The 56293-nt window shown below is 73.7% G+C and carries 55 protein-coding genes and 1 pseudogene (2 of these 56 cut by a window edge); 36 read left to right on the forward strand and 20 right to left on the reverse strand.

Annotation, left to right across the window (positions count from 1 at the left end):
• The 3 genes from LPA42_RS22460 to mshC all read left to right on the forward strand — a co-directional run.
• A protein-coding gene (locus LPA42_RS22460; protein WP_077939960.1) for a DUF3090 domain-containing protein crosses the window boundary here: on the forward strand, positions 1–296 show its 3' portion. 289 nt of this gene lie to the left of the window's left edge; 296 of the gene's 585 nt are visible here — the last part of the coding sequence; the start codon falls outside the window, past its left edge; it ends in the stop codon at positions 294–296.
• Positions 293–1111 carry an SCO1664 family protein gene (locus LPA42_RS22465; RefSeq protein WP_077939961.1) on the forward strand — a complete coding sequence of 273 codons (819 nt, stop codon included), beginning with the start codon at positions 293–295 and terminating at the stop codon, positions 1109–1111. Before LPA42_RS22460 ends, LPA42_RS22465 begins: the two co-directional genes overlap by 4 nt.
• A 163-nt stretch (positions 1112–1274) precedes the next feature.
• Entirely contained in the window at positions 1275–2513 is a 1239-nt protein-coding gene (gene mshC, locus LPA42_RS22470) for a cysteine--1-D-myo-inosityl 2-amino-2-deoxy-alpha-D-glucopyranoside ligase (RefSeq protein ID WP_077939962.1), read from the forward strand.
• A gap of 109 nt (positions 2514–2622) precedes the next feature.
• Here the strand turns inward: mshC and LPA42_RS22475 are convergent, their stop codons facing one another.
• Positions 2623–3414: a GntR family transcriptional regulator gene (locus LPA42_RS22475; protein WP_228986836.1), complete on the reverse strand. Its 792-nt coding sequence runs from the start codon at positions 3412–3414 to the stop codon at positions 2623–2625.
• A 137-nt stretch (positions 3415–3551) separates the two neighbouring features.
• Entirely contained in the window at positions 3552–4421 is an 870-nt protein-coding gene (locus LPA42_RS22480) for a PAC2 family protein (RefSeq protein WP_043968784.1), read from the reverse strand.
• Positions 4422–4633: 212 nt separating this feature from the next.
• On the opposite strand from LPA42_RS22480, the gene metH reads away from it, so the two are divergent.
• The gene (metH, locus tag LPA42_RS22485; protein WP_198956759.1) at positions 4634–8149 is read left to right on the forward strand and encodes a methionine synthase; all 3516 of its coding nucleotides are present in this window, start codon (positions 4634–4636) and stop codon (positions 8147–8149) included.
• On the opposite strand, the gene LPA42_RS22490 is transcribed toward metH, so the two are convergent.
• Positions 8131–9084: a ketopantoate reductase family protein gene (locus tag LPA42_RS22490; RefSeq protein WP_077939963.1), complete on the reverse strand. Its 954-nt coding sequence runs from the start codon at positions 9082–9084 to the stop codon at positions 8131–8133. The two genes, metH and LPA42_RS22490, sit on opposite strands and share 19 nt — an antisense overlap.
• Positions 9085–9156: 72 nt before the next feature.
• Here LPA42_RS22490 and LPA42_RS22495 point away from each other — a divergent pair, with 72 nt between their 5' ends.
• The 6 genes from LPA42_RS22495 (at position 9157) to LPA42_RS22520 (ending at position 14296) form a co-directional block, all read left to right on the forward strand.
• Positions 9157–9744: a TetR/AcrR family transcriptional regulator gene (locus tag LPA42_RS22495; RefSeq protein WP_228986837.1), complete on the forward strand. Its 588-nt coding sequence runs from the start codon at positions 9157–9159 to the stop codon at positions 9742–9744.
• Between the two features lie 213 nt (positions 9745–9957).
• On the forward strand, positions 9958–11106 hold the full coding sequence (locus tag LPA42_RS22500; RefSeq protein ID WP_228986842.1) for a helix-turn-helix domain-containing protein: 1149 nt from the start codon (positions 9958–9960) through the stop codon (positions 11104–11106).
• A gap of 313 nt (positions 11107–11419) precedes the next feature.
• The gene (locus LPA42_RS34200; RefSeq protein ID WP_304442041.1) at positions 11420–12619 is read left to right on the forward strand and encodes a helix-turn-helix domain-containing protein; all 1200 of its coding nucleotides are present in this window, start codon (positions 11420–11422) and stop codon (positions 12617–12619) included.
• The gene (locus LPA42_RS22510) at positions 12616–12861 is read left to right on the forward strand and encodes a hypothetical protein (RefSeq protein WP_077939966.1); all 246 of its coding nucleotides are present in this window, start codon (positions 12616–12618) and stop codon (positions 12859–12861) included. The genes LPA42_RS34200 and LPA42_RS22510 overlap by 4 nt, the downstream gene beginning before the upstream one ends.
• 32 nt (positions 12862–12893) lie before the next feature.
• Complete coding sequence (gene rpmF, locus LPA42_RS22515; RefSeq protein ID WP_077939967.1) at positions 12894–13073, forward strand: 50S ribosomal protein L32; 180 nt, start codon at positions 12894–12896, stop codon at positions 13071–13073.
• On the forward strand, positions 13070–14296 hold the full coding sequence (locus LPA42_RS22520) for a GTP-binding protein (protein WP_077939968.1): 1227 nt from the start codon (positions 13070–13072) through the stop codon (positions 14294–14296). Before rpmF ends, LPA42_RS22520 begins: the two co-directional genes overlap by 4 nt.
• A gap of 124 nt (positions 14297–14420) precedes the next feature.
• Here the strand turns inward: LPA42_RS22520 and LPA42_RS22525 are convergent, their stop codons facing one another.
• Both LPA42_RS22525 and LPA42_RS22530 read right to left on the reverse strand, forming a co-directional pair.
• Positions 14421–14681: a type B 50S ribosomal protein L31 gene (locus tag LPA42_RS22525; RefSeq protein WP_077939969.1), complete on the reverse strand. Its 261-nt coding sequence runs from the start codon at positions 14679–14681 to the stop codon at positions 14421–14423.
• On the reverse strand, positions 14678–15973 hold the full coding sequence (locus LPA42_RS22530; protein WP_077939970.1) for a GTP-binding protein: 1296 nt from the start codon (positions 15971–15973) through the stop codon (positions 14678–14680). The genes LPA42_RS22525 and LPA42_RS22530 overlap by 4 nt, the downstream gene beginning before the upstream one ends.
• Before the next feature lie 260 nt (positions 15974–16233).
• Between LPA42_RS22530 and rpmB the strand changes: the two genes are divergently transcribed.
• The 4 genes from rpmB (at position 16234) to LPA42_RS22550 (ending at position 17842) form a co-directional block, all read left to right on the forward strand.
• On the forward strand, positions 16234–16470 hold the full coding sequence (gene rpmB, locus LPA42_RS22535; protein WP_077939976.1) for a 50S ribosomal protein L28: 237 nt from the start codon (positions 16234–16236) through the stop codon (positions 16468–16470).
• Positions 16470–16637 carry a 50S ribosomal protein L33 gene (gene rpmG / locus LPA42_RS22540; RefSeq protein WP_077939971.1) on the forward strand — a complete coding sequence of 56 codons (168 nt, stop codon included), beginning with the start codon at positions 16470–16472 and terminating at the stop codon, positions 16635–16637. Before rpmB ends, rpmG begins: the two co-directional genes overlap by 1 nt.
• Positions 16637–16942 carry a 30S ribosomal protein S14 gene (gene rpsN, locus LPA42_RS22545; RefSeq protein WP_077939972.1) on the forward strand — a complete coding sequence of 102 codons (306 nt, stop codon included), beginning with the start codon at positions 16637–16639 and terminating at the stop codon, positions 16940–16942. Before rpmG ends, rpsN begins: the two co-directional genes overlap by 1 nt.
• A gap of 63 nt (positions 16943–17005) precedes the next feature.
• Positions 17006–17842 (forward strand): class I SAM-dependent methyltransferase, encoded by an 837-nt coding sequence (locus LPA42_RS22550; RefSeq protein ID WP_077939973.1) that lies wholly within the window; start codon positions 17006–17008, stop codon positions 17840–17842.
• Between the two features lie 76 nt (positions 17843–17918).
• On the opposite strand, the gene LPA42_RS22555 is transcribed toward LPA42_RS22550, so the two are convergent.
• The gene (locus LPA42_RS22555; protein WP_228986838.1) at positions 17919–19217 is read right to left on the reverse strand and encodes a glycosyltransferase; all 1299 of its coding nucleotides are present in this window, start codon (positions 19215–19217) and stop codon (positions 17919–17921) included.
• 253 nt (positions 19218–19470) lie between these two features.
• Here LPA42_RS22555 and LPA42_RS22560 point away from each other — a divergent pair, with 253 nt between their 5' ends.
• From LPA42_RS22560 to LPA42_RS22575, 4 genes are all read left to right on the forward strand, one after another.
• On the forward strand, positions 19471–20577 hold the full coding sequence (locus tag LPA42_RS22560; RefSeq protein ID WP_077939978.1) for a calcium:proton antiporter: 1107 nt from the start codon (positions 19471–19473) through the stop codon (positions 20575–20577).
• Positions 20578–20742: 165 nt separating this feature from the next.
• Positions 20743–21492 carry a neutral zinc metallopeptidase gene (locus tag LPA42_RS22565; RefSeq protein WP_077939979.1) on the forward strand — a complete coding sequence of 250 codons (750 nt, stop codon included), beginning with the start codon at positions 20743–20745 and terminating at the stop codon, positions 21490–21492.
• 166 nt (positions 21493–21658) lie between these two features.
• Positions 21659–22306 carry an HAD family phosphatase gene (locus LPA42_RS22570; protein ID WP_077939980.1) on the forward strand — a complete coding sequence of 216 codons (648 nt, stop codon included), beginning with the start codon at positions 21659–21661 and terminating at the stop codon, positions 22304–22306.
• A gap of 369 nt (positions 22307–22675) precedes the next feature.
• Positions 22676–23854 carry a Cmx/CmrA family chloramphenicol efflux MFS transporter gene (locus tag LPA42_RS22575; RefSeq protein WP_077939981.1) on the forward strand — a complete coding sequence of 393 codons (1179 nt, stop codon included), beginning with the start codon at positions 22676–22678 and terminating at the stop codon, positions 23852–23854.
• Positions 23855–24042: 188 nt separating this feature from the next.
• Here the strand turns inward: LPA42_RS22575 and LPA42_RS22580 are convergent, their stop codons facing one another.
• From LPA42_RS22580 to LPA42_RS22600, 5 genes are all read right to left on the reverse strand, one after another.
• Entirely contained in the window at positions 24043–26601 is a 2559-nt protein-coding gene (locus LPA42_RS22580; protein WP_077939982.1) for an ABC transporter permease, read from the reverse strand.
• On the reverse strand, positions 26601–27374 hold the full coding sequence (locus LPA42_RS22585; protein ID WP_077939983.1) for an ABC transporter ATP-binding protein: 774 nt from the start codon (positions 27372–27374) through the stop codon (positions 26601–26603). Before LPA42_RS22585 ends, LPA42_RS22580 begins: the two co-directional genes overlap by 1 nt.
• A gap of 198 nt (positions 27375–27572) precedes the next feature.
• Positions 27573–28262 carry a response regulator transcription factor gene (locus LPA42_RS22590; RefSeq protein WP_077939984.1) on the reverse strand — a complete coding sequence of 230 codons (690 nt, stop codon included), beginning with the start codon at positions 28260–28262 and terminating at the stop codon, positions 27573–27575.
• A 52-nt stretch (positions 28263–28314) separates the two neighbouring features.
• Positions 28315–29511: a sensor histidine kinase gene (locus LPA42_RS22595; protein WP_077939985.1), complete on the reverse strand. Its 1197-nt coding sequence runs from the start codon at positions 29509–29511 to the stop codon at positions 28315–28317.
• A 76-nt stretch (positions 29512–29587) separates the two neighbouring features.
• Positions 29588–30505, reverse strand: coding sequence for a PD-(D/E)XK nuclease family protein (locus LPA42_RS22600; protein ID WP_077939986.1), 918 nt, complete (start codon positions 30503–30505; stop codon positions 29588–29590).
• 87 nt (positions 30506–30592) lie between these two features.
• Here LPA42_RS22600 and LPA42_RS22605 point away from each other — a divergent pair, with 87 nt between their 5' ends.
• From LPA42_RS22605 to LPA42_RS22615, 3 genes are all read left to right on the forward strand, one after another.
• The gene (locus tag LPA42_RS22605; protein WP_077939987.1) at positions 30593–31750 is read left to right on the forward strand and encodes a M50 family metallopeptidase; all 1158 of its coding nucleotides are present in this window, start codon (positions 30593–30595) and stop codon (positions 31748–31750) included.
• 71 nt (positions 31751–31821) lie between these two features.
• On the forward strand, positions 31822–32808 hold the full coding sequence (locus tag LPA42_RS22610) for a tRNA (adenine-N1)-methyltransferase (protein ID WP_077940026.1): 987 nt from the start codon (positions 31822–31824) through the stop codon (positions 32806–32808).
• On the forward strand, positions 32805–33377 hold the full coding sequence (locus LPA42_RS22615; protein WP_043968814.1) for a hypothetical protein: 573 nt from the start codon (positions 32805–32807) through the stop codon (positions 33375–33377). The genes LPA42_RS22610 and LPA42_RS22615 overlap by 4 nt, the downstream gene beginning before the upstream one ends.
• Positions 33378–33470: 93 nt before the next feature.
• On the opposite strand, the gene LPA42_RS22620 is transcribed toward LPA42_RS22615, so the two are convergent.
• Entirely contained in the window at positions 33471–33764 is a 294-nt protein-coding gene (locus LPA42_RS22620; RefSeq protein WP_043968816.1) for a ferredoxin, read from the reverse strand.
• 177 nt (positions 33765–33941) lie between these two features.
• On the opposite strand from LPA42_RS22620, the gene arc reads away from it, so the two are divergent.
• The 8 genes and pseudogenes from arc to LPA42_RS22660 all read left to right on the forward strand — a co-directional run bounded on the left by arc (position 33942) and on the right by LPA42_RS22660 (position 41799).
• Entirely contained in the window at positions 33942–35723 is a 1782-nt protein-coding gene (gene arc / locus LPA42_RS22625; RefSeq protein WP_043968817.1) for a proteasome ATPase, read from the forward strand.
• 175 nt (positions 35724–35898) lie between these two features.
• Positions 35899–37416: a depupylase/deamidase Dop gene (gene dop, locus LPA42_RS22630; RefSeq protein ID WP_077939988.1), complete on the forward strand. Its 1518-nt coding sequence runs from the start codon at positions 35899–35901 to the stop codon at positions 37414–37416.
• A gap of 106 nt (positions 37417–37522) precedes the next feature.
• Positions 37523–37738 (forward strand): ubiquitin-like protein Pup, encoded by a 216-nt coding sequence (locus tag LPA42_RS22635; protein ID WP_036375672.1) that lies wholly within the window; start codon positions 37523–37525, stop codon positions 37736–37738.
• 6 nt (positions 37739–37744) lie between these two features.
• Complete coding sequence (locus LPA42_RS22640) at positions 37745–38413, forward strand: endonuclease VII domain-containing protein (protein ID WP_077939989.1); 669 nt, start codon at positions 37745–37747, stop codon at positions 38411–38413.
• Positions 38332–39171, forward strand: coding sequence for a proteasome subunit beta (gene prcB / locus LPA42_RS22645; protein ID WP_043968823.1), 840 nt, complete (start codon positions 38332–38334; stop codon positions 39169–39171). The genes LPA42_RS22640 and prcB overlap by 82 nt, the downstream gene beginning before the upstream one ends.
• Positions 39172–39233: 62 nt before the next feature.
• A pseudogene (prcA, locus tag LPA42_RS22650) lies at positions 39234–39926 on the forward strand (proteasome subunit alpha); the annotation flags it as partial.
• A gap of 257 nt (positions 39927–40183) precedes the next feature.
• Complete coding sequence (gene pafA, locus LPA42_RS22655) at positions 40184–41542, forward strand: Pup--protein ligase (protein ID WP_043968825.1); 1359 nt, start codon at positions 40184–40186, stop codon at positions 41540–41542.
• Positions 41543–41610: 68 nt separating this feature from the next.
• A complete protein-coding gene (locus tag LPA42_RS22660; protein ID WP_077939991.1) occupies positions 41611–41799 on the forward strand; it encodes a hypothetical protein in 189 nt (62 codons plus the stop codon).
• 111 nt (positions 41800–41910) lie between these two features.
• On the opposite strand, the gene LPA42_RS22665 is transcribed toward LPA42_RS22660, so the two are convergent.
• On the reverse strand, positions 41911–42996 hold the full coding sequence (locus LPA42_RS22665; protein ID WP_077939992.1) for a DUF3866 family protein: 1086 nt from the start codon (positions 42994–42996) through the stop codon (positions 41911–41913).
• 45 nt (positions 42997–43041) lie between these two features.
• Positions 43042–44019: a cation diffusion facilitator family transporter gene (locus LPA42_RS22670; RefSeq protein WP_043968829.1), complete on the reverse strand. Its 978-nt coding sequence runs from the start codon at positions 44017–44019 to the stop codon at positions 43042–43044.
• A gap of 134 nt (positions 44020–44153) precedes the next feature.
• On the opposite strand from LPA42_RS22670, the gene LPA42_RS22675 reads away from it, so the two are divergent.
• The 5 genes from LPA42_RS22675 to tatC all read left to right on the forward strand — a co-directional run bounded on the left by LPA42_RS22675 (position 44154) and on the right by tatC (position 47970).
• Complete coding sequence (locus tag LPA42_RS22675) at positions 44154–45152, forward strand: YafY family protein (protein ID WP_043968830.1); 999 nt, start codon at positions 44154–44156, stop codon at positions 45150–45152.
• Positions 45149–46198 carry a YafY family protein gene (locus LPA42_RS22680; protein ID WP_077939993.1) on the forward strand — a complete coding sequence of 350 codons (1050 nt, stop codon included), beginning with the start codon at positions 45149–45151 and terminating at the stop codon, positions 46196–46198. Before LPA42_RS22675 ends, LPA42_RS22680 begins: the two co-directional genes overlap by 4 nt.
• 10 nt (positions 46199–46208) lie before the next feature.
• Complete coding sequence (locus LPA42_RS22685) at positions 46209–46457, forward strand: hypothetical protein (RefSeq protein ID WP_077940027.1); 249 nt, start codon at positions 46209–46211, stop codon at positions 46455–46457.
• 220 nt (positions 46458–46677) lie between these two features.
• Positions 46678–46998: a Sec-independent protein translocase subunit TatA gene (gene tatA, locus LPA42_RS22690; RefSeq protein WP_077939994.1), complete on the forward strand. Its 321-nt coding sequence runs from the start codon at positions 46678–46680 to the stop codon at positions 46996–46998.
• 18 nt (positions 46999–47016) lie between these two features.
• Entirely contained in the window at positions 47017–47970 is a 954-nt protein-coding gene (gene tatC / locus LPA42_RS22695) for a twin-arginine translocase subunit TatC (protein WP_077939995.1), read from the forward strand.
• 103 nt (positions 47971–48073) lie between these two features.
• Here the strand turns inward: tatC and LPA42_RS22700 are convergent, their stop codons facing one another.
• The 3 genes from LPA42_RS22700 to LPA42_RS22710 form a co-directional block, all read right to left on the reverse strand.
• Entirely contained in the window at positions 48074–48682 is a 609-nt protein-coding gene (locus tag LPA42_RS22700; RefSeq protein WP_228986839.1) for a Rieske (2Fe-2S) protein, read from the reverse strand.
• Positions 48679–49191, reverse strand: a complete 513-nt coding sequence (locus LPA42_RS22705) for a DUF6529 family protein (RefSeq protein WP_228986843.1) — start codon at positions 49189–49191, stop codon at positions 48679–48681. Before LPA42_RS22705 ends, LPA42_RS22700 begins: the two co-directional genes overlap by 4 nt.
• Positions 49192–49724: 533 nt before the next feature.
• A complete protein-coding gene (locus LPA42_RS22710; protein WP_077939996.1) occupies positions 49725–50453 on the reverse strand; it encodes a hypothetical protein in 729 nt (242 codons plus the stop codon).
• Positions 50454–50607: 154 nt separating this feature from the next.
• On the opposite strand from LPA42_RS22710, the gene LPA42_RS22715 reads away from it, so the two are divergent.
• Positions 50608–51549, forward strand: coding sequence for a diacylglycerol kinase family protein (locus LPA42_RS22715; protein ID WP_077939997.1), 942 nt, complete (start codon positions 50608–50610; stop codon positions 51547–51549).
• Between the two features lie 33 nt (positions 51550–51582).
• Here LPA42_RS22715 and LPA42_RS22720 read toward each other — a convergent pair whose 3' ends face one another.
• Both LPA42_RS22720 and LPA42_RS22725 read right to left on the reverse strand, forming a co-directional pair.
• Positions 51583–52560, reverse strand: coding sequence for a DUF2804 domain-containing protein (locus tag LPA42_RS22720; protein WP_077939998.1), 978 nt, complete (start codon positions 52558–52560; stop codon positions 51583–51585).
• A gap of 68 nt (positions 52561–52628) precedes the next feature.
• Positions 52629–54314, reverse strand: coding sequence for a pectinesterase family protein (locus LPA42_RS22725; RefSeq protein ID WP_198956760.1), 1686 nt, complete (start codon positions 54312–54314; stop codon positions 52629–52631).
• A gap of 198 nt (positions 54315–54512) precedes the next feature.
• On the opposite strand from LPA42_RS22725, the gene LPA42_RS22730 reads away from it, so the two are divergent.
• Positions 54513–55067 carry a dihydrofolate reductase family protein gene (locus LPA42_RS22730; protein WP_077939999.1) on the forward strand — a complete coding sequence of 185 codons (555 nt, stop codon included), beginning with the start codon at positions 54513–54515 and terminating at the stop codon, positions 55065–55067.
• Here LPA42_RS22730 and LPA42_RS22735 read toward each other — a convergent pair.
• Positions 55033–56293: the 3' end of a BTAD domain-containing putative transcriptional regulator gene (locus LPA42_RS22735; protein ID WP_077940030.1), read on the reverse strand. Its footprint extends 1811 nt past the window's final position; the window shows 1261 of its 3072 coding nt (coding positions 1812–3072); its start codon lies off the right edge, out of view; it ends in the stop codon at positions 55033–55035. The two genes, LPA42_RS22730 and LPA42_RS22735, sit on opposite strands and share 35 nt — an antisense overlap.

Raw genomic sequence — 56293 nt, forward strand, 5'->3', positions numbered from 1 at the left:
TGGCCTTCGACGTCGACACCGCGACCGTCGTGATCGAGGCGATCGCCGCCGGCGAGGCGGAGACCGAGGTCGAGCTGGGCGGCGACGAGGACGAGGACGACGACGATGAGGACGACGAGGAGCCGGACGAGGACCTGGACCGGCTGCGCGTCCGGTTGACCCCCGAGGCGACCCGCGAGTTCATCGAGCGGGCCCGCCGGGTGGTCAATGCCGGTCGCCCGCCCTGCCCGCTCTGCGGCCAGCCGCTGGATCCCGCCGGGCATCTCTGCCCGCGGCACAACGGTTATCACCGGTGACCTCGTCCGAACTCGAACGTCGGCAGGACGACGTGGCGACGCTACGGCTGCTCCGCGACGGTGAGCTGACCGTCGAAGGCCGCCTGGTCGACGCGTCGAACGCGACGCTGCTCGGTGCGCTCACCCTCGACGGGGTGAGCGCCCGCTGCGTCTACAAGCCGGTGCGCGGCGAGCGTCCCCTCTGGGACTTCCCGGACGGCACCCTCGCCGGCCGGGAGGTCTCGGCGTACCTGGTCTCCCGCGCCACCGGCTGGGACCTGGTCCCGCCGACGGTGCTGCGCGACGGCCCGTTCGGGCCGGGCTCCTGTCAACTGTGGATCGACGAGCCCGACGACGCCGAGCCGCTGGTCGGCTTCGTGCCGGCGGAGGCGGTGCCGCCGCGTTGGTTCCCGGTCGCGGCGGCCCGGGACGACGACGGTGCCGCGTACGCACTGGCGCACGCCGACGATCCGCGCCTGGCCCGGCTGGCGGTGCTCGACGCGGTCATCAACAACGCGGACCGCAAGGGCGGCCACGTGCTGCTCGGCGCGGACGACCGGCTCTACGGCGTCGACCACGGGGTGAGCTTCCACGTGGAGGACAAGCTGCGCACCGTGCTCTGGGGTTGGGCCGGCCGGGAGCTGCCGCCGGACGCCCTGGAGATGCTCGCCGACCTGACCGTCCGGCTCGGCGGGGAGCTGGGCGAGGAGCTGGCCGAGCACCTGACGATCCGCGAGGTCGCCGAGCTGGCGGCCCGGGTGGGCCGGCTGCGCGACGGGGGCCGGTTCCCCCAGCCGCCGCAGGACTGGCCGGCGATGCCCTGGCCGCCGATGTAGCCGTCGGTCCACGCCGCCGACGTAGCCGGGTCAGTGCGAGCCGCCGATGCAGCCGTCGGTCCGGCAGGCCCGCCAGGGCGGTCACCAGGGGCGCGAGCGGTTGTCGCGTTGGTCACCCGTGGCGTGGGTCCGGCGCGCGGGGCGGCTGGCTAGGCTGACGGTCATGGAGTCTTGGACGGGACATGAGGTGCCACGGCTGCCCGGCAGGGGCGGCCCGCTGACATTGTTCGACTCGGCGCGACGCGGTGCCCATCCCAGTCGACCTGGCGACGTGGCCACCATGTACGTCTGCGGCATCACCCCGTACGACGCCACGCACCTCGGCCACGCCGCCACCATGATCACCTTTGACCTGGTGCAGCGGATGTGGCTCGACGCCGGCCTGACGGTGCGCTACGTGCAGAACGTCACCGACATCGACGATCCGCTGCTGGAGCGGGCCGAGCGCGACGGCGAGGACTGGAAGGTCCTGGCCATGCGGGAGACCGCGCTGTTCCGCGAGGACATGGAGGCGCTGCGGATGATCCCGCCGGCGCACTACGTCGGCGCGGTCGAGTCGATCCCCGACATCGCCGACAAGGTTCTCACCCTGCTCAAGGACGGGGCCGCGTACCGGCTCGACGACGGCACCGGGGACGTCTACTTCGACATCGCCGCCGCGCCCGAGTTCGGCTACGAGTCCAACCTGTCCCGGGCCGAGATGCTGGAGATCTTCCCCGAGCGCGGGGGCGACCCGGAGCGGGCCGGCAAGCGCGACCCCCTCGATCCGCTGCTGTGGCGCGGCGCCCGCGAGGGCGAGCCGTCCTGGCCCGGCGGCGACCTCGGCCCGGGCCGGCCCGGCTGGCACATCGAGTGCGCGGTGATCGCGCTGAACCTGCTCGGCGAGTCGATCGACGTGCAGGGCGGCGGCAACGACCTGCTCTTCCCGCACCACGAGTGTTCCGCCGCGCACGCCGAGCGGCTCACCGGCCGGTCGCCGTTCGCGACCCACTACGTGCACGCCGGCATGATCGGCCTGAACGGCGAGAAGATGTCGAAGTCCAAGGGCAACCTGGTCTTCGTCTCCCGGCTGCGGGCTGACCGGGTGGATCCGATGGCGGTGCGGCTCGGGCTGATGGCCGGCCACTACCGCGCCGACCGCACCTGGACCGACGAGCTGCTCGTGGCCGCGCAGGAGCGCCTGGCCCGCTGGCGGCGGGCCGCCGCCGCGCCGTCCGGGCCGTCCGGCGACGACTTCCTGGCGGGGGTACGCGAGCGCCTCGGCGACGACCTGGACACCCCGGGCGCGCTCGCGCTCGCCGACGACTGGGCAGAGCGTGCCCTCGCCGGCGAGGGGACGGACCCCGAGGCCCCGGCCCTCTTTGCCACGACCGTCGACGCCCTCCTCGGCCTCCGCCTCTAACCCCTCACTCACCCCGTGACCCCGCCATCTCGACGATGACGCAAACCTCCTGATCACCGGGGCGGGCGGCGGGGGCGGGGGGAGTAGAGGGCACGGGGGCAGGGCCGGGTCAGCCCAGGATCAGGCCCGGGTCCGGGTCGGGGTCCGGGGTGGGGGACGGGATCTTGTATTCCTCGGTGAGCGTCGTCATCGGGCCGGGCCAGGTGGCCTGGGCGACCTCGATGGGCTTGCGCCGGGCGTCGTAGGCGACGTGCAGCAGGTGCAGCACGGGGGTGTCGGGGCGGATCTGGAGGGTCTCCGCCTCCTCCCGGCTGGGCTGGCGGGCGGTGATGGTGTCGGTGGCGGTGACGTACTGCCGGCCGGTGGCCTCCTCCGCCTCCTGGTAGAGGGGCCGGCCGAACGCCTCGCCCCGCTCCAGGGTGGTGCCGGCGGTGTCGGCCGGCAGGAACCAGGAGGCGCCCACCTCGACGGGGGAGTCCTCGGTGCGTACGAGGTGGCGGCGGCAGAGCAGCTCGGTGCCGTCGGCGACGCCGAACGCGTCGGCCACCTCGGGCGGGGCGGGGGCGCGGCCGACCGAGACGAGCTGTTGACGGTAGCGGGCGGCCAGGTCGGTGTGGTAGCCGCGGAAGCCGCCGTACCGGCCCCGGGAGAGGCGGTTGAGCCGGCGCCGGGTGCCTCTGACGTACGTACCGGAGCCGGGTTTGGTGATCAGGATGCCCTCGACCCGCAGCTGGTCGACGGCGCGCTGCACGGTCTGCTTGGCGACGCCGAACATCTCGGCGATGGCCGGGATGGACGGCAGTCGCTCGCCCGGCCCCCAGTCGCCGCGGCGCACCTGGGCCTTGAGCTGCGCGGCGATCTGCCGGTGCGGGAACTCGGCCGCACCCGGGTTGATCTGCATGGCTCCTCCTGGAGATCACAGCTAGGTTCCTAGGATGCCCTAGGGGATGTGAGCGCGCCACCCCGGACACGCGAAAGCCCCCGGACCGGTCCGGCCCGGGGGCTTTCGGAAGGAGCGTGGCTGCCCGAAGGAGCCGGCTACCAGGAGCCGGCCGTCGGGCCGGCCGAGCCGCCGCGCCGGCGCAGGTACTTCTCGAACTCCTGGGCGATCTCGTCGCCGGTCAGCGGGGTGATGCCCGCGTCGCCGACGCGTTCCTCCAGCTCGCGCACGTATTCCCCCAGCTCGGCGTCCTGCTCGGCGGCTCCGCGCACCCGCTGCTCCCACTCCGCCGCCTCCTCCGCCAGGTCGGCCATCGGCACCGGCAGGTCGAGCACCTCCTCGACCCGGTGCAGCAGCGCGAGGGTGGCCTTGGGGCAGGGCGGGTTGTTGGCGTAGTGCGGCACGTGCACCCAGAACGACACCGCGTCGACCTCGGCGCGCGTGCAGGCGTCGTGCAGCACCCCGACGATGCCCGTGGGGCCGTCGTAGCGGGTGGGGGTGAGCTGGTAGCGCCGCGCGGCCTCCGCGTCGGAGGCGCTGCCGCTGATCGGCAACGGCCGGGTGTACGGCACGTCGGCCAGCAGCGCGCCGAGCAGCACCACCCGTTCGACCTCCAGGCTGTGGCAGATCTCCAGCACCTGCTCGCAGAACGTGCGCCAGCGCATGCTCGGCTCGATGCCCCGGATCAGCACCACGTCCCGCTCGGTGCCCTCCGGGCTGGCCACCATGAACCGGGTGGTGGGCCACTCGACGCGGCGGGTCTCGCCGTCGGCCATCGTGATCGTCGGCCGGCTGACCTGGAAGTCGTAGAAGTCCTCCGGGTCCAGCTCGGTGACCTGCCGCGCCTGCCAGACCTGTTCCAGGTGCTCGACCGCCGCGGTGGAGGCGTCCGCGGCGTCGTTCCAGCCCTCGAAAGCGGCGATGGCCACGGGGGACCGCAGCACCGGCAGTCCGTCGAACTCGGTCATGCCGTCACCTCACCCTGTCGTCGGCGGGCGGTCCCGGGCTGCGGCCCGGTCGTCCGCCTGCCGGGCCCGGTGACGTCCCTGATGTCCTTCACGTCCGTCAGCCTACGTGTCGGGGCCGGATGCGGCCCGTCGGCCGCGCCGGTCCGGCCCGCGGGCTGCCGGTGCGTCGCGGCCCGCCCCCACCGCCGGATCCTCGCACTACCCTGAGTGGGGTGGGGACTTCGCTGCTGGACGTGCTGGCGGAGCGGGTTCTCGTCGCCGACGGCGCGATGGGGACGATGCTCCAGGCGGCCGAGCTGACACTGGACGACTTCGAGGGGCACGAGGGTTGCAACGAGATCCTCAACGTCACCCGCCCGGACGTCGTCCGCGGGGTGCACGACGCCTACCTCGCGGCGGGCGCGGACTGCGTCGAGACGAACACCTTCGGCGCCAACCTGGCCAACCTCGGCGAATACGGCATCGAGCACCGGATCGGGGAGCTGTCCGAGGCCGGCGCGCGGCTCGCCCGGGAGGCCGCCGACGCGTGGGGCACCCCCGAGCGGCCCCGGTTCGTGCTCGGTGCGATCGGCCCCGGCACGAAGCTGCCCACCCTCGGGCACGCCGCGTACGCGACGCTGCGCGACGCGTACCAGCAGAACGCGGCGGGCCTGCTCGCCGGTGGCGTGGACGCGTTGATCGTCGAGACCTGCCAGGACCTGCTGCAGGTGAAGGCGGCGGTGGTCGGGTCCCGGCGGGCGATGGCCGAGGCCGGGCGGCGCGTGCCGCTGATCTGCCACGTCACGGTGGAGACCACCGGCACGATGCTGCTGGGCAGCGAGATCGGCGCGGCGCTGACCGCGCTGGAGCCGCTGGGCATCGACCTGATCGGGCTGAACTGCGCGACGGGCCCGGCGGAGATGACCGAGCACCTGCGCTATCTGTCCCAGCACGCGCGGGTGCCGCTGTCGGTGATGCCGAACGCCGGCCTGCCGCAGCTCACCGCCGACGGCGCGGTCTACCCGTTGACCCCGGTGGAGCTGGCCGACGCGCTGGAGCGGTTCGTCGCCGAGTACGGGGTGTCGGTGGTCGGCGGCTGCTGCGGGACGACGCCGGAGCACATCCGGCTGGTCGCCGAGCGGCTGCGCGGGGCGCGGCCGGGTGCCCGCGAGCCGCGCGCCGAGGCCGGGGTCTCCTCGATCTACCACCATGTGCCGTTCGCGCAGGACGCCAGCGTCCTGATGGTGGGGGAGCGCACCAACGCCAACGGGTCGAAGGCGTTCCGGGAGGCGATGCTCGCCGGCGACTGGCAGGCGTGCGTGGAGATCGCCCGCAGCCAGGCCCGGGACGGCTCGCACCTGCTGGACCTGTGCGTGGACTACGTGGGCCGCGACGGCACCCGGGACATGCGGGAGCTGGCCGGGCGGTTCGCCACCGCGTCCACGCTGCCGATCATGCTGGACTCGACCGAGCCGGCGGTGATCGAGGCCGGGCTGGAGATGCTCGGCGGGCGGTGCGTGGTCAACTCGGTCAACTTCGAGGACGGCGACGGGCCGGGTTCCCGCTACGCCCGGGTGATGCCGGTCGTCGTCGAGCACGGGGCGGCGGTGGTGGCGCTGCTCATCGACGAGGAGGGGCAGGCCCGCACGGCCGAGTGGAAGGTGCGGGTCGCGCAGCGGCTGATCGAGGACCTGACCGGGCGGTGGGGGCTGCGCCGGTCCGACATCCTGATCGACGCGTTGACGTTCCCGATCGCCACCGGCCAGGAGGAGACCCGCCGCGACGGCGTCGAGACGATCGAGGCGATCCGGGAGATCGCGCGGCGCTGGCCGGGGGTCAACTTCACCCTCGGCGTGTCGAACGTGTCGTTCGGGCTGAACCCGGCGGCCCGGCAGGTGCTCAACTCGGTCTTCCTGCACGAGTGCGTGCGGGCGGGGCTGACGTCGGCGATCGTGCACGCCAGCAAGATCCTGCCGATGTCGAGGATCCCCGACGAGCAGCGGGAGGCCGCGCTGGATCTGGTGTACGACCGGCGGCGCGCCGGCTACGACCCGGTGCAGCGGTTCATCGAGGTCTTCGAGGGGGTGGACGCGTCGTCGGCGCGGGCCACCCGGGCGGAGGAGCTGGCGGCGCTGCCGCTGGACGAGCGGCTGCGGCGGCGGATCGTCGACGGCGAGCGCAACGGCCTGGAGGCCGACCTAGACGCGGCGATGGCCGGGGGCCGGTCGCCGCTGTCGATCATCAACGACCTGCTGCTGGACGGCATGCGGGTGGTCGGGGAGCTGTTCGGCTCGGGCCAGATGCAGCTTCCGTTCGTGCTGCAGTCGGCCGAGGTGATGAAGACGGCGGTGGCCTACCTGGAGCCGCACATGGAGAAGGCCGACGACGGCGGCAAGGGCCGGATCGTGCTGGCCACCGTCAAGGGCGACGTGCACGACATCGGCAAGAACCTGGTGGACATCATCCTGTCCAACAACGGCTACGAGGTGGTCAACATCGGCATCAAGCAGCCGATCTCGGCGATCCTCGACGCGGCCGAGCAGCACCGGGCCGATGCGATCGGCATGTCGGGGCTGCTGGTCAAGAGCACGGTGATCATGAAGGAGAACCTGGCCGAGATGGCCGAGCGCGGGGTGGCGCAGCGCTGGCCGGTGCTGCTCGGTGGGGCGGCGCTGACCCGGGCGTACGTGGAGGACGACCTGCGGGCGGCGTTCCCCGGTCAGGTGCACTACGCCCGGGACGCGTTCGAGGGGCTGTCGCTGATGGACCGGGTGATGACGGCCAAGCGGGGCGGCGCGCCGGTGGTGGACCCGCAGCGGGAGGCGGCCCTGGCGGCGCGGCGGCAGCGCCGGGAGCGGCAGCGGGCGACGGTCGGGCAGGCGCTGCCGGGGCTGGACGACGCGTCGGTGCGCTCGGACGTGGCGGTCGACGTGGCGGTGCCGACGCCGCCGTTCCTCGGCACGCGGGTGGTGCGGGGGGTGCCGCTGGCGGATTATGCGGCGCTGCTGGACGAGCGGGCGACGTTCCTGGGGCAGTGGGGGCTGCGGGGCGCGCGGGGCGGCAAGGGCCCGTCGTACGAGGAGCTGGTGGAGACCGAGGGGCGGCCCCGGCTGCGGTACTGGCTGGACCGGCTGACCGCCGACAAGGTCCTCGAGGCGGCCGTGGTGTACGGGTACTTCCCGGCGTACTCCGAGGGCAACGACCTGGTGGTGCTCGACGAGGACGGGCGCGCCGAGCGGGCCCGGTTCTCGTTCCCGAGGCAGCGGCAGGAGCGGCGGCTGTGCCTGGCCGACTTCTTCCGGCCGCGCGGCGACGGCCTGGACGTGGTGGCGTTGCAGCTGGTGACGGTCGGGCAGCCGATCAGCGACTACACGGCGAAGATGTTCGCCGGGAACTCCTACCGGGACTATCTGGAGGTGCACGGCCTGTCGGTGCAGCTCACCGAGGCCCTGGCGGAGTACTGGCACCGGCGGATCCGCGCGGAGCTGACGCTGCCGGGCGGCCGTACGGTGGCCGACGACGACCCGGCGGACCTGGCGGGCCTGCTGCGCACCGACTACCGCGGCTGCCGGTACGCGTTCGGCTACCCGGCCTGCCCGGACCTGGAGGACCGGGCGAAGATCGTGGACCTGCTGGGCGCGGAGCGGATCGGGGTGCAGTTGTCGGAGGAGTTCCAGCTGGTGCCGGAGCAGGCGACGGACGCGATCGTGGTGCACCACCCGGAGGCGAGCTACTTCAATGCCCGGTGACTGTCGGTGAAGTAGGGCTCGGCTGCCTCCAGCCGGGGCACCTTGACCCCCAGCCGCCGTGCCTCCGCCAGCGTGTCGCGGCAGATCGCGCGCAGCTCCTCGGGGTTGGCGTGGGCGGTCGTCACCCGGCGCATCGGCGGGAACCGGGCGAGGAGCCAGGCGACTGCCGGTGCGGCCAGCCAGACGGGCGCGGTGAACGGCAGCAGGTCGGCCCGATGCCGCCGCAGCTCGACGCCGCGGGCCTCGACCAGCGGCAGCAGCTCGCGGACGGCGAGGATCGCCTCGCGTACGTCGCCGCGCGTCATCGTGGACAGGGAACCAAGCCGCAGGCTCTGCGTGTGCAGGCCCGCGTTCTGGACGAAGTGGATCGCCAGCCAGCCCCGGAAGTCGGAGTTTTCCCGGACCCTGAGCCCCGCCGCGCGGAACAGCCCGCGTACGGCCTGCTCGCGCGCGGTTGGCGGCCGGTCGAGCGTGCCGAGGAAGACGGTGGGCAGCAGCGCCGCGCGCAGCACGCCGTCGTCGCCGAAGCCGCCACCGGCCCCGGGGAAGCCCCAGGCCACCTGCTCCGTGGGGAGATGTTCGATCGCGGTCAGCGGATCGACCCACAGGTTGTTGAAGACGAGCACCGTGGCCCCGCCGACCCGCGGCCCCAGGAAGGCTGCGGCCTCCGCGAAGTTGTAGTGCTGCACGCTGAGCACGATGAGGTCGAAGTCGTGGTCCGGCTCCAGCGACTCGCGGTAGCGTACCGGCCACTTCTCGGTGACCCGCTTCCCCCACGGCCGGCGTCGCGCGTCGAGCAGATCGAGGTCGATCGCATCCCCGTACGCCGCCGCCCGCCCCGGCCGGACGTAGAACTCGACGTGGTGCCCGGCCCGTTCCAGGGCCCACCCGTAGACCGCGCCGATCACGCCCCGGCCGAACATCAAGATCTTCACGCGCCGCCCCGTAGGCTATAATTGGAGACCATCTCCACTTCCAAAATATGGAGACGGTCTCCACTTGTCAACATGGGATCCCACGTGACCGACGCCAAGCCGCTGCGCGCCGACGCCCGCCGCAACCGCGACGCCCTGCTCGCCAAGGCGCGCGAACTCTTCGCCAACAACTGCTTCGACCTGCGCTTCGACGACTTCGCCAAGCTGGCCGGCGTGGGCACCGGCACGCTCTACCGGCACTTCCCGACCCGGGAGGCCCTGGCCGAGGCGGTCTACCGCGAAGAACTCACCGCACTGTGCGATCGCGCCCGCGCCCTGCACGCCGCCCTCCCCGCCGACGAGGCGCTGGAGTCCTTCCTGCGTGGCCTCGTCGCCCACCTGCACGCCCACCAGGGCCTCGCCCGCACTCTCGCGGCGCTCATGGCCACCCGCCCGGACACGATGGCCGAGGGCGCCCAGGCCCTGCATCAGGTCGTCGCCGACCTGCTGACCTCCGCCGCCGAGGCGGGAACCGTCCGCGACGACGTGCGCGCCGGCGCCGTCATGATCGCCCTCCAGGGCATCTGCGCGGCGTACGACCACCCGGACTTCCGCGCCGACGCGGACCAGGTCGTCACCCTCGTCCTCGCGGGCCTCCGCCACGCCGCGCCCGCGCCATGAGCGACGCCGCCCGGCACCGCCCCTGATTGACCGCGACGGGAGCGACAGTGGCGGTTGGCCGCCGACGTGAAGCTCCGCCGGGTAACACTGCGGTCAGTGCGTTCGAGTGTACCGTCCGAAATGGCCGCTGGTTGATGCCAGCGGGCATGCCGGTCAGCCCTCGACCTGGGAGTGTCGCTGATGCCCCGTCGTCCCATACCCGTCGATCCGTCGATCGGTGATCGCATCCGGATCCGTCGCGAGCTGCGCGGTTGGAGCATCCGGCATGCCGCCAGCCGTGCCGGCATCTCCCATACATCGTGGTCGCGGATCGAGCGTGGCCAGCAGCGCACCGATCGGTACATGGTGGTAGACCTTGCTGCGGCGCTGGAGTGCTCGGTGGTCGATCTGACCGGGCAGGCGTACACGCCGGCCGATCGGCAGCTCGATGCGGCGCGGATCGATGCCGAACGGGTGTGGCGGATCATGATGGACACGCCGATGGCCGGCAGGCGGGAGCTGCCAGCCACCGTCGAGCAGGTGCGCCGGGAGGCAGGGCTCGTGCGCGCCCTGTACGGGCGGTGTGACTACGCGGGTGCCCTGCGCAGGCTTGTCGACTTGGTGCCGGCGATGCATGGCCTGACCGATCGGCGGGCGGCGTTGGCGGAGATGGTGCCGGTCTACGGGGTTGCGATGGGTTCCCTGCTCAACGTCGGTTATCCGGCTCACGCGTGGCTCGCGGCGGAACGCTGTGCGGAGGCGGCGGGACTGCTGGACGATCCGGTGGCGGCAGGGGTGGCGGCGGCCAACCGGGCGCGGGTGTCGGCCTACTCCGGCGCGTACGGGCCGGCGCGGGCGTGGTGCGACGCGGCGGGTGCCGGCCTGGCGGGCAGCGGGGCGGACGGGGCCCTGGACGTGCTCGGGTTCCTGCATCTCGCGCGGGCCCATCACCTTGCCGGCCTGCGTGACCGGGCGGGCGCGGAGGAGCACCTCGCCGAGGCGGCGCGGATCGCCGCGCACACGGGGGAGACCGAGAGCTGGGATCTTGCCTGGGGCCCACGCAACGTGGCGCTGTGGCGGATGGCGTTTCAGCTCGACACGGGCCGACCGGAGGAGGCGATTCGGACGGTCGCCGGTGTGGACGTGAGCGGCCTGCCGGCGGTACGGCAGGTGTACTTCTGGCTGGACATGAGCCGGGCCGCAGAGGCGGTCGGGCGGGGCCGGGACGCGGTGCGGATGCTGCTCGCGGCGGAACGAGTCGGTCCGCAGCACGCGCGTTCGTCGACGTCGGCGCGGGAGACGGCCCGGGCGTTGCTGCGCCGGGGCGTTGCCTCGCCGGAACTGCGGGGCCTGTGTGAGCGGATGAGCATGACCGTGCAGTAGTGGTGCGTAGGCGTTCCAGCGGCCGCATGTGCTGTCCGTAGCGTTCTGATCACGGTTGCGGCTGCTTCGATCTGACTGCCGCCGTGGCCTTGAGCCGGCGCGGCGGTGGCGGTCCTTCCCGGAAACCCCGCCGCGCCCCTTCCCGAAGGGTTGCAGATGGGCGGCACGCAGCGCGATGCAGGGCCGAGCCGGGGCGAGCAGGCGGAGGCGGACGAACGGGAGGCGGCAAGACAGCGGATCCTCGCACAGGCCGAGGCCGAACGGATACCGGTCGAGGAGACGACCCGAGCGGTGCCGGACCGGCGGTGGCGTCGTGGGAAGCGGTGAGCCGGCGATAGGTCGGCGGGTGGCGCAGTGGCGGGTGCTGCGGCGGATGACGCAGCAGATGCTCGCCGATCGGTTGGGTAAGTCCAAGAGTTGGGTGGACAAGGTCGAACGTGGCGTTCGTGCCTTGGACCGGTTCTCCGTCATCCAGGACGTCGCCGAGGTGCTGCGGGTGGACGCGGCGGTCCTGCTGGGCGATGACGTGCGGCTGGCGAGGACCATCGGGACCGAGGGCGTGCGGGGGGTCCGGGCGGCGCTCGCCTGCTACGACATCCCCGCGGCCGAGCCGGACGCGCGGCCGGGGGGATCGACGGGCGAGCTGCACCGGCGGGTGGAGCACGCGTGGCTGACGTATCAGCACGCGCACTACCCACAGTTGACGCGGCTGGTACCTACCCTGCTCGCCGATGCGCGATCCGCGCACGCCACCGTCGCCGGGGGCGACGTGGCGGGTCTGCTGAGGCAGGTCTACCGGATCGTCGCCTCCCTGCTGGTGAAGCTCGGTGAGCCGGACGTGGCGTGGCTGGCGGCCGACCGGGCGACGGCCCTGTCCGCCGGTGACCCGGTGTGGGCGGCGGTGGCGGCGGTGCCGCTCGGGCAGGCGCTGCGCGCGGCGGGGCAGGGCCGGCTGGCCATGGCGGCGTCGATCACAGCCGCACACCGGATCGCGCCGAGCGTGTTGCACGACGCCCCGCCGCAGGACCTGGCGGTGTGTGGGACGTTGCTGGTCGAGGCGGCTCTCGCCGCCGCCACGTGCGGCGACCACCGCAGCGTGACGGAACTGCTCGACCAGGCCGCCGAGATCGCCGAGCGTGTCGACGGCGGCCAGGACCATCACCGCACCGGGTTCGGGGCGGCGGCGGTGCGGGTGGCGCGGGTTGCGGCGGCCGTGGAGCTGGGCGACGGCGGCGAGGCGGTCGCCCAGCACACGGAGACGGTCAGGCTGCCCGGGTGGCGGCGGCTGCCCGTCGAACACCGGGCCGCGCATCTGGTCGACGCCGCGCGGGCGTACCTCCAGGTCGGTGACCTGCTGGGGGCGGGCCGCGCCCTGGTCGAGGCGGACCGGATCGCGCCGGCCGAGGTCCGGGTGCGGCCGTTGGCGCGTACGGTGATCGCCGAGGTGGCCCGGGGCGGCCCGGCGCCGGCCGGCGTCGCGCACCTGGCCGCGGCGATCGGCCTCATTCGGTGACCGCGCCGTTCCTGTCCCTGGCCCAGATCCGCAACCGGCTCATCCTCACCGCCCGTTGGGTCCTGCGCGAGCACCGACCCGCCCCCGACGGCCGCTGCCCGATCTGCCGCACGGTGGGCTGCCCGGCGGCCGCAGCCGCCCGCGACGTCCTCCACGCGGCCACGGAGGTGCAGCTGTGGAATGCGCCGGCCCGTCCGGCCGACGACCGAGGGGTTATGCGAAACGAAAATCACTTCCGTTAAGATGGCGTCGACCTCTCGACGAAGGAGAACCCATGGCCGTACCGAAGCGGAAGATGTCGCGGTCGAACACCCGGCACCGGCGGGCGCAGTGGAAGGCGGCGGTGCCGCAGCTGACCCCCTGCCCGTGCCCGCGCAAGGAGATGGTGGTGCCGCACCGGGCCTGCGCCCACTGCGGGCTGTACAAGGGGCGTCAGGTGGCGGAGCGGCCGTGACCGGACGGCTCCCGGTGACGGTGCTGTCCGGGTTTCTCGGTGCCGGCAAGACGAGCCTGCTCAATCACGTGCTGGCCAACCGGGACGGGCTGCGGGTGGCGGTGATCGTCAACGACATGAGCGAGGTGAACGTCGACGCCGCGCTGGTCCGTGGTGGCGGCGCGTTGTCGCGGACGCAGGAGCGGCTGGTCGAGCTGACCAACGGCTGCATCTGCTGCACCCTGCGCGACGACCTGCTCGCCGAGGTGGCCCGGCTGGCCCGGCTGGGCCGCTTCGACTACCTGCTGATCGAGTCCAGCGGCATCTCCGAGCCGATGCCGGTCGCCGCGACGTTCGCCTTCGGCGTGGAGGGCGGGCAGGTGCTCGACGATCTGGCCAGGCTGGACACCACGGTCACCGTGGTCGACGCGGCGGGCCTGCTGGCCATGATCGAGGCGGGGGAGAGCCTGGAAGCGCGGGGGCTGGCCGCGTACGAGGGTGACGACCGTGGCATCGCGGATCTGCTCGTCGACCAGATCGAGTTCGCCGACGTGCTGGTGGTCAACAAGACCGACCTGGTCGGCGCGGCGGACCTGAAGGTGGTCGAGGCGCTGTTGACCCGGCTGAACCCGGCCGCCCGGCAGGTCCGTGCCGTGCACGGTCGGGTCCCGCCGGCGGAGGTGCTCGACACCGGCCGGTTCGACCTGGAGCGGGCGGAGACCGCGCCCGGCTGGGTCGCCGAACTCAACGGCGGGCACGTGCCGGAGACGGAGGAGTACGGCATCTCCAGCATCGTGTTCCGTGACCACCGGCCGTTTCACCCGCAGCGGCTGTGGCGCCTGTTCGCCGAGGGCGTGGACGGCTACGGGGTCGTGCGGTCGAAGGGCTTCCTGTGGCTGGCCAGCCGCCCCGACGTCCAGGCCTTGTGGTCGCAGGCCGGCCCGACGGGGCGGTGCGACCCGCTCGGCGTCCCGGTGGTGGCGTCGGGACAGTGGCCGCAGGACCCCGACGAGCGGGCCGAGCTGGAGTCCCGCTGGCATCCGGTCTTCGGCGACCGGCAGCAGGAACTCGTCCTCATCGGCGTGCACCTCGACGGCGACGGCCTGCGGGCGGCCCTGGCGGCCTGCCTGCTCACCGACACCGAGATCGCCGCCGGGGAGGACGCGTGGCGGGCGTTGCCCGACCCGTTCCCCCGGTGGGACCTCGGGGACCTGCCCGGCCACGCGGACCCGGTCCCGGCCTGACGAGGGCCGCCACCGGGCAGTCGGGGCTCGTCGAGCAGCAGCAGGGCGGGGTCGGACATCGCCCGGTGGCGGCGCGAGTGGGCTCACCATTCGCGCCGCCACCGGGAGGCGGGCGGCCCGGTGTTCACCCGCCCCGTGGCCCGCGGCGGGCGTACTTCTGGCGGAACTTCTCCACCCGGCCGGCGGTGTCGAGCAGGCGTTGCCTACCGGTCCAGAACGGGTGGCTCGCCGACGAGATCTGCACGTCGATGACGGGATAGGTGTTGCCGTCGTTCCACTCGACCGTCTGGTCGCTGGTGGCGGTGGAGCGGGTGAGGAAGGCGAAGTCGGCGCCCTTGTCGCGGTAGACGACGGGCCGGTACTCGGGGTGGATGCCGGGCTTCATGCGGGTCGTTCCCCTTCGGTGTCGGTGTCGGTCGGCTCCTCCGCCCCGAGGGGGAAGCAGCCGGCGAACGGGTCGGGGTAGGTGCGCCAGGCGTCCTCGCCGTCGGCGAGTTCGGCGTCGGTGAGCAGGCAGCCGGCGAGGGTGCGGTGCAGCTCGACGGGGTCGATGTCGACGCCGATGAAGACGAGGTGCTGGTGCCGGTCGCCGTAGTAGGGGTCCCAGTCCAGGGCGGCGGCGATGCGGCGCTGGTCGTCGACGTGTTCCCAGCGGTCCTCGGGCAGGCTGACCAGCCAGTGCCCGAGGGACCCCATGGCCAGGCCGCCGCCGGCGAACTCCCAGGCCACCACCGTGTCGGGCTGGCTGGCCAGCCAGAGGTGCCCGCGGGAGCGGATCACCTCGGCGTTCACGTCCTCCAGCACGTCGTGCAGGCGCTGGGGGTGGAACGGCCGGCGGGCGCGGAAGACGGCGGAGACCACCCCACAGTCGGGGTCCGGCTCGTGTGCGCCGAGGGCGTAGCCCTGCAGGCCGCGGGCGAGTATCCCCGGGGTTCCCGGACGGTGCCGACGCGTGTGGCGCAACTGGCGGGTCAACGCGCCGGCGTCGACGAGGTCGCCGTCGACGCGGAGGTGGGTCGCCCACGGGGCCATCCGCCGCAGCAGGACCGACAGCCTGCTGGTGTCGAAGGCGCCGTCCCGCGACTGTCCCCAGAGCACCAGCGTGTCGGCGTACTCGATCTGCCGCACCACGACGTCGGCGAGCGCGCGGTGGTCGTCCTCGGCGGCCTGGATGCCGAGCGTGGTGAGGTCGTCGGTGCTGGACAGGCCGTCGAGCAGGTGTTCGGCGTCGAGGACGGTCACGTAGGAGTCGACGCGGACGAGATCGGTGATCGGCTTGCCGTCGACGAGGCAGTGGGCGCAGGCGGCGGCGACGGCCTCGGGCTCCACCACCTCCGGCAACATGAGCACCAGGTCCCGGCCGGGACGGGTGCGGGCGAGGCGGGCGATGGTGGGCAGCACGTCCTCGCGAAGTGTGCAGGAGACGCAGCCGTGCCGCAGGGCGATCCGTTCGTCCTCGACGATGCCGGCGGCGGAGCGGACCACCCGACGGACGACGCCGTCGCGGATCCGGGCGAGGTCGTGCCGCACCAGCAGCAGCGACTCGTCGGCGGCGAGCAGCGTGCGGGCGACGGCGAAGGTTGCCGCCGGCCAGAACCCGGACAGGACGGTCAGCGACGGGCGGGTATCGGCGTCGGTTGGCGCGGCGTGCGGCGGGGCCTGCGGTGACGACGACATCGGACTCCTCTCGACGTAGTTGAAAACGATTGTCATTCTAAGCACACGGCGCGGCCGGGGTGTGCATCGGCCTGTGGGCCCGACGTGGTCGGGGTGCCGAGGTCGAGTCGGGGCGCGACCCGCCGTCCCGGGATCCGGGTCGGGTCCTCGCCCGGTGGCGAGTCGACGGTGGCGGCCCGGTGTGGATGCGGCCGCGCGGCTGGTGTAGAACTGAAAATCATTGTCGTTATCGTTACGGCTCCCATGAAGGAGTGAGCACCGTGTCCCGACGCTGTGACGTCACCGGCGCGAAGCCGAGCTTCGGCAACGCCGTGTCCCACTCCCACCGGCGCACCCGCCGCCGGTGGAACCCCAACCTGCAGCACCACCGCTACTGGCTTCCGTCGGAGCGGCGCTGGGTCAGCCTCACCCTGACGGCCAGGGCCCTGCGGACCGTGGACCGCAAGGGCATCGAGAAGGTCGTCGCCGAGCTGCGTAACCGGGGGGTGAAGGTCTGATGGCCCGCCAGAGCGACGTCCGTCCGATCGTGCGGCTGCGCAGCACCGCCGGCACCGGCTTCACGTACGTGACCCGCAAGAACCGTCGAAACGACCCGGACCGTCTGGTCCTGCGCAAGTACGACCCCGTCGTGCGCCGGCACGTCGAGTTCCGCGAGGCGCGCTGATGGCGAAGAAGAGCATGGTCGACCGGCAGGCGCGCCGACAGGAGCTGGTGGCCCGACACGCCCAGGCGCGAGCGGAGCTGAAGCGGCTGGTCGCCCACCCGGGGACCGACCCCGACGTACGGGCCGAGGCGGTCCGCCGGCTCAGCCGGCTTCCGCGCGACTCCAGCCCCGTGCGGCTGCGCTCCCGCGACCAGATCGACGGCCGCCCCCGCGGGGTGCTGACCCGGTTCGGGCTCTCCCGGGTGCGGTTCCGCGAGCTTGCCCTGCGCGGCGAGCTGCCCGGGGTGCGCAAGGCGTCGTGGTGAGGCCGCCACGTGCGATCCGGTGAGCGTACCGCTGGTGGTCTCGGCGGCGGGTAGGGTGCGGCCGTGACGGACCGGTGGACGTGGGACGAGTCGCTGTTCGCGGGCGCCGCCGCGCACTACGAGCGGGGCCGCCTGCCCTACGCGGCCGGATTCGTGGCGGCGCTGGCCGACGAGCTGGGTCTCGACGGGTCGGGGCGACTGCTGGACGTGGGGTGCGGCCCGGGGACGGTGACCGTGCCGCTGGCGGGCTGCTTCGCCGAGGCGGTGGGCGTGGACCCCGACGCCGGGATGCTGGCCCGGGCGCGGCTGCGGGCCGCGCGCGACGGCGTGGGCACCATCCGGTGGGTACGCGCGCGGGCCGAGGACCTGCCCGCCGGGCTGGGCGTGTTCCGGGTGGTGGTGTTCGCGCAGTCGTTCCACTGGACGGTGCAGGACGCCGTCGCCGCGACGGTGCGGGGGATGCTGCCGCCGGGCGGGGCGTTCGTGCACGTCGCCGACGCCAAGGAGCCGCTGTCGACGGAGGGGCTGCCGGATCCGGTGCCCCCGTACGAGGCGGTCGCCGAGCTGGTGCGCCGCTGGCTCGGGCCGGTGCGGCGGGCCGGTCGGGGGTTCCTGCCGGACGGGACGCCGGGCGGCGAGGAGCGGGTCCTGGCCGGGGCGGGGTTCGCGGGCCCCACGCGGCTGCGGGTGCCGTCCGGCGTGGTGGTGCGGCGGTCGGTCGACGACGTGGTGGCGTGGGTGCACTCGCGCTCGGACGGGGCCCCGCACCTGTTCGGGCCGCGGCTGGCGGAGTTCGACGCCGACCTGCGGGCCCTGCTCTCGGCGGCGTCGTCCGGGGGATGGTTCGCCGAGCGGGCGCCGGACACCGAGCTGCGGATCTGGCGTACGCCCCTGGGCTGAGGGCCGGCCAGTGGCCGGGTGACGTGCCGCCGGCCCGCGCGGGGGCCCGCCGGCGGCACGCGGTGGGACGGGCCGGTCAGCCGGCCGCGATGGACGCGGCGGCGGCCACCTGCACCAGCGGCCCCTGCACCAGTGGGCCCTGCACGGAGCCGCCGATGCGGCGGGCCTCGGCGAGGAGGTGGGCGCGCCAGCGCCGCCACAGCGGGGTCATCCGGGAGGTCAGCCAGACGACGTCGACGGCGTCGTCGGGCAGGACGGTGCGGATGCCGAGGGCGTGGTGGGCGGGGCGCATCGGATCGTCGGGGAGCTTGGCGATCAGCGTCTCGTCGTAGTCGAACAGGTGGGCGGGCGGGAACCCGGGCGGTAGTTCGCCCCCGCAGCCGAACACGGCGATGCGGGTGCCGGGCGGCACGGTGTCGCGCAGCCGGGCCAGTTCGGCGGTGACGTCGAGGGCGCGGACCCGGTTGACGGCCCGGCGGATGGCGGGCAGTTCCTGGCGCAGGTGCCAGGCGCGGGTGTCCTCCAGTTGGGGCAGGTGCCGGGCGAACCAGGCCCAGAGCAGCTCCAGCACCGGTTCGGGGTGCTTGCGCAGGATGGTCAGGACGTTGCTGGGGTCGTCGCCGGTGTCGACGGCGGCCTCCCGGGGGTGGGGGCTGTCCACCGCCCACGCCTCGCGGCTGACCTCGAAGGCGAGCCCGTGGCGGTCCAGGCGCAGCCCGAGTTCGATGTCCTCGCCGCCCCAGGAACGGAAGTCCTCGTCGAAGCCGCCGACGGCGTGGAAGTCGGCGGCCGGCACGGAGCAGTTGAGCGACCAGAACAGCTGCCAGGCCAGGGGGACGCGGGACAGGTCGAAGGCGGTGCTGGCGAAGGTGGCGTGCCGACCGTCCTGGAAGGAGGGCAGCGCGCCGAACGTGCGGACGATCTCCTCGGGGGTGCGGTCGCGGGTCGCGGCCTCCAGCCCGGGGACGGGGTCGCCGGGCTGGTAGCCGAAGGTGTAGCCGAGGACGGCGCGGGGCGGCCCGGGGCGGGCGTGGGCGGCGAGGTGGGCGGTGAGGAAGTCGGGGCCGGGCAGCACGCCGGTGTCGACGAACGCGAGGACGGCGCCGGTGGCCAGCCGGGCGCCGGCGTTGCGGGCGGCGGCGGCGCGGAAGCCGAGGTCGGGCTGGAAGTGGTAGCGCAGGCGGAGCCGGTCGGCGAACGCGTCGACGGCCTGCCGGGTGTCGTCGGTGGAGCCGTCGTCGGCGACGACGACCTCGTATCGCTCGGCGGGCATCCGCTGGCCGGCGAGCGCGGTCAGGGTGCCGCGTAGCAGGGGCGAACGGTTGTAGGTGGGGACGATGACGGAGATCAGTGGCGTTGCGGCGCCAGATGACATGGTGTGACTCCGGTACTCGGGGGCGTCACAACCTATCGACCGATGGCTGAGTCGTACATCAGTCGTGAGGCCTGTTCATTTCCTGCTTCCGGAATGCGGGAAGCCCTGGCCGGCGGGGCATTCCCGCATTGCCGGGCATCATTGCCGGGTATCCACGGTGACCGAAACGGCCCAGTCGCAGGCGGCGCGGCACGGGGCCGGCCCGCGTCCCGAACTGTGGGCGATGATCGCGATTTCTGGCAGGGTTGACCCCATGCTCGCCGTCCTGCGCTCCCGCGTCACCGACTGGACCCTCACCGTGCCCGTGCTGGCCGTGGTGATCCTGGCTCTGACCTGGGGCAGGGAACTGCCCCCGCTGGTCGTGGGGGTGGTCGCGACGTTCCTCGCCGGGGCGGTGCTCGCCGCCGTGCACCACGCGGAGGTGGTCGCCCACAAGGTGGGGGAGCCGTTCGGCTCGCTGGTCCTCGCCGTCGCGGTCACGGTGATCGAGGTGGCCCTGATCGTCACCCTGATGATCAGCGGCGGGGACAAGACGGTGTCGCTGGCCCGGGACACGGTCTTCGCCGCCGTCATGATCACCTGCAACGGCATCCTCGGCCTGTCGCTGCTGCTCGGGGCGCTGCGCCGCCGGGTGGCGGTGTTCAACCCCGAGGGCACCGGCGGTGCCCTGGCCACCGTGGCCACCCTGGCCACCCTCAGCCTGGTCGTGCCGACCTTCACCACCAGCCGGCCCGGCCCCGAGTTCTCCACCCCGCAGCTCGTCTTCGCCGCCGTGGCCTCGCTCGCCCTGTACGGGCTGTTCGTGCTCGTGCAGACCGGCCGGCACCGCGACTACTTCCTGCCGGTCACCTCCGACGGGACCGTCGCCGACGCCGACGGGGACGGGCACGCCGACCCGCCCTCGGCCGGCGCCGCCCTGGCCAGCCTGATCATGCTGCTGGTGGCGCTGATCGCCGTGGTGGGCCTGGCGAAGATGGTGTCCCCGGCGATCGAGGCCGGGGTGTCGGCGGCGAACCTGCCGCAGGCCTTCGTCGGCGTGGTGATCGCGCTGCTGGTGCTGCTGCCCGAGACCCTCGCCGCCGCCCGCGCCGCGCGCCGCGACCGGGTGCAGATCAGCCTCAACCTGGCCCTCGGCTCGGCCATGGCCAGCATCGGCCTGACCATCCCCGCCATCGCGATCGCCTCCATCTGGCTCGACGGGCCGCTGCTGCTCGGGCTCGGCGGCACCCAGCTGACCCTGCTGGCGCTGACCGTCGTCACCGGCGTGCTGACCGTGGTGCCGGGCCGGGCCACCCTGCTGCAGGGCGGCGTGCACCTGGTCCTGCTGGCCGCGTTCGTCTTCCTCGCCGCCAGCCCCTGATCCCTCGCCGCCACCCCTGAGGGCCGCGCGCCGGCCCGGCCCACGCGTGCGGCCCCCGGGTGCGGGCCGGTCGACCGCGATCGGGGATGGTCACCGTGTCGCCGGCCGGGCATGATCGACAGGGAGCCGGGGTAGTGGACCGGTCGGACGAGCCGGGGAGGCACTGTGACGGCACGGTCGGGACGTCGGCCCGGCGGCCCGCTGGCCGGGCTGCTGGCCGCGTTGGTGCTGGCCAGCGGCTGCGTGGTCGGCGGGGTGAACGAAGGCGCGCCGCAGCAACCCCTGCCCCGGTCGACCAGCCAGCCCAGCTCGCCGCAGGGGGAGCAGACCCGCGCCGACGGCACCACCAGCGTGGCCGAGTTCCAGGAGGACATGGCCGTCGCGGTGGACAAGGCCGAGATCTACTGGACCGCGCAGTTCCGGGCGTCGGGCCGGCGGTTCCAGCCGGTGCGGCGGGTCGTGCCCTACCAGCGGGAGGGCGAGGTCTCCTGTGCCGGGCAGGCCCTGCCCCGCAACAACGCCGTGTACTGCTCGGCGGGCGACTTCATCGCCTACGACGTCCGCTGGTCCGTGGCGGCGTTCCGGCAGGTCGGCGACGCGTTCCTCTACTACCTGCTCGGCCACGAGTACGCCCACGGCATCCAGGTGCGCCTCGGCATCCGCGCCCAGTTCACCATTCAGCAGGAGCTGCAGGCCGACTGCATGGCCGGGGCGTACATCGGCGGCTCGATCGAGGCCGGTCACCTGCGGCTGGAGGACGGCGACCTCGACGAGTTCCGGGAGGGGCTGCTCGCCGTCGGCGACGACCCCGACCAGCCGTGGTTCGCCGAAGGGGCGCACGGCACCGCCGAGCAACGCACCGACCACTTCTTCCGCGGGTACGAACAGGGCCTCGCGGCCTGCAACCTGGGCTGACGGCGTACCCGGCGGGCCGGCCGCCGGGGCGCCGCCGGGCGGCGGCGGGACCGCCGGGCGTGGACAGGGGCGGGGACCGGGTCCCGGCCGGGGCGGGCCGGCTGCGAGGATCGGGTCGACCCCGCGACGCCTGGAGGACCCCCTGAGCAGCCACCACCCCGCCGCCGTGCTCTTCGACATGGACGGCACCCTGGTCGACAGCGAGAAACTGTGGGACGTCGCGCTGCGCGAGCTCGCCGCCGAATACGGCGCCACCCTCTCCGACGCCGGCCGCAAGGCGCTCATCGGCAACAGCATGGCCGACGCGATGCGGATCCTGCACGACGACCTCGGCCAGCCGCACCGCGACCCGCAGGTCAGCGCGGCGTGGATCGACGCCCGGATCCTGGAGCTGTTCCGCACCGGGCTGCGCTGGCGGCCCGGCGCGCTGGCGCTGCTGCGCGCGGTCCGCGCGGCGGGCATCCCCACCGCCCTGGTCACCTCCAGCGGCCGCCCGCTCGTGGAGGTGGCGCTGGACACCCTGGGCCGGGACAGCTTCGACGTGGTGGTCTGCGGCGACGAGGTGGACGCGGCGAAGCCGCACCCGGAGCCGTACCTGACGGCCGCCCGGCTGCTCGGCGTGCCGATCGCCCGGTGCGTGGCGATCGAGGACTCCCCGCCCGGGGTGGCCAGCGCCCTCGCCGCCGGCGCGGCCGTGCTGGCGGTGCCGGCGGAGGTGCCGATCGCGCCGACCGACGGCGTACACCAGCTCGACAGCCTGACCGGCGCGGACCTGGAACTGCTCGCCGCTCTGCTCGGCGAGCCGCCCGCCTGACCGCCGGCCTCCCCGCGCCTGCGTCGATCTCCGTTGACGGTGCTCCGCGTGGCAACTAGGCTCCGCTGCGTGTCCGGCCCCGAGGCATCCAGACGCTAGCCACCGCTGCGCGGTGGCTGGCCCCGACAAGGGCGCGGTGAAGCTCAGCCCAGGCTGAGCCAGCGCGCCTCGTCGCCGTGCCGTCACCCACGCCGCCGCTGTTGCCCGGGATGCCGTAGCCGTCGCCCTGACCTGATCGGGCCCGTGCTGCCGTGGCTCCCGGTCGCCTCGCGCGGCGGTGCCCGGGTTCCCGGCTGGACCGATCCGCCGCGCCGTGGCCCGCCGCGTCCCCGCCCCGCCATCCACCCACGACGCGGTTGTGGAGTCGTCATGCCAATTGTGATCTACATCCTCGGGCTCGCCGTCTTCGCCCAGGGAACCTCCGAGTTCATGCTGGCCGGCCTGATCCCGGACATCGCCGCCGACCTGCGGGTCTCCGTCCCGGCAGCCGGCACGCTCACCTCGACCTTTGCCGCCGGAATGATCATCGGGGCGCCGTTGATGGCCGTGCTCAGCCTGCGCTGGCCCAGACGATGGGCGCTGCTGGTCTTTCTGACCGCCTTCATCGCCGCCCACGTCGTCGGGGCGGTCACCGGCAGCTTCGGTGTCCTGTTGGCCACCCGCGTCGTCGGTGCCGTGGCCAACGCCGGGTTCCTGGCCGTGGGGCTCGCCACGGCGGTCGGCCTGGCCGGGCCACACGCCAAGGGCCGGGCCGCCTCCGTGCTGCTCGGTGGCGTCACCCTCGCCTGCGTCGCGGGGGTGCCCGCCGGCGCCGTGCTCGGAAACCTGTGGGGCTGGCGTACGGCGTTCTGGGCGGTGGCCGCCGTCTCGGTGCCCGCCGCCGTCGCGATCCTGCGCTCCGTGCCGCCCACGCCCCCGGGCGCCCCCCTGCCCGACGCGCGGCGGGAACTGCGCGCGCTGCGCCGTCCCCGACTGGCCGTGACCCTGGCCCTGGCCGCGCTGGTCAACGGCGCGACCTTCTGCACCTTCACCTATCTGGCCCCGCTGGCCACCGAGGTCAGCGGGTACGGCAGGGCGTGGGTGCCGGCGCTGCTCGCGGTCTTCGGCCTGGGATCCTTCGTCGGAGTCACCGTCGCCGGCCGGCTGTCGGACACCCGGCCGATGCGGATCCTGGTGCCCGGCGGCCTGGCCCTGCTCGCCGGCTGGCTGCTGTTCGCGGCGACCGCCGCGATCGCCCCGGTGGCGTTGCTGCTCGTCCTCGTGCAGGGGGCGCTGTCGTTCGCCGTCGGGGCCACGCTGATCACGCTGGTGCTCTACCGGGCCGACGACGCGCCGTCGCTGGGTGGCTCCTTCGCCACCGCCGCCCTCAACGTGGGCGCGACCGTCGGTCCCCTGCTGGGCGGCGCCGCGATCGGCGCGGGCCTGGGCTACCGGTCCCCGCTGTGGGTCAGCGCGCTGCTGGTGGCGCTGGCCCTCACGGTGGGACTGGTCCCGGCTGCCCGGAGCCGGGCCCGGACGAGCCCGCCGGGGCAGCCGATCCCGTCGTAGCCCCGGCGGGCCCGGCCCGTCGCCCGCCGCGGTGGGTGCCCGGCCCGGGGCCTGCCGTGGGTGCTCGACCAGGCGCCCGGCGTGGGTGCCCGACCCGGGGCCCGCCGTGGGCACCCGGCCCGGCGCCCGCCGTTAAGAAGGGCCCCCTGCTATGCAGAATGCGTTAACAGGGGGCCCTTCCTTGCACGTCAGTCGTGGGCGATCGCGCCCAGGACGTTGATCCGGGCGGCGCGGACCGCCGGCAGCGCCGCCGCGACGACCCCGATCACCGCGGCCAGGCCGAGGAAGATCCCCATCTGCGACCACGGCAGCACCAGGTCGGTGATCCCCTCGTCCTTCAGCGCGCGGACCACCGCCGCGCCGAGGCCGGTGCCGACGGCGACGCCGAGCAGCGCGCCGAACACGGAGATCACCACGGCCTCCACGGTGATCATCCGCATGGTCTGCGCCCGGCGCAGCCCGATCGCCCGCAGCAGCCCCAGCTCCCGGGTGCGTTCCAGCACCGACAGCGCCAGGGTGTTGATGATGCCCAGCACCGCGATCACGATGGCCAGCGCCAACAGGATCTGGATCATCGTGAGCAGGGTGTCGAAACCGCTGGTCTGCTGCTCGATGTAGCTGGCCCGGTCGGCCACCGACACCTCCGGGTTGTCGGCCACCAGCGCGTCGAGCTGCGGCTGCACCTGCGACACCGGCGTGCCCGGGGTCAGCCGCACCAGCGCCGTGAACGGCTCCGGGTTGGTGAACTCCGGCCCCGCCTGCCCGGGCAGGATGATCGACCCGATGGACTGCTCGTCGGGCAGCACCGCCGCCACCGTGTACGTGTGCGGCCCCTCGCCCCGGGCGAACTGCGCGGTCAGCCGGTCACCGACCGACTTGCCCAGCTCCTTCGCCCCGGACACGCTCAGCGCCACCTGGTCCGGCTTGAGGGTGGTGGCCGTGCCCGACTGCGGCACGGTGCCGTAGATGCGGGCCATCGCGGCCAGGTCGGTCAGCGCCACCACGTACGTCCGGTCGCCGTCGACGATCGCGTTGTCGTTGTAGACGCCCAGCACCGCGTCCACCCCCGGCAGCGCGGCGGCCTTGTCCACCACCGACGCGTCGAACGTGGGCGGCCGGGGCCCCGTCTGCTCCCCGGAGATCACCAACTGCGCGTCGACGGTGCGCTCCGCCGAGGCGGAGATGCTCGACTTCGCCGAGTCCAGGATCACCGTCACCCCGGTCACCAGGGCGATGCCGACCATCAGCGCGGCGGCGGTGATCGCCGTGCGGCGCGGGTTGCGCCCCGAGTTGAGCCGGCCCAGCCGGCCCGGCACCGACCAGGCGAACAACGCCCCGAGCAGCGACACCACCGGGCGGCTGATCAGCGGGGTCAGCAGCGCCACCCCGATGAACGTGAACAGCACCCCGGCCAGGATCACCGTCAGCGTGGCCCCGCCCGCGTTGCCGGTCAGGCCCACCGCCAGCAGCCCGCCGCCGAGGGCGGTGACCACCGCCCCGGACACCGTGACCTTCGTCAGCGGCCGGTCCGGGGTGGCCACGTCCTGCATCGCCGCGATCGGCGGGATGCGCGCCGCCCGCAGCGCCGGCAGCAGCGCCGCGACGACCGTGATCAGCATGCCGACGGCGAACGCGCCGACCACCGCCTGCGGGGGCACCCCGATCCCGGCCAGCTCCAGCCCGCCGGCGAACCGGCCGAACGCCCAGGCCAGCAGCGCGCCCACCCCGACGCCCGCGCCCAGCCCGAGGACCGAGGCGATCAGGCCGACCGCGAGGGCCTCCAGCACCACCGAACCGATGATCTGCCGCCCGCTCGCGCCGATGGCCCGCATCAGCGCCAACTCCCGGGTCCGCTGCGCCACGATGATCGAGAACGTGTTGAGGATCAGGAACGTGCCCACCAGCAGCGCCACCGCGGCGAAGCCGAGCAGCACCTTGTTGAAGAACGACAGCCCCTCCTTGAGGCTGGCCGACGAGGCGGCGGAGAGCTCCTCACCGGTCTTCACGTCAAAGCCGGCGCCCAGCGTGCGGGCCACGTCGTCGCGCACCGTCTCGGCGCGCACCCCGTCGGCGACCCGCACGGTGACGTTGTTGAACGTGCCGGGCTTGCCGAGCATCAGCCGCTGGGCGGCGGGCGTGGTGAACGCGACCTCGTTCGCGCCGCCGATGGTGTCCCGGCCGCTGCTGTAGCCGAAGACCCCCACCAGGGTGAACTCGCGCCGCTTCGACTCGAACGCGGTCATCGCGCCGACCCGGTCACCCACCTTCACCTTCGCTGCCTTCGCCAGCGCCGCGTTGACCGCGATCTCGTCGTCGGCCTGCGGGCCGCGCCCCTCGCGCAGCCGCACCAGGTCGCTCTCGCCCGCCCAGTTCACGCCGAGCTGCGGCGGACCGAACGAGGTGACCACCTTGCCGTTGCTGCCGATCAGCCGGGCCCCGTCGGCGTTGACCCGACCCGTGGCAGCCGCCACCCCCGGCACCGCCCGCACCCGGTCCACCACGTCCGCGGCGAACGGCGTGGACACCTGCTCGCCCTCGCCCTCGCCCACCTCCAGCTTCGGCTTCGCGGCCACGTTGACGTCGACGCCCGCGTACGCGTCGGCGAACACCGCGTCGAAGGACCGGCCGAGGGTGTCGGTGAGCACGAACGCCCCGGAGACGAACATGACGCCGAGCACCACCGCCAGGCCGGACAGGACCAGGCGCACCTTGCGCGCCAACAGGCTCTTCATGGTCGCCCGGAACATCAGTTGCCCACCTCGGTCGCGGCGGGGACGTCCAGCTTCTTCATCGTGTCCAGCACCGTGTCGGCCGTCGGCTCGATCAGCTCCGACACGATCTCCCCGTCGGCGAGGAACACCACCCGGTCGGCGTACGCGGCGGCCGTCGGGTCGTGGGTCACCATGACGATCGTCTGGCCGTGCTCGCGCACCGAGTTGCGCAGGAAGCTCAGCACCTCCGCGCCGGAGCGGGAGTCCAGGTTGCCCGTCGGCTCGTCGGCGAAGATCACCTCGGGGCGGGCGACCAGCGCCCGCGCGCACGCCACCCGCTGCTGCTGACCGCCGGAGAGCTGCGCCGGGCGGTGGTCGAGCCGGTCGCGCAACCCCACCGTCGCGATCACCACGTCGTACCAGGCCGGATCCGGCTTGCGCCCGGCGATCGACAACGGCAGCAGGATGTTCTCCTTCGCCGTCAGCGTCGGCAGCAGGTTGAACTGCTGGAAGATGAAGCCCACCTTGTCGCGGCGCAGCTTCGTCAGCCCCGCGTCGCCGAGCCCCGTCACCGTCGTGTCGCCGATCGCCACCGTGCCCCGGGTCACCGAGTCCAGGCCCGCCAGGCAGTGCATCAGCGTCGACTTGCCCGACCCCGACGGGCCCATGATCGCGGTGAACCTGCCCCGCTCGAACTCGGCGCTCACCCCCCGCAGCGCGACGACCTGCGCCTCGCCGCTGCCGTACACCTTCCACACGTCGCTTGCGCGGGCCGCGGCCTGCGCCTGGCGGCCTGTCGTCGCGGTCACGTCATCTACCTCTTCCGTCGGGTGGGCCGCACCGGCCCCCGCTGGCCCGGTGCGGGCATGTGCCCATCCTCAGGCCCCCGCGGCGCCGAACCCTCCGACTTCGGGCGGACCCACGGCGGATTTCCCGCTGCGGGTGGGCCCCGATTCCGGCTCAGGGTTGCCCCTGACCGCTACGCCCCCGCCTCACCAGGTCAACGGCTACCCCCGGGGCCGCACCAGACCCGACTCGTACGCGAGCACCACGGCCTGCACCCGGTCACGCAGCCCCAACTTCGTCAGCACGTGCCCGACGTGGGTCTTCACCGTCGTCTCGCTGACCGTCAACTCCCGGGCGATCTCCGCGTTGGACAGCCCCCGCGCCACCTGCACCAGCACCTCCCGCTCGCGCTCGGTGAGCGTGCTGAGCGCCCTCGGCGGCGTCGCCGCCGGATCGGGCAGCGAGTCGGCGAAGCGGTCCAGCAGCCGCTTGAGGATCCGCGGGGCGACCACCGCCTCCCCGGCGGCGACCGTGCGGATCGCGGTCACCAGGTCCTCCGCCGGCACGTCCTTGGCCAGGAAACCACTGGCCCCGGCGCGCAGCGCCCCCACCACGTACTCGTCGAGGTCGAACGTCGTCAGGATCAGCACCCGCACCGGCAGCCGGGCATCGACGATGGCCCGGGTCGCGGCCACCCCGTCCATCCGGGGCATCCGGATGTCCATCAGCACCACGTCCGGCAGCAGCCGGCGGGACAGGTCCACCGCCTCCACGCCGTCGCCGGCCTCGGCCACGATGTCCAGCCCCTCCTCGGAGCCCAACACCATCCGGAACCCGGTGCGCAGCAGCGGCTGGTCGTCGGCGAGCAGGATCCGCACCGGCCGCGGCGGCGTCGCGCCCTCTTCGGTCATCTGGGGTCCCCCCGTCGCGCCGGCCCGGCCGGCTGGTCGTGACGCGGCCCGGTCACACCGGCACCGCCCCGAGCTGCTCCACCGGAATCCTCGCGTACACCCGGTAACCGCCGCCGGGCCGGGCCCCGGTGCGCAGCGTCCCGCCGTAGAGGCCCACCCGCTCCCGCATGCCCACCAGCCCGTGCCCGACCCGGACCGCGCCCGGCGCCGGCCCCCGACCGGTGTCGGTGACCTCCACCGCCAGGTACGCCGCGCCGAACGTCAACCGCACCACCGCCGTCGCCTCCCCGGCGTGCTTGAGGGCGTTGGTCAGGGCCTCCTGCACGATCCGGTAGACCGTCAACGCCACCCCCTCCTCCAACGACCCCGGCTCGCCCTCGACCCGCAACGTCACCGGCAGCCCCGCCTCGCGCACCTGCTCCACCAGCGGCTCGATGCCCGCCAGCCCCGGCTGCGGGGCCAGGTCGGCCGCCGGCTCCGCGTCGGTGCGCAGCACGTCCAACAGCCGGCGCAGCTCCCGCAGCGTCGCCCGGCCGGTGTCCTCGATCGTGGCGATCGCCTCGTCGGCGGCGTCCGGGTCGCGGCGCAGCACCCGCCGGGCCCCGGTGGCGAGGACCCCCATCACGCTCACGTGGTGGGCCACCACGTCGTGCAGCTCCCGGGCGATGCGCCGCCGCTCGTCGGCCACCGCCTGCTCGGCCAGGGACCGCTGGTTCTGCTCGGCCACCCGGGCCCGCTCCCGCAGCGCCTCGGTGGAGGCGCGGCGGGCGTGCACCGCCCGGCCCACCGCGTACGCCACCACGGCGACGAGCAGGTTGTTGAGCACCAGGTAGGCCGGACCCACCTCGAAGACCGTGTCGGCGATCGGGTCGAGGACGTTGACCGCCGCCACCGGCACCCACAGCGCCACGGCGGCCAGCGCCGCCGGGTGCGCCCGGTGGTGCGCCGCCATCGTGTACGTCAACGCCACGAAGGTGAGGCTCTGCGTGTTCGGGGCGTGCCCGAACAACACCGGCACCGCCAGGGTCGCCACGGCGGCGGCCACCGCCGGCCACGGCGCCGCCCGGCGCAGCGCCACCGGGGCGGCACACAGCACGCTCCAGCCCAGCGCCGCAGGCAGCGGGCCGGGCCGGAAGTCGACCGGGGTGAGCAGGACGAAGAGGGCGTCCACCAGCACCACGGCGACGGCGAGCAGCGCGTCGGCGGCCAGCCGGTGGCGGCGCAGCCACGCCCTCAACCCTGCGGTCATAGGGGAACGCTAGCCGCCGCCACGCGGGATCGATCGTCGCCGACGGTGAACCCGGTCTCCTCCTCAGGGAGGACGCTCACTCGTCCGCGCCGGGCGGGCTGGGCCGCGACCGGGCGTCGACCAGCGGATCCGCCGAGGCGGCCGCCGCCGGGAACGGCGGCGGGGTGCCGCCGAAACTCGGGCACAGCGCCCGGTGGTTGCACCAGTCGCACAGCCGGCTCGGCCGGGGCCGGAAATCCTGCCGGGCCGTCGCCGCCTCGATCGCCTGCCACAATGCCACCACGGTGCGCTCGAACCGCGCCAGCTCCTCCGCGTCGGGGGCGTAGTCGCAGACCTCCGCGTCCTTGAGGTAGAGCAGCCGCAACACCCGCGGCACCACCCCGCGGGTGCGCCACAGCACCAGCGCGTAGAACTTCAGCTGGAACAACGCCCGCGCCTCGAACGCCTCCCGGGGCGCGCCGCCGGTCTTGTAGTCGACTACCCGCAGCGCCCCGTCGGGGGCCACGTCCAGACGGTCGAGATAGCCCCGGATCAACAGCTCGTCGTCGACCACCGCCGAGATCAACGCCTCCCGCTCGGCCGGCTCCAACCGGCGCGGGTCCTCCACCGCGAAGTAGCCCCCCAGCAGCCCGGACGCCGACCGCAGGAACTCCGCCGTGCCGTCGGGATCGGCGGCGTCGAACAGGGCCGCCAGCTCCGGCTGCTCGGTGACCAGCCGGTCCCACTGCGGGGCCACCAGGTCACCGGCCGCCTCCGGGGTGCGCCCGGCCGCCGGCAGGTCGAACAGCCGCTCCAGCACCGCGTGCACCAGCGTGCCCCGGGCCTGCTCCACGCTCGGCCGCTCGGGCAGCCGGTCGATGCTGCGGAACCGGTAGAGCAGCGGACACGTCTTGAAGTCGGCCGCCCGCGACGGCGATAGCGACGCCCGGACCGTCGCCGGCACCTCCGCCGTGGCCCGCGCCTGCTGCTGGTCGATCACCGGTTCCGCCGTCATGCCCGGAAGGTTAGGCCACCGGTCCGACAAGCCCACCGCGCCGCTCCGGCAGGTGCCCGTCGGCGTCGGGTCCGTAGCATCGGGGCGATGGAGCCGCCGCAGACCGACCGACCGCCGCGCCGTCCCACCCGCCCCGGCCTCACCGTCGGCCGGATCCTCGGCGTGCCGCTGCACCTCAACGGGTCGATGCTGCTGCTGGCCCTGCTGGTCACCGTGACCTACGCCGAGTTCGCCCGCCGCCAGCTCGACCTGTCCCAGCTCGGCGCGTACCTGATCGGCGTCGGGTTCGTCGTGTCGCTGCTCGGCTCCGTGCTGCTGCACGAGCTCGGCCACGCCCTCACCGCCCGCCGCTACGGCATCGGCGTGCGGGGCATCACCCTGGAACTGCTCGGCGGATACACGGAGATGGACCGCGACGCCCCCAGCCCCCGCGTCGACCTGTTGGTCTCGCTGGCCGGCCCGGCCGTCTCCGCGGTGCTCGGCGCCGCCGCCGTCGCCGCCACGTTGGCGCTGCCCGACGGCACCCTGACCAACCAGCTCGCCTTCCAGCTCGCGGTCAGCAACGTCATCGTCGCGCTGTTCAACCTGCTGCCCGGCCTGCCGCTCGACGGCGGCCGCGCCCTGCGGGCCGCCGTGTGGGCGGTCACCCGCGACCGGCACACCGGCACCGAGGTCGCCGGCTGGGTCGGCCGGGTCGTCGCCGTCGGCACCGTCGCGGCGACGCTCGTGCTGACCGTCAACCGGCTGCTGGCGCCCCTCGCCCTGCCGCTGATGCTGCTCGTCGCGGTCACCCTGTGGCGCGGGGCGGGCCAGTCCATCCGGCTGGCCCGGATCAGCCGCCGCTTCCCGCTGATCGACCTGCGCCGACTGGCCCGCCCCGTCCTCGCCGTACCCACCGGCACCCCGCTGGCCGAGGCGCAGCGCCGCCGCGCCGAGGGCGACCGCCCCGACGCCGCGCTCGCCGTCACCGACGGCGCCGGCCGGCCCGTCGCGCTCGTCGACCCCGTCGCCGCCGACGCCGTGCCGCCGGCCCGCCGGCCCTGGATCGCCGTCGACGCCGTCGCCCGCGCCCTCGCCGGCCTGCCCGTCCTGCCGGCCGGCCTCGACGGGGAACGGGTCATGGAGGCCGTGCGGACCCACCCGGGCGCACAGTACGTCGTGACGGCAGGCGAAGATGTCGTCGGCGTTCTGCACATCGCGGACCTGGCGCAGCTCCTGGAACCCAAACGGAAGATGAACACGTGACCGCACATCCCCCCACCCTCCCGGCCGACCCCGACGCGCCGGCGTCCGCCGACACCCCGGCGTCGCCGCCCGTGCCGGCGGCCCACGGCAGCGCCGCGCCGGGCCTCCGCCACGCCAGGGGCCCCTTCCGCCCCGGCGACCGGGTGCAGCTGACCGACCCGAAGGGGCGGATGCACACGGTCACCCTGGAGCCCGGCAAGGAGTTCCACACCCACCGCGGGATCCTCGCCCACGACGCGCTCATCGGGCTGCCCGACGGCAGCGTGGTCACCACCTCCGGCGGCGGCACCGCGTTCCTCGCGCTGCGCCCCCTGCTGTCGGACTACGTCCTGTCCATGCCGCGCGGCGCCCAGGTGATCTACCCGAAGGACTCGGCGCAGATCGTCGCCATGGGCGACATCTTCCCCGGCGCGAAGGTCCTCGAGGCCGGCGCCGGCTCCGGCGCGCTGAGCTGCTCCCTGCTGCGGGCCGTCGGCACCACCGGCGAACTGCACTCCTACGAACTGCGCGACGACTTCGCCCAGATCGCCCGCCGCAACGTCGAGGCGTTCTTCCACGGCCCGCACCCGGCGTGGCGGCTGCACGTCGGCGACGTCGCCGACTGCGCGGAGACCGGCTTCGACCGGATCATCCTGGACATGCTCACCCCCTGGGAGGCCCTCGACATGGTCGAGCGGGCCCTCGTGCCCGGCGGGGTGTTCATCGGCTACGTCGCCACCACCCCCCAGCTGTCGGAGCTGGTGGAAGCGCTGCGCGAGCGCGGCGGCTGGACCGAGCCGCGCGCCTGGGAGTCCCTGGTGCGCGACTGGCACGCCGAAGGGCTCGCCGTGCGCCCCGACCACCGGATGATCGCGCACACCGCGTTCCTCGTCTCCGCCCGCCGGCTCGCCCCCGGCGTCACCGCACCGCCCCGGCGGCGCAAACCCAGCAAGGGCGCCGAGGCGTACGCCGAACGCAAGCAGGCGCTGCGCGCGGCCGCCGAGGCCCGCCAGGCCGCCGCCGCCCAGGCCGCCGGGGCGCTGCCCGACACGGCGGAGGAGCGTGGGGTGGCCGGATGAGCCAGCCGGGCTTCGGCGGTCAGGACGTGCCGGCGGTCTTCCCCGACTGGTCGCCCTACCCGGACCTCGAATCGGCGGCGCGGGCGTACCTGCGGGACCCGGACGTCGCCCTGGAGGCCCTGGGCGGGGTGCTGCGCGGCGCGTCCGTGCTCGGCTTCACCCTCGAACGGTTCGTCAACGAGGTCAACGGCGTGTGGCAGGAGGTCGTGGTCTGCGACGGCAGCCGCCTCGTGCTCTGGCACGGCGAGGACGTGCCGCCGGGGGAGGGGCCGCCCGGCTCGATGACCTCGTCGCTGCGGGTGGTGCCGGTCTCCACCGTCACCGAGGTCGGCTGCCGGCGGCGGCTCACCCGCACCGACGACGGCCGGATCCGGGTCGACAGCATCGACGTCTACCTGCTGCTCACCTCGCTCGACGAGGCACCGCCCGGCGACGAGATCGGCGGGGTGCCCCGGCACGACGCGCTGCGCTTCGGCAAGACCCTCGACGACGGCGGGGCGGGGCAGATCGCCCGGCTGGAGGAGTTCGCCCGGACGGTCGCCGCCGTGGTGGGCCGGCCGCTGCTCTGAGCCCGGCCCGCCGGGCGACGCCGCCCGGGTCGCCCCGCCCGGGGCGACCCGGCGGGTGCCCGGTCGACGCTCAGTCGTCCGCGGCGTCCGGGCTCAGTCGTCCTCGGCGTCCGGGCCGGCGACCTCGACGCCGTCGCCCCGCACCACGTGGATGCACTCGCCCGGGCACTCCTTCGCCGAGTCGATCACCTCAAGGCGCAGGTGCTCGGGCACCCCCACCCGGCTGCCCGGGGCGAGCTGCAACTCGCCGTCGGCACCCTTGACGTAGGCCAGCCCGTCGACGTCGAACTCGAAGACCTCCGGCGCGTACTGCACGCACAGGCCGTCACCCGTGCACAGATCCTGGTCCACCCAGACCTGCAACTGGTCGGTCGCGACCTCGCTCACCGGCGTACCCCCATGTTCTCCCGTCCCACGACACGACGGTACCCGAACGCCCCGACCTGCCCCCGTGGCCACCCGTGGCGATCAAGGTTCAGTGACGAGGGCGTTGCGTGGGACCGAATCGGCCTCATAGCGGCTAGTGTTAGGGCAGAACGTTCAAGCCCCCCGGGGAGGTGGGACGTGGCACGCAGCGACGACGCGGACTCGCGCGCCGCACGGTGGGAGAAGGAGGCCCACGATCTCTCCACGCAGGTCGCGTTCCTTCAAGAGGAACTCGCTCTGGTGCGGCGCAAGTTGACCGAAAGCCCCCGACACGTCCGGCAGCTCGAAGAGCGGCTGGCGGCCACCCAGGCACAGTTGGCGCGGCTGACCGAGAACAACGAACGGCTCGTGAGCACTCTCAAGGAGGCCCGAGCGCAGATCGTGACGCTCAAGGAGGAGATCGACCGCCTCGCGCAACCGCCGAGTGGCTACGGTGTCTTCCTGGCAGCGCACGAGGACGGCACGGTGGACGTGTTCACCGGTGGGCGCAAGCTCCGGGTGGCCGTCTCACCCTCGCTGGACGTCGCGGAGCTGCGACGTGGCCAGGAGGTCCTGCTCAACGACGCGCTCAACATCGTCGACGCGTTCGGTTTCGAGCGGGTCGGCGAGGTGGTGATGCTCAAGGAGATCCTCGCGGGTCCCGAGGGCGCTCCGGGCGACCGGGCGCTGGTGGTCTCGCACTCCGACGAGGAGCGCATCGTGCACCTCGCCGAGACCCTGATCGGCTCGCCGATCCGGGCCGGCGACTCGCTCATGATCGAGCCCCGCTCGGCGTACGCGTACGAGCGGATCCCGAAGAGCGAGGTCGAGGAGCTGGTCCTGGAGGAGGTGCCCGACGTCGACTACACCGACATCGGTGGCCTCCAGTCGCAGATCGAGCAGATCCGCGACGCGGTGGAGCTGCCCTTCCTGCACGCGGACCTGTTCCGTGAGCACCAGCTCCGCCCGCCCAAGGGCATCCTGCTCTACGGCCCGCCCGGCTGCGGCAAGACGCTCATCGCCAAGGCGGTGGCGAACTCGCTGGCCAAGAAGATCGCCGAGCGGCTGGGCAAGGAGAGGCACACCAGCTTCTTCCTCAACATCAAGGGCCCCGAGCTGCTCAACAAGTACGTCGGCGAGACCGAGCGGCACATCCGGTTGATCTTCCAGCGGGCCCGGGAGAAGGCCGGCGAGGGCACGCCGGTGATCGTGTTCTTCGACGAGATGGACTCCATCTTCCGCACCCGCGGCTCCGGCGTCTCCTCCGACGTGGAGAACACGATCGTCCCCCAGCTGCTCAGCGAGATCGACGGCGTGGAGGGGCTGGAGAACGTCATCGTCATCGGCGCCTCCAACCGGGAGGACATGATCGACCCGGCCATCCTGCGCCCCGGCCGGCTCGACGTGAAGATCAAGATCGAGCGGCCGGACGCCGAGGCGGCCAAGGACATCTTCTCCAAGTACATCCTCTCCGGGCTGCCGCTGCACCCGGACGACCTGGCCGAACACGGAGGCGACGCCCAGGCCACCGTCGCCGCCATGATCGACGCGGTCGTGCTGCGGATGTACTCCGAAACCGAGGAGAACCGCTTCCTCGAGGTCACCTACGCCAACGGCGACAAGGAAGTCCTCTACTTCAAGGACTTCAACTCCGGCGCGATGATCCAGAACATCGTCGACCGGGGCAAGAAGATGGCGATCAAGGAGTTCCTCACCTCCGGACGCAAGGGCCTGCGCCTGCAGCACCTCCTCGACGCCTGCGTCGACGAGTTCCGCGAGAACGAGGACCTCCCCAACACCACCAACCCCGACGACTGGGCCCGCATCTCCGGCAAGAAGGGCGAACGGATCGTCTACATCCGCACGCTCGTCTCCGGCGGCAAGGGCACCGAGGCCGGCCGGTCGATCGAGACCGCCAGCAACACCGGCCAATACCTGTAACCACCCCCGACGACACGACCGGGGCCCGCGACAGCGACGTCGCGGGCCCCGTCGCGTCCCCGCACCGGCACGACACCCGCCCCGACGTGGCCGCCCGCCGCGCCCCCGCACCGCGCGACGCGGACTACGCTCGACGTGACGGGGGACCGGGTCGGCGAGCGAAGCGGGTAGGTTGATGAGCGTAAGACGGATCATGGGCACCGAGGTCGAGTACGGCATCTCCGTGCCCGGCCAGGCGGGGGCCAACCCGATGGTCACCTCCTCCCAGGTGGTCAACGCCTACGGGGCACGCCCCGAACTCAACCGGGGCGGCCGGGCCCGCTGGGACTACGAAGAGGAGTCGCCGCTGCGCGACGCCCGCGGCTTCACCTACTCCGGCGCCGCGTACGACCCCGCCGAGGCCCTCGCCGACGAGGACCTCGGGCTGGCCAACGTCATACTCACCAACGGCGCCCGTCTCTACGTCGACCACGCCCACCCCGAATACTCCACCCCCGAGGTCACCAACCCCCTCGACGTGGTCCGGTGGGACAAGGCCGGCGAACGGGTGATGGCCGAGGCCGCCCGCCGGGCCGCCACCATCCCGGGCACCCAGCCCATCCACCTCTACAAGAACAACACCGACAACAAGGGCGCCAGCTACGGCGCCCACGAGAACTACCTGATGCGCCGGCAGACGCCGTTCGCCGACATCGTCGCCTACCTGACGCCGTTCTTCGTCACCCGGCAGATCGTCTGCGGCGCCGGCCGCGTCGGCATCGGCCAGGACGGCGGCGCCAGCGGCTTCCAGATCTCCCAGCGCGCCGACTTCTTCGAGGTCGAGGTCGGCCTGGAGACGACGCTCAAGCGGCCCATCATCAACACCCGCGACGAGCCGCACGCCGACGCCGACAAGTACCGCCGGCTGCACGTCATCATCGGCGACGCCAACCTGTCGGAGATCTCCACGTACCTCAAGGTCGGCACCACCGCCCTGATCCTCACCATGATCGAGCAGAAGGCCCTCGGGCCGGACCTGGGCATCGCCGACCCGGTGAGCGAGCTGCGCGCCGTCAGCCACGACCCGTCGCTGAAGCACCTGATGCGGCTGCGCGACGGGCGTCGGCTGACCGCCCTGGACGTGCAGTGGGCCTACTTCGAGCGGGTCAGCTCCTTCGTGGACGACCGGTACGGCACCGACGTCGACGAGCAGACCGCCGACGTGCTCGACCGCTGGGAGAGCGTGCTCGACCGGCTCGGCCGCGACGCGTTCGAGTGCGCCGACGAGCTGGACTGGGTGGCGAAGCTGCGGCTGCTGGAGGGCTACCGGGAGCGGGAGAAGCTCGGCTGGGGCTCGCACAAGCTCCAACTGGTCGACCTCCAGTACTCCGACGTGCGGCCGGAGAAGGGCCTCTACCACCGGCTCGTGCAGCGCGGGTCGATGAAGACGCTGCTGACCGACGAGCAGACCCGCACGGCGATGACCGAGCCGCCGGAGGACACCCGTGCCTACTTCCGGGGCCGCTGCCTGGCCCAGTACGCCTCCGAGGTGGTCGCCGCGAGCTGGGACTCGGTGATCTTCGACGTGGGCCGGGAGTCGCTGGTGCGGGTGCCGATGATGGAGCCGGAGCGGGGCACCCGCAAGCACGTCGGCGCCCTGTTCGACCGGTGCGTCAGCGCGAAGGACCTGCTGGAGACGCTGACCGGCGGCTGACCCTGCGTGGGCCCGAAAGCCCGCCCCGCGCCAAGCCGGCGCGCGGCGGGCTTTTCGTCGCCTCCGCGAGGTAAGTTCATCGGAGACGATCGTGGAGGAGGCAGCAATGGCCACTCGTGACAGCGGCGGGCAGTCGCAGTCGGGCAAGGCCCGGCAGGGCGAGGAGATCGAGGACGTCACCACCGAGGCGAACCCGGAGGTCGCCGAGCGGCACGCCGAGATCACCGAGGACGTCGACGACCTGCTCGACGAGATCGACTCCGTCCTGGAGGAGAACGCAGAAGAATTCGTGAGGGGATACGTCCAGAAAGGGGGTGAATGATACTATATGTCCGATTTGCCCAGCGCATCGGACAAGAGGTGTCCCCAGTGTGAGCGCCTGCTGCCCACGACCGAGTTCCACCGCAACCGGCGGCGCGCGGACGGGCTGGCTTTTTACTGCAAGAGCTGCGCGGCGGCCCGCTCGGAGGCGAGCCGCCGCAAGCGCGGGATCAGCGCGCCGAAGAGGGCTCCGGTTCCGGTCCCCGTCGGGCTGAAATGGTGTCCCGACTGCGGAGACATCAAGCCGCTTGAGGACTTTCCGCGCACCAGGAAGGCCGGCGGGCGGCACACGTACTGCAAACCGTGCCACAACGCCCGTGGCAGGGAAACGGTGCAGCGGCTCTACGGTGGCACCCGCGAATACCACCTCCGTCGCCGCTACGGGGTGGGGCAGAAGGAGTTCGACGAGCTCCTCGCCGAGCAGGGCGGGGTCTGCGCGATCTGTGGTGGCGCGGACCCGCAACATCTGGACCACGATCATCGCACCGGCTGGGTGCGCGGGATACTCTGCTTCAACTGCAACGGCGGTCTTGGCCAGTTCCGTGACAGTCCTACGAGACTGGCCAGGGCGATCACGTACCTGAGAGGAACCACGTGGCAGCGGGCTTTGATCCATCCGGGCGTCTACCAGATGCGTTCACCAACGCGGGGACGTCGTCCTTCACGTCTTTCCTGAGCAGGGTGGCCCCCGAGATGCTGCCCGGCCGTCGGCCGTTGCCGCCCGGCATGGCCGCCGACCTGGCGCCGCACGCGACCACCATCGTGGCCATCTCGGCCGCCGGTGGCGTGGTGATGGCGGGCGACCGCAGGGCCACCATGGGCAATCTGATCGCCCAGCGGGACATCGAGAAGGTGCACCCGGCCGACGCGTACTCGCTGGTCGGCATCGCGGGCACCGCGGGCATCGGCATCGAGCTGATGCGACTGTTCCAGGTGGAGCTGGAGCACTACGAGAAGATCGAGGGCGCGATGCTCTCGCTCGACGGCAAGGCCAACCGGCTGGCGTCGATGATCCGGGGCAACCTGGGCGCGGCCATGCAGGGCCTCGCGGTGATCCCGCTGTTCGCCGGGTTCGACCTGGCCGCCGCCGACCCGGCGCGGGCGGGGCGCATCTTCAGCTTCGACGTCACCGGTGGCCCCTACGAGGAGACCGGTTACGACGCGATCGGCTCCGGTTCGATCTTCGCGCGGTCGGCGTTGAAGAAGCGGTTCCGGGCGGGCCTGTCGGTCGACGACGCGGTGCGGCTCGCGGTGGAGGCGCTCTACGACGCGGCCGACGACGACACGGCCACCGGTGGCCCGGACCTCACCCGCCGGATCTACCCGGTGGTGATGACGGCGACGGCGGAGGGCACCCACCGGCTCACCGACGCCGAGACGGCCGCGATCGCCGAGGCCGTGGTGGCCGGCCGGATGGAGAACCCGGGCGGCTGAGCCCCGCCTCCGCCTTAGTCAGCAGTCGTCGTCAGCACAGCGCCCAAAGGAGAACCGCCGCCGTGGCCATGCAGTTCTACGCCTCGCCCGAGCAGATCATGCGCGACCGCTCCGAGCTGGCCCGCAAGGGCATCGCCCGGGGCCGCAGCGCGGTGGTCGTGAGCTACTCCGGCGGGGTGCTCTTCGTCGCGGAGAACCTCTCCAGCACCCTGCACAAGGTCAGTGAGATCTACGACCGGATCGGCTTCGCCGCCGTGGGCCGGTACAACGAGTTCGAGAATCTGCGTCGCGCCGGGGTCCGGATGGCCGACCTCAACGGCCTGAGCTACGACCGGCGGGACGTGACGGGTCTGGCGTTGGCCAACGCGTACGCGCAGACCCTCGGCGCCATCTTCACCGAGCAGTCGAAGCCGTTCGAGGTGGAGATCTGCGTGGCGGAGGTGGGGGCGACGCCGGAGGCCGACGCGCTCTACCGGTTGACGTACGACGGTTCGGTCAACGACGAGCCGGGCCGGATGGCGATGGGTGGGCAGGCCGAGGCGATCTCCGGTGTGCTCAAGTCGCAGCACCGGCCGGACATGTCGCTCGGTGAGGCGGTCCGGGTGGCCGTGGCGGCGTTGGGCAGCGTCGGCGGTGAGGGCGGGGCGGCGCGGACGATCGCGGCCCACCAGTTGGAGGTGGCGGTCCTGGACCGGCACCGCAAGGGCCGGACGTTCCGGCGGATCACCGGTGCGGCCCTGACCGCGCTGCTGGACGCCGAGGCGGAGGAGTCGAAGGAGCCGGCGACCGAGGAGCGTCCGGAGACCCCGGCGACGCCGACGCAGGAGGCGGGGAAGCCGACGACGTCGGCGGGTTCGGCGGACCTGGAGGGGTAGCGCGGGTCCGACACGCCCGGGGCGTGACCGTTCGGCAACAGTGATCACCTGGCCGGCCACCCAGATGGGTGGCCGGTCGCGTGTGTCCGGGTGGTCAGCCCTGCCCATTCGGGGCCGGAGAGGACTAATGTCAACTCATGGAGCGGCGAATCTTCGGCCTTGAGACCGAGTACGGCGTCACCTGTACCTACCGTGGGCAGCGGCGGCTGTCCCCCGACGAGGTCGCGCGGTACCTGTTCCGTCGGGTGGTGTCGTGGGGCCGGTCGAGCAACGTGTTCCTGCGCAACGGTGCCCGGCTCTATCTGGACGTGGGGTCCCACCCGGAGTACGCGACGCCCGAGTGTGACTCGGTGGTGGACCTGGTGGCCCACGACCGGGCGGGGGAGCGGATCCTGGAGGGGCTGCTCATCGACGCGGAGAAGCGGCTGCACGACGAGGGCATCGCGGGTGAGATCTACCTGTTCAAGAACAACACGGACTCGGCGGGGAACTCGTACGGCTGTCACGAGAACTACCTGGTCTCCCGGCACGGCGAGTTCGGCCGGCTGGCGGACGTGCTGATTCCGTTCCTGGTGACCCGGCAGTTGATCTGCGGGGCGGGCAAGGTGTTGCAGACGCCCCGGGGTGCGGTCTACTGCCTGTCGCAGCGGGCGGAGCACATCTGGGAGGGGGTGTCGTCGGCGACGACGCGGAGCCGGCCGATCATCAACACCCGCGACGAGCCGCACGCGGACGCGGAGCGGTACCGGCGGCTGCACGTCATCGTGGGTGACTCGAACATGAACGAGGTCACCACGCTGCTGAAGGTCGGTTCCGCGGACATCGTGCTGCGGATGATCGAGGCGGGGGTGGTGATGCGGGACCTGTCGCTGGAGAACCCGATCCGGGCGATCCGCGAGGTGTCGCACGACATCACGGGCCGGCGGAAGGTGCGGCTTGCCTCCGGCAAGGAGGTCAGCGCGCTGGAGATCCAGCAGGAATACCTGGCGAAGGCGACGGAGTTCGTGGAGCGCCGGGGCGGGGACCAGACGGCCAAGCGGGTGGTGGAGCTGTGGGGCCGGGTGCTGCGGGCGGTGGAGACCGGTGACCTGGAGCCGGTGTCGCGGGAGATCGACTGGGTGTCGAAGCTGCGGCTGATCGAGCGGTATCAGCGCAAGCACGACCTGCCGTTGTCGCATCCCCGGGTGGCGCAGATGGACCTGGCGTATCACGACCTGCGGCGTGGGCGGGGCCTGTACGGGCTGTTGGAGCGGCGCGGGGAGGTGGACCGGGTGGCGACGGATCCGGAGATCTTCGAGGCGAAGGAGACGCCGCCGCAGACGACGCGGGCGCGGCTGCGGGGGGAGTTCATCCGGCACGCGCAGGAGAAGCGGCGTGACTTCACGGTCGACTGGGTGCACCTGAAGCTCAACGACCAGGCGCAGCGCACCGTGCTGTGCAAGGACCCGTTCCGGGCGTACGACGAGCGGGTGGAGCGGTTGATCGCGAGCATGTGATCCGGTGGGCCCCCTCGTGCGGCGCTGGTCGCGGCGGGAGGGGGCCGTCCGGGTAGGCTGGCGCTGCCATGATGTCTGAACCTCCGGGGCGCGAGCGCGGCGCCGAGAAGTTGAATTGGATCGACCGCCGCCGGGAGAAGATCCGCGCGGAGGTGGAGCGGAACCGGCGCGGCGAGTACACGGTGCCGACGTGGGTGTTGGCCGCGGCGTTGGTGGTGATCGTCGGCGGCTGGCTGGCGTTGATCTTCCTGGCCTGAGGTCTCCCGCGCCGCCTGGCCACAGCCGCGCCGCCTGGCCACAGCCGCACAGCCCGGCCGTAGCCGCGCCCGGCCGCCGCGCTGCCCGGCCGTAGCCGGGACGACGGCGAATCAGCGGGCGAGGGCGGCGGCGTGCCGGCCGGCGGCTGCGGCGGCGAGGAAGTAGGCGTGGTCGGCGTCGAGGCCGCGGCCCATGGTGGACAGGGGCACGGGGCTGGCGCGCAGCGCGGCGTCGAGCCCGTCGGTGGGGACCCGGACGATGCGGTGCCGCCCGGCGAGGGGGACGAGCGCGGCGTCGATGTCGTCGGCCAGGGCGGCGGGCAGGTCGTCGGGCACGACGAGGTCGGCGGGGGCGAGGGCGACGCGACCGTACGCGGTGAGGCTGTGGTGGGACACGCCACGGTGCCGGGGGCGGGGGTCGGCGTCGGAGATGCGCAGGGAGCCGACGGGTTTCCCGCCGAGGGCGGCGACGGCGTTGACGGCCTCGCCGACGGCCACGCCCGAGTAGCCCCAGCGGGTGCCGGTGCCGAGGTTGCCGGGACCCTGGGCGCAGATGACCACGTCGGCGGCGAGCACGTGCCGGGCGGCGAGCAGGCCGCTGTGCACGGTGGTGGCCTCCAGGTCGCCGCCGAACGCCTGCCCGACGCTGACGGTGCCGGCGAGCCGGCCGCGCAGCCCGTCGAGGGCGCGGGAGAACCAGGCGGGCAGCGCGCCGCCGTCGGTGAGCAGGTAGGCGACGCGGGCGTCGGGGGCGTCGGCGTGGATGCCGGCGAGGATGGCGGGCAGGGCGGAGTGCAGGTCGGCGGTGACGACGGGCAGGCCGGCGACGTCCTCGGCGGCGGCGAGCACCTCGCGGTGGGGGCTGGCCTCCTCGTCGACGCCGAGCAGGATGGGTTGCAGGGGCGTGTAGCGGGCCTTGACGAGGTGCCCGGCGTCGCGGGTGTCGCCGGCCTGCGGCGGGTCGGGCGGCAGCCGGTCGGGCAGGGCCACGACGAGCGCGTACCCGCCGGTGCCGAGGCCCATGAGCAGCGCCCCGGCGTTGAGGAGCACCCGGTCGCCGGGCGCGGGGCGGCCGACGAGGTGCGGGTAGGCCAGGGCCCGCATGGTGGTGCCGTCGGCGAGTGTGACGTCCAGTTCGATCGCGCCGGTCCACTCCCGCCGCAGCGCCGTCACGGTTCCCGCCCGCCATCGCACCATGCGGTGCACGCTAGCGGTTGCCGGGCGCGGGTTGCGGCGGCGGGGTCAGCGTGGCGGCTCGTCCTGGATGTGCCGGGTGCGCCGGTTGCGGGTCTCGGGGCGCGACGGGGTGGGGTCGAGGAAGACGTATCCGATCTCGGGGTAGCGGGCGGTGAGGCGGCGCTCGGCCTCGTCGGCGGCGGCCTCGATGTCGGCGCCGGTGGCGTCGTCGCGGAAGTCGACCTTGGCGGCGACCAGCATGTCCTCGGGGCCGAGCTGCATGGTGAGCAGCGTGTCGATGCGTTCGACGGCGGGCAGCCCGTCGAGTTCCGCCGCGATCTCGTGGCGCAGCCGCTCGGGCACGGAGCGTCCGACGAGCAGCGAGATGTTGGCCTTGGCGAGGGTGATCGCGACGACGAGCAGCAGCAGGCCGATGGCGATGGAGGCGAGGCCGTCGTAGAGTTCGTCGCCGGTGAGGTGGGACAGGCCGAGGCCGACGGCGGCGAGCAGCAGGCCGATCAGGGCGGCGCTGTCCTCCAGGAAGACGGCCTTGACGGTGGTGTCGGCGGTGAGCCGCAGGAAGCGCCGCGGCGTGGTGTTCCAGCGGCGTGACTCGGCGCGGATCTGCCGGGTCGCCCGGGCCAGGGAGACCGACTCGACGGCGAACGAGACGGCCAGCACGACGTACGCGACGAGGTAGTTGCCGCTGTGTTCGTGCACGAGGATGGTGGTGACGCCGTGGGTGATGGCGAAGCCGGCCCCGGCGACGAAGGTGAACAGCGCGGCGAGGAACGCCCAGACGTAGCTCTCCTTGCCGTACCCGAAGGGGTGGCGGACGTCGGCGGGCCGTGCGCCGCGGCGCAGCGCGAGGTAGAGCAGCGCCTCGGTGGTGGTGTCGGCGACGGAGTGCGCGGCCTCGGAGAGCATCGCCGCGGAGCCGGAGATCAGCCCGGCGACGAGCTTGGCCACGGCGATGGCGAGGTTGGCCGCGCCGGCCACGACGACGGTGCCCACGCTCTCGGTCTTGACGTCCGCTTCGGGCATGGGGCCACCCTATGGCCGCCCGGCGGGGCCCGCAGCGGTGCCGTTGCGGTCACCCAGGGTGAGTGTTGTGGCGTTGCCGCGACGCGCCCGGATTGGGTGCACGCCCGCGCGGCGCGGGCTGCTAGCGTGCACACGTGTCGCGGACCCGCACCGAACGCCTGGTCAACCTGGTGATCTGCCTGTTGTCGACGCGACGGTTCCTGACCGCCGCGCAGATCGCCGCGACCGTGCCCGGTTACGAGCACGATCCGGACGACGCGAAGGATCACGAAGCGTTCCAGCGCAAGTTCGAGCGGGACAAGGCCGAGCTGCGTGAGCTGGGGGTGCCGCTGGAGACGGGCACGGCGAGCGTCTTCGACTCGGAGCCGGGTTACCGCATCGCCCACCGGGAGTACGCGCTGCCGGACATCCCGCTGGAGCCGGACGAGGCCGCGGCGGTCGGCATCGCCGCCCGGTTGTGGCAGCACGCGGGGCTGGCGGCCGCCGCGTCGTCGGGGCTGGCGAAGCTGCGCGCCGCCGGGGTGGATGTGGACCCGCAGGCGACCCTGGGCCTGGAGCCGATGGTGACGGTCGATCCGGCGTTCGCGCCGTTGACGGCCGCAGCGCGGGACCGCCGCGAGGTGAGCTTCGACTACCGGGCGCCCGACCGTGACGACCCGACCCGCCGCCGTGTGCAGCCGTGGGGCGTGGTCTGCTGGCGGGGCCGGTGGTATGTGGTGGGGCACGACCTGGACCGGGCGGCGACCCGCTGTTTCCGGCTGTCGCGGGTGGTGGGCGCGGTCCGGGTGGCCGGCGCCCCGGGCGGCTTCGAGCCGCCGCCGGGGCTGGATCTGATCAGCCACGTGGCGCGCTGGTCGGGGCCGGTGGAGCGCACGGGCCGGGCGACGGTCCTGGTCCGTCCGGGCCGCGCGGCGGGGCTGCGTCGCTGGGCGGTCGACAGCGGTTCCGGGCCCGCGGGGGACCGGCTGGTCCTGCCGTACGCGGACGCGGAGTCCCTGGCCGCCAAGTTGGTGGGGTACGGCCCGGACGTGCGGGTGCTCGACCCGCCGGAGGTGCGCGAGGCGGTGATCCAGCGGCTCAAGGAGATCGCCGCCCGGCACGACGAGCTGACCGTGACCGGAGGTGCCCGATGACCCGCCCGGCGACCCGTCCGGCCGCCCGCCCGACCGGCCCGCGTGCCGGCGGCAACCGGGCGTCGGCCGACCGGCTGGCCCGGCTGCTCAACCTGGTGCCCTATCTGCTGGCCCGGCCGGGGATCGAGATCGCCGAGGCGGCTGGCGACCTGGGGGTGACCGAGCGGCAGCTGCGGGAGGACCTGGAGCTGCTGTGGGTGTGCGGGCTGCCCGGTTACGGCCCGGGTGACCTGATCGACATGGCGTTCGACGGCGACCGGGTGACCATCACCTACGACGCGGGGATCGACCGGCCGCTGCGGTTGACCCCCGACGAGGCGCTGGCGCTGGTGGTGGCGTTGCGGATGCTCGCCGAGACGCCGGGGGTGGCCAACCGGGAGGCGGTGGAGCGGGCCCTCGCGAAGATCGAGAACGCGGCGGGTGACCTGGTCGGCGCCCCGGTGGAGGTGCGCCTGCAGGCGGACAGCCGGCGGGTGGAGCAGCTGCGGGCCGCCGTGGGGCGGGCCCGGGCGCTGCGGATCACCTACTACACGCCGGCCCGGGACGAGACGACCGAGCGGGTCATCGACCCGCTGCGGATGCTGATGGTGGGCGGCCGGGCGTACGTGGAGGCGTGGTGTCGCCGCGCGGAGGAGGTCCGGCTGTTCCGGGCCGACCGGATCGACGCGGTCGTCGAGCTGGACGAGCCGGCGGTGGTGCCGCCGCAGGCCCGGCCGCACGACCTCACCGAGGGGGTGTTCCGCCCGTCGCCGGACCTGCCGTTGATCACGTTGCGGATCGGTCGGGGCGAGCGGTGGATCACGGAATACTATCCGTGCGAGCGGGTCGAGCGCGGCGACGGCGACCAGTGGCTGGTGTCGCTGCGGGTGACCGACCTGGGCTGGGCCCGCCGGTTCGTGCTGGGCCTGGGCCCCGGGGTCGCCGTGGTCGCCCCGGCGGAGCTGGCCGATCAGGTCCGGGCGCAGGCGGTCGCGGCGCTGGAGGCGTACGCCAGCCCGGACGGCGCGCCGTCGGGTGACCCGGCGGGGTCCGCGTCGCCCCGGTAGGCTGGCCGCCGTGGTGAAGTGGATCGTGGTCGCGGTGGTGCTGTTCGCGTTCGTGGTGCTGGCGCTGGCCGTGCGGCCGGTACTGGTCCGGCTGCCCCGGCTGCGGCGGGCGGCGATGGCGTTGCAGGGCCGCCAGGCGGAGGCGGAGGCGCTGCGGGTGTCGGCCGAGGCGCTGCAGGAGCGCGCGGAGGCGATGCAGGGGCAGGTGGAGCTCACCCAGCGCCGCCTGGCCGTGATCAAGGCGAAGCGCGGCCACTAGATCGACCCGGGCCGCTGCGCGTGCGCCCGGCGGCCGGCGCGGGGGCGGGTATCCGCAGGTGGGATCCGGGTCCGGGTGGTTGACGGGACGCGCGGAGTTGGTCAACACTTCACCAGCCGGTCGAAACCACCAGCGTCCGGCGGGTGGCAACGGCCCTCAACGGACGTACGATGGGCTCCGGTAACACCCCCACGACGACACAGAGCGACTGGAGCTTCCCATGGGTGCCCTCAAGCCGTGGCACATCGCCGTACTCGTGGTCGTGATGATCCTGCTCTTCGGCGCGAAGCGGCTTCCCGACGCGGCCCGCTCGCTGGGCCGTTCGCTGCGGATCATCAAGGCCGAGACGAAGAGCCTGCACGACGACGACCGCGATCTGGCCGAGAAGGCCGACGCCCAGGCCGGCTACCAGCCGCTGCCGCCGAACGCCGCGCAGCCGCAGCAGTCGTACGCGCAGCCGCAGCAGCAGCAGCCGTACGCCCCGCCGCAGGCTCCGCAGCAGCCGGTCATCGACCCGGTGCAGCGCGTCCGCGACCACTGACCGAGGGGCCCGACCACCGTGGCCTTCGCCCTTCGTAAACGCGGACCGAGCAAGTTCGAGCAGGCCGCCGACGGTTCCATGACGCTCATGGACCACATCCGTGAGCTGCGCTCCCGGTTGTTCCGGGCGTCGCTGGCGATCGTGGTCGGCCTGATCGGCGGTTTCCTGCTCGCCGATCCGGCGTTCCTGCTGTTGAAGCAGCCCTACTGCCGGCTGCCCGATGCCACCGACGCGCTCGGCGAGTGTCAGCAGTTCCTTCAGCTCTCCCCGGCGGACGGCTTCATCCTCAAGCTGAAGCTGGCGCTGTGGATCGGCCTGATCATCGGCGCGCCCGTCTGGCTCTACCAACTGTGGGCGTTCATCGCCCCCGGCCTGCACCGGCACGAGCGCAAGTGGGCGTACGTGTTCGTCTCCATCGCCGCGCCGCTGTTCGCGGGCGGCGCGCTGTTGGCGTTCCTGGTGGTGGACAAGGGCCTGGCGTTCCTGATGGAGTCGGGCGTCACCGGCCTGTCCACCCAGCTTGAGGTCACGCGATACATCTCTTTCGTCACCAACATGATCCTGCTGTTCGGGGTGGCGTTCGAGTTCCCGCTGATCCTGCTGATGCTCAACTTCACCGGGGTGGCCAGCGCGAAGCGGCTGCTCAGCTGGTGGCGTGCGGTGATCTTCATTTCGTTCGCCTTCGCCGCGATCGCCACGCCCGACCCGGGGCCGTTCGGCATGACCCTGCTGGCGGCGGCGCTGTCCCTGCTCTACTTCGTCGCCGTCGGCGTGGCGTTCCTCAACGACAAGCGGCGCGGGCGGGGCAAGGAGATCTACGCCGGGATCGCCGACGACGAGGTGTCGCCGTTGGAGCTCAATGACGACCGGGTGCCGCCCAGCCAGCGAATCGAGGCCTCGGACCCGATCGGGGCTCCGGAGCCGGTGGCCGCGCCGGCGCCGATCGACCGGCGCTACGACGACATGACCTGACGAGGCTGACGACGCGAAGGCCCGCCCCGGAAGTTCGGGGCGGGCCTTCGTCGTGCCGGGGGTGCGGCCCGTCGGGCCGGCAGTGGCGTCGTGGGGGCCGTCGTCAGGCGAGCAGGACCTGACCGTCGCGCACCGACACCGCGACCGGCGGCAGCGGCGAGCCGGCCGGCCCGCCGCGCACCGACCCGTCGGCGATGTCGAATGTGCTGTTGTGGCAGCCGCAGACGATGGTGCCGCCGGCGACGCGGGTGACGGTGCAGCCGGCGTGGGTGCAGGTGGCGGAGTACGCCTTGACGGTCTCCTGCGTCGGCCGGGTCAGCACCACGCCCCGGTCGGCGAGGATCCGGCCGCCGCCGACGGGCAGGTCGGCCACGGCGGCCAGCGCCGCCACCTGCCCGCCGGCGGGGGGATCGGCGTCGGCCGGGTCGCCGCTGCCGGCGGGCTCGGCCACCGGGTCCCCGCTGGCCGGCGCGTCGCCGCCGGGCGGGTCGGCCGCCACCGGGGCGGCGACGGGCTCCCCGTACGTCTGGCAGCCGGTCAGCAGGGCGGTGACGCCCGCCGCGCCGGTGGCGCACAGGACGGCCCGGCGGGACGGGCACGGCCGGTACTCGTCGGTCATCGCGCTGCTCTCCTCGCTGCGTTCGGTGCCGACCGGCGGCCTGCTGGCGGTGCCGACGAACGACCCTCTGCCGGTGCCGGCGGGCGGCGTCACCGGGTGATCCCGAAGGTGGTGAAGTACCACAGCGACGAGGTCAGCCAGATCGCCGTGAGGGCGACGAAGACCGCCCCGCCGGTGACGGGCAGGACCCAGCCGGCCAGTCCCGGCTTCGGCAGGGCCAGCATCTTCGTGGTGAACATGCCGAAGAAGAAGCAGCCGAACAGGGAGTGCGCCAGGGTGCGCAGGTCGTAGGCGGCGAAGCCGAGGGCGTACAGGCAGTGCACGGCCACGGGCACGGCGAGCAGGAACGCCACCCGGCCGGACCAACGGTGGGCGACGCCCGCCCAGGACGGGCGGAAGCCGCCGAGCCGCCCCCACATCGCCAGCGCCGACAGCACCTGCACCACGGCGAGCGCCATCGCGCCGCTGCCCAGCCACACCTTGACCTGCATCGGCCCGGTGAAGCCGGCGACGTTGACGGCGATGCCGGTGGGCTGGTGCAGTTTGGCGTAGACGCCGGTGGCCACGGCGACCGCCGCGCCGGCGAGCACCGGCAGCAGCAGCGAGGCCGTGCGGGCCGGCTCGGTCTCGGCGGCGAGCCGCGCCGCGAACGCGGCGGGATCGGGCAGCACCCGCAGGCCCCGATCGTCGTCGGGGCCCCGGTCGTCGCGGGGCCGGTCGGCGTCCGGCCCACCGTCGCGGCCGGCGCGCCAGGTGTCGACCTCGGGCCGAACCTTCTTGCGGCCGGCGTCCCACCGGTCGCCACCGGGGCGGGCACCCGTCCCGGTGCCCCACACGTCGACCTCCGGCCCGGTGTCCGGGCCGGCGTCCCACGCCCCGGCGCGGGGGGCGTCGTCGCGGCCCGGCCTGCCGGCGCGGGGCGCGTCGCCGGCGTCGCCGATCCACCCGCCGGCCCGTGGGCCGTCGTCGTTCCCGCCGTCCCAGGCGCCGGCCCGGGGCGCGCTGTCCGCGTCGCCGCCCCACACGTCGACCTCGGGAGGGGTGTCCCAGTCGACGCGGGGCGGGGCCTTCGTGCCGCTGTCCCAGGCGTCGCCGGCCGGGGCGACGTCCGTGCCGGCGCGCCAGTCGCCGCTGGTCACCGGCCGGGCTCCGGCGCGGGGATCACCGGCCGGGCGGTGACGGTCAGCCCCTCGACGATCGTGGTGCCGAACGCGGGGTCCAGCGGCGGCGCCGGGATCGGCCGGCCGTTCCAGGTGAGCACGCCGATCTGGGTGCCGTCGGGCCGCAGGATCCAGCCGCCGTCGACCCCGGCGTCCCGCAGCTGCGGGGTCGCCCGGTAGACCACGGGGGCGGTTCCCGCCGTGGCCTTCGCGGTGAACGTGGTCGTGTCGCCGCCGATGGTCAGCTTGCCGGTCGCCTCGGAGCCGTCGAACGTCCCGGTGAGCGTGGCGTCCTTGCCGTCGAGGGCGAGTTTGCCGTCGGTGGCCGTGCCACGCAGCCACAGCTCCATGTCCTTGCCGTCGCACACGTACGCCTCGGCGGCGCCGTCGCGGGAGGTGATGGCGATGGTGGCGCCGTTGTTCAGGCGGCCGGTCCAGCTCGCGTCCACCTTCTGTTCGGGCGTCCCGGCGGCCGGGACGTCCGTCGCGCCGGGGGCCGCCGCCGGGGGCGCCGAGGCACCCGGGGACAGCTCGGGCGGTTGGCTCCCGGACGGCGCCGGCGGCGCGTCGGCGGCGCTGGCCGGGGGCGCGGCGTCCACCTTCGGCGGTGCGGCCGTCGGTGCCGCCTGCGCGCTCATCGCGAACAGCACGGCCGCCATTCCGGCTCCGGTCACCAGCGTCAGCAGCGGGGTCATGCGCTTCATGGGGCAGCTCCCTTCACCGGAACGTACGGGGTTGGCCCGCCGGTCGTTCAACGCGACGGCAGATTGCTTCGGCGACGATTCCCGCCGGCCCGACGCGAGGGCCGTCCCGCGCGGGCCGGCAGGCCGGTGCCGGGGCGGGCGAGCGGGCGGTACGGTGCTCGCCGTGACCGCAGCCGACCACCCCGCCCCCGGGCCGCGTCCCGACGGTCCCGTCGCCGTGCTCGCCAACCCCACGGCCGGGCGCGGGCGGCACCGGGGCCTGCTGCCGCGCCTGCTGGACCGGCTGGCGACGGCCGGCCGTCCGGTGCGGCTGCTGGAGGCGGGCACGGGCGCGCAGGCCGAGGCGGCGTGCCGGGCCGCCGTCGCCGACGGGGCCGCCGCCCTGGTCACCGTCGGCGGCGACGGCACGGTGCACCGGGGCCTGCAGGCGGTGGCCGGCACGGGTGTGCCGTTCGCTGCGGTGCCGGCCGGCACCGGCAACGACTTCGCCGCCGACACCGGCTTCCCCGCCGATCCGCTCGCCGCCGTCGAGACCGTCGCCGCCGCGCTGCGCGAGGGCCGGACCCGGCCGGTGGACCTGGCCCGGCTGACCGGCCCCGGCGGCGACACCCGGTGGTACGGGGCGGTGCTCGCCGCCGGCTTCGACGCGATCGTCAACGAGCGGGCCAACCGGATGCGCCGCCCGCGCGGCCCCCGCCGCTACGACCTGGCGATCCTGGTGGAGCTGGCCCGGCTGCGCCCGCGCCGCTACACCCTGCGGCTCGACGGCGAGCCCCTGGAGTGCGACGCGGTGCTGGTGGCGGTCGGCAACTGCGCCAGCTACGGCGGCGGCATGCGGATCTGCCCCGACGCGGACCCGACGGACGTCCTGCTGGACGTGGTGGTCGGCGGGCGGTTCGACCGGCGCACCCTGATCCGGGTGAAGCCGCGCATCTACCGGGGCACCCACGTGCGGCATCCACTGGTGAGCAGCCACCGGGCCCGCACCGTGGAGCTGGCCGCCGAGGGGATCACCACGTACGCCGACGGGGAGCGGTGCCTCGACCTGCCGGTGACGGTGACCGCCGTGCCGGGCGCGGTGCGCCTGCTGCGCTGAACGGGACGTGGGCGCGGTGTGGGGCAGGCGCGGCTACCAGCGGTTGCGGGCCTCCTCGGCCCAGCCGACGAGCCCGTCGAGGTCGACCCGCTCGCCGTCGTCGGTGGCCGCCCAGCCGGTGAAGTGCCCGAAGCACTGGTGCGTCTCGTTGGCCACCACGCCGAGGTTGGTGCGGGCGGCCCGCTCGTGGAACGGTTGCAGCGTCACGTCCACCCGGTCGCCGGTGATGCGCCACGGGCGCAGCCAGTCGGACCGGTCGTACGTCCAGCGCAGCTCGTCGCCGATCTTGTGGAGCCGGCCGGCGACGAACAGCCCGTTCTCGGTGCTGCCGGTGCCGTCGGTCCACTTCCCGCCGAGCTGGATGGCCCGGCCGGGGCCGCTGCCCGCCGCCCAGTTCCAGGCGATCGAGTACGGCCACCGGCCGCGGCCGTGGTCGAGCACGGCGAACGAGTCGTCGGCGGGGACGTCGTGCCACGTCCCGCCGACGCGCAGCCGGCCGTGCACGGGCCGCCCGACGTCCTTGACGGTGTACTGGAACCGCCGCTGGCCCCACGGCACGACGACCCCGAGCGACTCGTGGCCGGCGGGCAGCGGCATGGCCAGGTCGACCTCGACGTCGCCGCCGGTGGCGCGCAGGGTGGTGCCGTCGGGGCGCTGGTCGACGGCGACGGTCACCGGCCCGCGCGCGGTGACGGGGCCAACGCCGCTGCGCTCGGGCAGCGTCACCCCGCGGGCCAGCGGCACCACCGCCTCGGTGTTGACCTCCTCGCCGGTGGCGCGGTCGAGCACGTAGACGCTGTGCACGCCGGCGTAGTCCAGCGACGACACGACGACCCCGATCACGTGGGCGGGGGTGACGACGCCCCAGTACTCCCAGCGCTTGGTCCGCCCCCAGCCCCGCAGGTTCGCCCGGTGCAGGGGGCGGCGGGTCCAGCCGACCGCCGCCGGGTTGAGCCGCCCGTCGGGCAGGCAGAGGTCGACGGGGGCGGTGATCTCGCGCTCGTGCGTCATGGCGGGAGGTTACCCGTCGGTACGCGGGGGCGGTGCGTGGTCCCGCCGCCCCCGCGTACCGGGGCCGGTCAGTGGATCGGGTTCCAGCCGTCCGAGCCGGCCAGGTAGCGCTGCGCCGTGTAGGTGGGCGCCTGGGCGTCGGTCAGCTGCGGGCGGTCGGCGGTGACCGTCGCGCCGGGGCCGCTGTTGCGGTACTCGAAGAACCGGGCGTCGCGCCACGAGAACCCGGACATGTCCGTCCACGGGGAGTCCTTGACGTGTGCCCCGAGGACGCTGTCGCGGAACACGACCTGGCCGATCGCGTTGACGTCGCCGCTGGGGTGCCACGGCCGGCCGAGGTGCACGCTCTGGGCGGCGGCCGAGTCGGTGGTCAGGGTGCAGCCGACGAACAGGAAGCCGTACGGGTTGCTGATCATCGTGGACGGCGCGGTGACGTACCCGTTGTTGCTCGACGACCCGCGGTCGAGCGACCTGATCTCGCAGCGGTCGAAGACGCCGGTGCCCCGGCCGAAGATGAAGTCGACGTCGCCCTCGACGTAGCAGTTGCGGAAGTACGCGCGGCCGATGGTGCTGCTGTTGGCGCTGTTGTGGTAGAGGGTGTCCTGGTTGCCGAGGAACCGGACGTTGTCGAAGACCAGCCGGTCGGCGCGGGTGAGCACGGCGACGGCCTGCTCGGCGCTGTAGTCGTGCGCGGCCTCGTCGAAGCTGTTGGCGAAGGTCAGGTGCCGGGCGGTGAAGTCGCTGCCGTCGATGGTCACCGAGGCGCTGCCCGAGGTGCCGTAGGTGCCGCCGTCCGGCTTCGGGGTTCCCGAGGCGTTGTCGTACGTGATGACCACGTCGCGGGCGTCGCCGGTGGAGCCGACGAGGGTGAGGTGGGGCTTGTCGGCGGGGATGGTGACCAGTTCCCGGTAGGTGCCGGGCCGGATGACGATGGTGCGTCCGATGGTGTTGCCGGCGGGCACGGCGTTCACCGCCGCCTGCACGCTGGTGTAGGTGCCGCTGCCGTCCTTGGCGACGACCACCGTGCCGGTGGCCGGCGGGGTGCCGGTGGGCGTCGGGGTCGGCGAGGCGGGGGGTGTGGTCGTCGGCGTCGCGGTGGGGGTGGCCGTCGGTGGCGTGGTGGGGGTGGTGGTGCCGCTGGTGACCGTCACGTCGTCGTAGCGGGCGGTGGCGTAGCGGGTCTGCACGCCGATGCGGCCGGTGGCGATGCTGCCGGTGCCGGAGCCGACCTGGACGCCGTCGACCCACCCGCGCACGGTCGACCCGGTGGCCTCAATGCGCAGGGTGTACCAGGTGCCGGTGGCGACGGTCCGGGAGAGCGTGCCCAGGGTGGTCGCCGCGCCGCTGCGTACCGCCTCCAGCCGGACCTGGTTGCCGGGCAGCAGGGCCAGCCGGTAGTAGGTGGTCGAGCCGGAGGCCCGGGCGAGCAGGGCCACGGCCCCGTCGGCCGGCAGGGTCAGGGCCTTGACCCGGGCCTGGACGGCGTAGTCGGCCCAGGACGACGTGCCGGCGAACAGGCGCGCGTTGTCGGTGTCGGCCTTGGCCTGTTGCAGGGCGGCGCTGTCGTCGGCGACGACCGACCAGGTCCCGCCGGACTTCGACCAGCCGGCGGTGTCGCCGTCGGCGAAGTCGTCGCTGAACAGCGTGGCGGCGTACGCGGACTGGGCGCCGCCGAGCTGGGTCAGGCCGAGCAGGACGGTGGTGAGTGCTGCGGTGGCGACGGCGAGCAGGGACCGTCGGCGGCTTCTGCGCATGGTGGAGGAACCTCCGGGGGACGGGGTGGGGAGGTCGGCGGATGCCGTGCGTGAAAGCGCTTTCCTGGCGCACCGTAGCCCGGGTTCTCATGCCTGTCAATGAACGCGTCGCCCCCGCGCGCGGACCTGAAGCGAACCGTAAGTGGGATCCGGCAGGGTGTCGGTGTCACGACGAGCGCCACCGACACGGGAGCCCCGATGCGCAAGCTGATCAACTCGACCTACGTCACCCTCGACGGCGTGATCGAGAATCCCATGTGGACCATGCCGTACTTCGACGACGAGGCCAGCGCCTTCGCCGGGGCGCAGACCGACGCCGCCGACGCGGTGCTGATGGGCCGCGTCACGTACGACGGCATGTCCGTCGCCTGGCCGGCCCAGGACGAGAGCGACCCGACCACCGGCGCCGCCTACTTCAACAACGTCCGCAAGTATGTCGCCTCGACCACGCTGACCGACCCCACCTGGAACAACACCCGGGTGCTCCGGGGCGACCTGGTGGCGGAGGTCCGCAAGCTCAAGGCCCAGGAGGGCAGGGACATCATCCAGTACGGCTTCGGCTCGGTCACCGCGCAGCTGGTCAGGGCGGGCCTGGTGGACGAGGTGCGGTTCTGGATCCACCCCGTCCTCACCGGCGGCGCCAGCATGACGACGCCCCTGGCCGACTTCACGACGTCGTTCGAGCTGATCGACACCAGGGTCATGAAGAGCGGCGTGGTCATCGCCTCGTACCGGCCAGGGCCGGTCGGGTGACGGCCGCCCGGGCCCGGGCCTCGTCCGGGCCCAGCCGCCCGCCCTCGGCGAACAGCGCGTCGAAGCGCTCCCGCCCGAGCGTGGCGGCGAGGCGCCCGGCCACCCGGTCGGTCTCGGCGCGCTCCGCCGGCGCGGCCGGGGCCTGCGCGGCCAGCCGGGCAGCGGCGGCGGCCCCCAGCAGCGCAGCGGCGACCTCGGGCGGCCCCGCCGCCGACGCCATCCCCTCCAGGGCGGCGGCGGCATCCCGGGGCGAACCCATCGCCCGCGCGGCGTCGAACGCCTCCAGGTGCAGGGCCAGCCCGGCGGCCCGGTCACCGCCCTGCTCGGCGGCGTAGCCCAGCTCGACGAGCACCATCGGCAGGTAGAGCGCGGGCCGCGCCTCGCGGCGACCCCGCTCGGCGACGCGCGTCAGGTGACCGGTGGCCGCGTCCAGGTCGCCCGCCCTGCGGGCGGCGATGCCGAGGCTGGTCTCCGCGAAGACCAGCGCGGCCGGGGCGTCCTGCTCCGCCGCCAGCGCGTATGCGCGCCCGGCCAGCTCCCGGGCGCGCCAGTGGTCGCCGGTCTGCACCGCGAGCCACGCGAGCCAGGACAGCTTGCTGCCCACCTCCGGCCGCAGGGACAGCTCCTCGGCCCAGCGCAGCCCCTCCCGGTGCAGGGCGGCCGCGCGCTCGTGCTCGCCGCGCATCTCGGCCAGGCCGCCCACCCAGTCGGTGGCCTGCAACCGGCCCCACCGGTCGCCGACCGCGGCGAACAGCGCCGCGCTGCGGCCCCCGGCGCGTTCCAGCGCGGCGAGATCACCGGTGGCGTGCGCCAGCTTGGCCCGGGAGCAGAGCACCGCGGCCTCGACCCAGGGGTCGGCGCAGGCGACGGGCAGCAGCTCCGCCGCCAACGCCAGCTCGCTGCGGTCGATCAGCGCGTGCGCGACGAACCACGCCGCCCGGCCGTCGACCGCGCCGGCCAGCGCGGCGCGGACCTCGCCCGGCACGATCGGCTCGCCCCGCAACAGCGCGAAGCCGACCCGCCACGGCGCGGCGCGGGCCTCCTCCGCCGGCTCGCCGCGCGCCGCCAGCGCCCGTCCCGCCTCGGTCAGCCTGCCCCGCAGGAACCAGTACCAGCTCAGGGCCGTGGCCAGGCGCAGCCCGCCGCCGTGCGTCAGCGCCGCGGCCAGGTTGCCCGCCTCGGCGTCGAGCCGGGACAGCCACCGCCGCTGGTCGGCGCCGCGCAGC

Origin of the sequence: Micromonospora sp. DH13, from assembly GCF_020873825.1 — a bacterium.
GTDB lineage: Bacteria > Actinomycetota > Actinomycetes > Mycobacteriales > Micromonosporaceae > Micromonospora > Micromonospora haikouensis.

What these genes read in the sequence shown, in the direction of transcription:
- pafA (WP_043968825.1), top strand. Translation starts at nt 40,184, where the DNA reads ATGGAGCGGCGAATCTTCGGCCTTGAGACCGAGTACGGCGTCACCTGT.
- LPA42_RS22680 (WP_077939993.1), top strand. Translation starts at nt 45,149, where the DNA reads ATGACCCGCCCGGCGACCCGTCCGGCCGCCCGCCCGACCGGCCCGCGT.
- mshC (WP_077939962.1), top strand. Translation starts at nt 1,275, where the DNA reads ATGGAGTCTTGGACGGGACATGAGGTGCCACGGCTGCCCGGCAGGGGC.
- LPA42_RS22640 (WP_077939989.1), top strand. Translation starts at nt 37,745, where the DNA reads ATGTCCGATTTGCCCAGCGCATCGGACAAGAGGTGTCCCCAGTGTGAG.
- rpmG (WP_077939971.1), top strand. Translation starts at nt 16,470, where the DNA reads ATGGCCCGCCAGAGCGACGTCCGTCCGATCGTGCGGCTGCGCAGCACC.
- LPA42_RS22665 (WP_077939992.1), bottom strand. Translation starts at nt 42,996, where the DNA reads ATGGTGCGATGGCGGGCGGGAACCGTGACGGCGCTGCGGCGGGAGTGG.
- rpsN (WP_077939972.1), top strand. Translation starts at nt 16,637, where the DNA reads ATGGCGAAGAAGAGCATGGTCGACCGGCAGGCGCGCCGACAGGAGCTG.
- LPA42_RS22480 (WP_043968784.1), bottom strand. Translation starts at nt 4,421, where the DNA reads ATGACCGAGTTCGACGGACTGCCGGTGCTGCGGTCCCCCGTGGCCATC.
- LPA42_RS22660 (WP_077939991.1), top strand. Translation starts at nt 41,611, where the DNA reads ATGATGTCTGAACCTCCGGGGCGCGAGCGCGGCGCCGAGAAGTTGAAT.
- dop (WP_077939988.1), top strand. Translation starts at nt 35,899, where the DNA reads ATGAGCGTAAGACGGATCATGGGCACCGAGGTCGAGTACGGCATCTCC.
- LPA42_RS22560 (WP_077939978.1), top strand. Translation starts at nt 19,471, where the DNA reads ATGCTCGCCGTCCTGCGCTCCCGCGTCACCGACTGGACCCTCACCGTG.
- LPA42_RS22525 (WP_077939969.1), bottom strand. Translation starts at nt 14,681, where the DNA reads ATGAAGCCCGGCATCCACCCCGAGTACCGGCCCGTCGTCTACCGCGAC.
- LPA42_RS22605 (WP_077939987.1), top strand. Translation starts at nt 30,593, where the DNA reads ATGGAGCCGCCGCAGACCGACCGACCGCCGCGCCGTCCCACCCGCCCC.
- tatA (WP_077939994.1), top strand. Translation starts at nt 46,678, where the DNA reads ATGGGTGCCCTCAAGCCGTGGCACATCGCCGTACTCGTGGTCGTGATG.
- rpmF (WP_077939967.1), top strand. Translation starts at nt 12,894, where the DNA reads ATGGCCGTACCGAAGCGGAAGATGTCGCGGTCGAACACCCGGCACCGG.
- LPA42_RS22495 (WP_228986837.1), top strand. Translation starts at nt 9,157, where the DNA reads ATGGGATCCCACGTGACCGACGCCAAGCCGCTGCGCGCCGACGCCCGC.
- LPA42_RS22530 (WP_077939970.1), bottom strand. Translation starts at nt 15,973, where the DNA reads ATGTCGTCGTCACCGCAGGCCCCGCCGCACGCCGCGCCAACCGACGCC.
- LPA42_RS22600 (WP_077939986.1), bottom strand. Translation starts at nt 30,505, where the DNA reads ATGACGGCGGAACCGGTGATCGACCAGCAGCAGGCGCGGGCCACGGCG.
- LPA42_RS22670 (WP_043968829.1), bottom strand. Translation starts at nt 44,019, where the DNA reads ATGCCCGAAGCGGACGTCAAGACCGAGAGCGTGGGCACCGTCGTCGTG.
- LPA42_RS22710 (WP_077939996.1), bottom strand. Translation starts at nt 50,453, where the DNA reads ATGAAGCGCATGACCCCGCTGCTGACGCTGGTGACCGGAGCCGGAATG.
- LPA42_RS22590 (WP_077939984.1), bottom strand. Translation starts at nt 28,262, where the DNA reads ATGACCGAAGAGGGCGCGACGCCGCCGCGGCCGGTGCGGATCCTGCTC.
- LPA42_RS22575 (WP_077939981.1), top strand. Translation starts at nt 22,676, where the DNA reads ATGCCAATTGTGATCTACATCCTCGGGCTCGCCGTCTTCGCCCAGGGA.
- LPA42_RS22720 (WP_077939998.1), bottom strand. Translation starts at nt 52,560, where the DNA reads ATGACGCACGAGCGCGAGATCACCGCCCCCGTCGACCTCTGCCTGCCC.
- LPA42_RS22475 (WP_228986836.1), bottom strand. Translation starts at nt 3,414, where the DNA reads ATGCAGATCAACCCGGGTGCGGCCGAGTTCCCGCACCGGCAGATCGCC.
- LPA42_RS22730 (WP_077939999.1), top strand. Translation starts at nt 54,513, where the DNA reads ATGCGCAAGCTGATCAACTCGACCTACGTCACCCTCGACGGCGTGATC.
- LPA42_RS22555 (WP_228986838.1), bottom strand. Translation starts at nt 19,217, where the DNA reads ATGTCATCTGGCGCCGCAACGCCACTGATCTCCGTCATCGTCCCCACC.
- LPA42_RS22725 (WP_198956760.1), bottom strand. Translation starts at nt 54,314, where the DNA reads ATGCGCAGAAGCCGCCGACGGTCCCTGCTCGCCGTCGCCACCGCAGCA.
- LPA42_RS22635 (WP_036375672.1), top strand. Translation starts at nt 37,523, where the DNA reads ATGGCCACTCGTGACAGCGGCGGGCAGTCGCAGTCGGGCAAGGCCCGG.
- LPA42_RS22580 (WP_077939982.1), bottom strand. Translation starts at nt 26,601, where the DNA reads ATGTTCCGGGCGACCATGAAGAGCCTGTTGGCGCGCAAGGTGCGCCTG.
- LPA42_RS22595 (WP_077939985.1), bottom strand. Translation starts at nt 29,511, where the DNA reads ATGACCGCAGGGTTGAGGGCGTGGCTGCGCCGCCACCGGCTGGCCGCC.
- LPA42_RS22615 (WP_043968814.1), top strand. Translation starts at nt 32,805, where the DNA reads ATGAGCCAGCCGGGCTTCGGCGGTCAGGACGTGCCGGCGGTCTTCCCC.